This window comes from Methylobacterium sp. Leaf466 (assembly GCF_001425565.1).
Lineage (GTDB): Bacteria > Pseudomonadota > Alphaproteobacteria > Rhizobiales > Beijerinckiaceae > Methylobacterium.
In genome coordinates, this window is sequence record NZ_LMRC01000034.1 from 227,585 (window position 1) to 284,582 (window position 56,998).

At 70.6% G+C, this 56,998-nt stretch carries 50 protein-coding genes, 1 other RNA gene and 3 pseudogenes (2 of these 54 cut by a window edge); 26 read left to right on the top strand and 28 right to left on the bottom strand.

The features are described from left to right. The 6 genes in view from ASG59_RS17215 to ASG59_RS17240 are tightly spaced (at most 12 nt apart) and all read right to left on the bottom strand, a layout consistent with a single transcriptional unit that may run on beyond the window. Positions 1-551, bottom strand: partial view of a tetratricopeptide repeat protein gene (locus ASG59_RS17215; protein WP_082494468.1) — the 5' portion only. 367 nt of this gene lie to the left of the window's left edge; only the first 551 of its 918 coding nucleotides appear in the window; its start codon is at positions 549-551; the stop codon falls past the left edge of the window. Continuing rightward, complete coding sequence (locus tag ASG59_RS17220; protein WP_056283285.1) at positions 551-1,480, bottom strand: VWA domain-containing protein; 930 nt, start codon at positions 1,478-1,480, stop codon at positions 551-553. The genes ASG59_RS17215 and ASG59_RS17220 overlap by 1 nt, the downstream gene beginning before the upstream one ends. Before the next feature lies 1 nt (position 1,481). Further along, on the bottom strand, positions 1,482-2,492 hold the full coding sequence (locus ASG59_RS17225) for a VWA domain-containing protein (RefSeq protein WP_056410296.1): 1,011 nt from the start codon (positions 2,490-2,492) through the stop codon (positions 1,482-1,484). A gap of 6 nt (positions 2,493-2,498) precedes the next feature. After that, positions 2,499-2,957: a DUF4381 domain-containing protein gene (locus tag ASG59_RS17230; protein WP_055886847.1), complete on the bottom strand. Its 459-nt coding sequence runs from the start codon at positions 2,955-2,957 to the stop codon at positions 2,499-2,501. A 12-nt stretch (positions 2,958-2,969) separates the two neighbouring features. Beyond that, positions 2,970-3,902 (bottom strand): DUF58 domain-containing protein, encoded by a 933-nt coding sequence (locus tag ASG59_RS17235; protein ID WP_055886843.1) that lies wholly within the window; start codon positions 3,900-3,902, stop codon positions 2,970-2,972. 5 nt (positions 3,903-3,907) lie between these two features. Then, entirely contained in the window at positions 3,908-4,912 is a 1,005-nt protein-coding gene (locus tag ASG59_RS17240; protein WP_055886842.1) for an AAA family ATPase, read from the bottom strand. A 301-nt stretch (positions 4,913-5,213) separates the two neighbouring features. Here ASG59_RS17240 and ASG59_RS17245 point away from each other — a divergent pair, with 301 nt between their 5' ends. Then, complete coding sequence (locus ASG59_RS17245) at positions 5,214-6,110, top strand: alpha/beta hydrolase (protein WP_056410299.1); 897 nt, start codon at positions 5,214-5,216, stop codon at positions 6,108-6,110. A gap of 59 nt (positions 6,111-6,169) precedes the next feature. Beyond that, positions 6,170-6,886, top strand: coding sequence for an MgtC/SapB family protein (locus tag ASG59_RS17250; protein ID WP_055886835.1), 717 nt, complete (start codon positions 6,170-6,172; stop codon positions 6,884-6,886). An 11-nt stretch (positions 6,887-6,897) separates the two neighbouring features. On the opposite strand, the gene ASG59_RS17255 is transcribed toward ASG59_RS17250, so the two are convergent. Together ASG59_RS17255 and ASG59_RS17260 are read right to left on the bottom strand one after the other, a co-directional pair. Then, positions 6,898-8,169 (bottom strand): hemolysin family protein, encoded by a 1,272-nt coding sequence (locus ASG59_RS17255; RefSeq protein ID WP_056283274.1) that lies wholly within the window; start codon positions 8,167-8,169, stop codon positions 6,898-6,900. Positions 8,170-8,287: 118 nt separating this feature from the next. After that, positions 8,288-9,499: an MFS transporter gene (locus ASG59_RS17260; RefSeq protein ID WP_056410301.1), complete on the bottom strand. Its 1,212-nt coding sequence runs from the start codon at positions 9,497-9,499 to the stop codon at positions 8,288-8,290. A gap of 308 nt (positions 9,500-9,807) precedes the next feature. Here ASG59_RS17260 and ybaL point away from each other — a divergent pair, with 308 nt between their 5' ends. Together ybaL and ASG59_RS17270 are read left to right on the top strand one after the other, a co-directional pair. Beyond that, a complete protein-coding gene (gene ybaL / locus ASG59_RS17265) occupies positions 9,808-11,625 on the top strand; it encodes a YbaL family putative K(+) efflux transporter (RefSeq protein WP_056283270.1) in 1,818 nt (605 codons plus the stop codon). A 24-nt stretch (positions 11,626-11,649) separates the two neighbouring features. Further along, complete coding sequence (locus tag ASG59_RS17270; RefSeq protein ID WP_056283267.1) at positions 11,650-12,525, top strand: LysR substrate-binding domain-containing protein; 876 nt, start codon at positions 11,650-11,652, stop codon at positions 12,523-12,525. 9 nt (positions 12,526-12,534) lie between these two features. Here ASG59_RS17270 and ASG59_RS17275 read toward each other — a convergent pair whose 3' ends face one another. The 6 genes from ASG59_RS17275 to ASG59_RS17300 form a co-directional block, all read right to left on the bottom strand. Beyond that, positions 12,535-14,001, bottom strand: a complete 1,467-nt coding sequence (locus tag ASG59_RS17275) for an amino acid permease (protein ID WP_055886824.1) — start codon at positions 13,999-14,001, stop codon at positions 12,535-12,537. A gap of 188 nt (positions 14,002-14,189) precedes the next feature. Further along, positions 14,190-14,855: a TenA family protein gene (locus tag ASG59_RS17280; protein ID WP_056410303.1), complete on the bottom strand. Its 666-nt coding sequence runs from the start codon at positions 14,853-14,855 to the stop codon at positions 14,190-14,192. After that, positions 14,852-15,739, bottom strand: coding sequence for an aldose 1-epimerase family protein (locus ASG59_RS17285; RefSeq protein ID WP_056410305.1), 888 nt, complete (start codon positions 15,737-15,739; stop codon positions 14,852-14,854). Before ASG59_RS17285 ends, ASG59_RS17280 begins: the two co-directional genes overlap by 4 nt. After that, on the bottom strand, positions 15,736-17,691 hold the full coding sequence (gene asnB, locus ASG59_RS17290; protein ID WP_082528822.1) for an asparagine synthase (glutamine-hydrolyzing): 1,956 nt from the start codon (positions 17,689-17,691) through the stop codon (positions 15,736-15,738). The genes ASG59_RS17285 and asnB overlap by 4 nt, the downstream gene beginning before the upstream one ends. A 67-nt stretch (positions 17,692-17,758) precedes the next feature. Beyond that, positions 17,759-18,034, bottom strand: coding sequence for a hypothetical protein (locus ASG59_RS17295; RefSeq protein ID WP_347379717.1), 276 nt, complete (start codon positions 18,032-18,034; stop codon positions 17,759-17,761). A gap of 165 nt (positions 18,035-18,199) precedes the next feature. Then, positions 18,200-19,405, bottom strand: a complete 1,206-nt coding sequence (locus tag ASG59_RS17300) for an NAD(P)/FAD-dependent oxidoreductase (RefSeq protein WP_056410309.1) — start codon at positions 19,403-19,405, stop codon at positions 18,200-18,202. A 370-nt stretch (positions 19,406-19,775) separates the two neighbouring features. On the opposite strand from ASG59_RS17300, the gene ASG59_RS21360 reads away from it, so the two are divergent. The 6 genes and pseudogenes from ASG59_RS21360 to ASG59_RS17320 all read left to right on the top strand — a co-directional run. Beyond that, positions 19,776-20,147, top strand: a 372-nt coding sequence (locus tag ASG59_RS21360; protein WP_244475744.1) for a porin, incomplete at its 3' end; no start/stop codon positions are given. Between the two features lies 1 nt (position 20,148). Continuing rightward, positions 20,149-21,705, top strand: a pseudogene (locus ASG59_RS17305) (porin); the annotation flags it as partial. A 122-nt stretch (positions 21,706-21,827) separates the two neighbouring features. Next, positions 21,828-22,115 (top strand): TerB family tellurite resistance protein (locus ASG59_RS20740; RefSeq protein WP_210168514.1); only part of this gene is annotated, 288 nt, incomplete at its 3' end. A gap of 1 nt (position 22,116) precedes the next feature. Beyond that, positions 22,117-22,389, top strand: a pseudogene (locus ASG59_RS20745) (TerB family tellurite resistance protein); the annotation flags it as partial. Between the two features lie 9 nt (positions 22,390-22,398). After that, positions 22,399-22,797, top strand: coding sequence for a CidA/LrgA family protein (locus ASG59_RS17315; protein ID WP_056410312.1), 399 nt, complete (start codon positions 22,399-22,401; stop codon positions 22,795-22,797). Next, the coding region (locus ASG59_RS17320; protein ID WP_056410517.1) for an LrgB family protein at positions 22,794-23,477 on the top strand (684 nt) is incomplete at its 3' end. The genes ASG59_RS17315 and ASG59_RS17320, both read left to right, overlap by 4 nt. A gap of 137 nt (positions 23,478-23,614) precedes the next feature. Here the strand turns inward: ASG59_RS17320 and ASG59_RS17325 are convergent. Further along, entirely contained in the window at positions 23,615-25,741 is a 2,127-nt protein-coding gene (locus tag ASG59_RS17325) for an ABC transporter ATP-binding protein/permease (protein WP_056410314.1), read from the bottom strand. A 216-nt stretch (positions 25,742-25,957) separates the two neighbouring features. Beyond that, positions 25,958-26,218: a hypothetical protein gene (locus ASG59_RS17330; protein ID WP_244472359.1), complete on the bottom strand. Its 261-nt coding sequence runs from the start codon at positions 26,216-26,218 to the stop codon at positions 25,958-25,960. A 471-nt stretch (positions 26,219-26,689) separates the two neighbouring features. On the opposite strand from ASG59_RS17330, the gene ASG59_RS17335 reads away from it, so the two are divergent. The 5 genes and pseudogenes from ASG59_RS17335 to ASG59_RS20750 all read left to right on the top strand — a co-directional run bounded on the left by ASG59_RS17335 (position 26,690) and on the right by ASG59_RS20750 (position 30,550). Then, positions 26,690-27,322, top strand: a complete 633-nt coding sequence (locus tag ASG59_RS17335; RefSeq protein WP_056283242.1) for a 2OG-Fe(II) oxygenase — start codon at positions 26,690-26,692, stop codon at positions 27,320-27,322. 99 nt (positions 27,323-27,421) lie between these two features. After that, positions 27,422-28,144 (top strand): hypothetical protein, encoded by a 723-nt coding sequence (locus tag ASG59_RS17340; RefSeq protein WP_056410316.1) that lies wholly within the window; start codon positions 27,422-27,424, stop codon positions 28,142-28,144. Positions 28,145-28,304: 160 nt separating this feature from the next. After that, positions 28,305-29,117 carry a hypothetical protein gene (locus ASG59_RS17345; RefSeq protein WP_055886793.1) on the top strand — a complete coding sequence of 271 codons (813 nt, stop codon included), beginning with the start codon at positions 28,305-28,307 and terminating at the stop codon, positions 29,115-29,117. Then, positions 29,114-30,055: pseudogene (locus tag ASG59_RS17350) on the top strand (AAA family ATPase). Before ASG59_RS17345 ends, ASG59_RS17350 begins: the two are co-directional and overlap by 4 nt. A 189-nt stretch (positions 30,056-30,244) precedes the next feature. Then, positions 30,245-30,550, top strand: coding sequence for a hypothetical protein (locus tag ASG59_RS20750; protein WP_056410318.1), 306 nt, complete (start codon positions 30,245-30,247; stop codon positions 30,548-30,550). Positions 30,551-30,836: 286 nt separating this feature from the next. On the opposite strand, the gene groL is transcribed toward ASG59_RS20750, so the two are convergent. Both groL and groES read right to left on the bottom strand, forming a co-directional pair. Next, the gene (groL, locus tag ASG59_RS17360; protein ID WP_055886792.1) at positions 30,837-32,492 is read right to left on the bottom strand and encodes a chaperonin GroEL; all 1,656 of its coding nucleotides are present in this window, start codon (positions 32,490-32,492) and stop codon (positions 30,837-30,839) included. Between the two features lie 98 nt (positions 32,493-32,590). Further along, positions 32,591-32,878 carry a co-chaperone GroES gene (gene groES, locus ASG59_RS17365; RefSeq protein ID WP_055886789.1) on the bottom strand — a complete coding sequence of 96 codons (288 nt, stop codon included), beginning with the start codon at positions 32,876-32,878 and terminating at the stop codon, positions 32,591-32,593. A gap of 216 nt (positions 32,879-33,094) precedes the next feature. Between groES and ASG59_RS17370 the strand changes: the two genes are divergently transcribed. Then, positions 33,095-34,093, top strand: coding sequence for a magnesium transporter CorA family protein (locus ASG59_RS17370; RefSeq protein WP_056410320.1), 999 nt, complete (start codon positions 33,095-33,097; stop codon positions 34,091-34,093). 441 nt (positions 34,094-34,534) lie between these two features. Here the strand turns inward: ASG59_RS17370 and ASG59_RS17375 are convergent, their stop codons facing one another. Beyond that, positions 34,535-36,181 (bottom strand): TadG family pilus assembly protein, encoded by a 1,647-nt coding sequence (locus ASG59_RS17375; RefSeq protein WP_056410322.1) that lies wholly within the window; start codon positions 36,179-36,181, stop codon positions 34,535-34,537. Next, a complete protein-coding gene (locus ASG59_RS17380) occupies positions 36,181-36,627 on the bottom strand; it encodes a TadE/TadG family type IV pilus assembly protein (RefSeq protein WP_056410520.1) in 447 nt (148 codons plus the stop codon). The genes ASG59_RS17375 and ASG59_RS17380 overlap by 1 nt, the downstream gene beginning before the upstream one ends. Before the next feature lie 382 nt (positions 36,628-37,009). Here ASG59_RS17380 and ASG59_RS17385 point away from each other — a divergent pair, with 382 nt between their 5' ends. Both ASG59_RS17385 and glcE read left to right on the top strand, forming a co-directional pair. Beyond that, positions 37,010-38,458 (top strand): lipopolysaccharide biosynthesis protein, encoded by a 1,449-nt coding sequence (locus ASG59_RS17385; protein ID WP_056410324.1) that lies wholly within the window; start codon positions 37,010-37,012, stop codon positions 38,456-38,458. Between the two features lie 95 nt (positions 38,459-38,553). After that, positions 38,554-39,741, top strand: coding sequence for a glycolate oxidase subunit GlcE (gene glcE / locus ASG59_RS17390; protein WP_056410326.1), 1,188 nt, complete (start codon positions 38,554-38,556; stop codon positions 39,739-39,741). 18 nt (positions 39,742-39,759) lie between these two features. Here the strand turns inward: glcE and ASG59_RS17395 are convergent, their stop codons facing one another. After that, complete coding sequence (locus tag ASG59_RS17395; protein ID WP_056410328.1) at positions 39,760-40,317, bottom strand: pyridoxamine 5'-phosphate oxidase family protein; 558 nt, start codon at positions 40,315-40,317, stop codon at positions 39,760-39,762. 123 nt (positions 40,318-40,440) lie between these two features. Between ASG59_RS17395 and ASG59_RS17400 the strand changes: the two genes are divergently transcribed. After that, positions 40,441-41,817 carry a heterodisulfide reductase-related iron-sulfur binding cluster gene (locus ASG59_RS17400; protein WP_055886768.1) on the top strand — a complete coding sequence of 459 codons (1,377 nt, stop codon included), beginning with the start codon at positions 40,441-40,443 and terminating at the stop codon, positions 41,815-41,817. 105 nt (positions 41,818-41,922) lie between these two features. Here ASG59_RS17400 and ASG59_RS17405 read toward each other — a convergent pair whose 3' ends face one another. Next, a complete protein-coding gene (locus ASG59_RS17405) occupies positions 41,923-42,909 on the bottom strand; it encodes an MBL fold metallo-hydrolase (RefSeq protein WP_056410330.1) in 987 nt (328 codons plus the stop codon). An 86-nt stretch (positions 42,910-42,995) separates the two neighbouring features. On the opposite strand from ASG59_RS17405, the gene ASG59_RS17410 reads away from it, so the two are divergent. Further along, positions 42,996-43,760 (top strand): helix-turn-helix domain-containing protein, encoded by a 765-nt coding sequence (locus ASG59_RS17410; protein WP_056410332.1) that lies wholly within the window; start codon positions 42,996-42,998, stop codon positions 43,758-43,760. Between the two features lie 21 nt (positions 43,761-43,781). On the opposite strand, the gene ASG59_RS17415 is transcribed toward ASG59_RS17410, so the two are convergent. From ASG59_RS17415 to fumC, 4 genes are all read right to left on the bottom strand, one after another. After that, positions 43,782-47,861: a M10 family metallopeptidase gene (locus tag ASG59_RS17415; RefSeq protein ID WP_056410333.1), complete on the bottom strand. Its 4,080-nt coding sequence runs from the start codon at positions 47,859-47,861 to the stop codon at positions 43,782-43,784. Positions 47,862-47,981: 120 nt separating this feature from the next. After that, positions 47,982-48,215 carry a ribbon-helix-helix domain-containing protein gene (locus ASG59_RS17420; RefSeq protein ID WP_056410334.1) on the bottom strand — a complete coding sequence of 78 codons (234 nt, stop codon included), beginning with the start codon at positions 48,213-48,215 and terminating at the stop codon, positions 47,982-47,984. Between the two features lie 155 nt (positions 48,216-48,370). Beyond that, a complete protein-coding gene (locus ASG59_RS17425) occupies positions 48,371-48,562 on the bottom strand; it encodes a DUF4169 family protein (RefSeq protein WP_056410338.1) in 192 nt (63 codons plus the stop codon). A gap of 3 nt (positions 48,563-48,565) precedes the next feature. After that, positions 48,566-49,999 (bottom strand): class II fumarate hydratase, encoded by a 1,434-nt coding sequence (fumC, locus tag ASG59_RS17430; RefSeq protein WP_056410524.1) that lies wholly within the window; start codon positions 49,997-49,999, stop codon positions 48,566-48,568. Positions 50,000-50,177: 178 nt separating this feature from the next. On the opposite strand from fumC, the gene ASG59_RS17435 reads away from it, so the two are divergent. Continuing rightward, positions 50,178-51,575 (top strand): cytochrome P450, encoded by a 1,398-nt coding sequence (locus tag ASG59_RS17435; RefSeq protein ID WP_056410340.1) that lies wholly within the window; start codon positions 50,178-50,180, stop codon positions 51,573-51,575. A 45-nt stretch (positions 51,576-51,620) separates the two neighbouring features. Here the strand turns inward: ASG59_RS17435 and ASG59_RS17440 are convergent, their stop codons facing one another. Both ASG59_RS17440 and ssrA read right to left on the bottom strand, forming a co-directional pair. Then, entirely contained in the window at positions 51,621-52,304 is a 684-nt protein-coding gene (locus tag ASG59_RS17440) for an SspB family protein (RefSeq protein WP_056410342.1), read from the bottom strand. A gap of 71 nt (positions 52,305-52,375) precedes the next feature. Next, positions 52,376-52,763: a transfer-messenger RNA gene (gene ssrA, locus ASG59_RS20130) on the bottom strand. Positions 52,764-52,868: 105 nt separating this feature from the next. Between ssrA and ASG59_RS17445 the strand changes: the two genes are divergently transcribed. The 5 genes from ASG59_RS17445 to ASG59_RS17465 form a co-directional block, all read left to right on the top strand. After that, positions 52,869-53,645, top strand: a complete 777-nt coding sequence (locus ASG59_RS17445) for a CPBP family intramembrane glutamic endopeptidase (protein ID WP_244475745.1) — start codon at positions 52,869-52,871, stop codon at positions 53,643-53,645. Between the two features lie 52 nt (positions 53,646-53,697). After that, positions 53,698-54,492, top strand: coding sequence for a thymidylate synthase (locus ASG59_RS17450; RefSeq protein WP_056410347.1), 795 nt, complete (start codon positions 53,698-53,700; stop codon positions 54,490-54,492). 13 nt (positions 54,493-54,505) lie between these two features. Continuing rightward, entirely contained in the window at positions 54,506-55,006 is a 501-nt protein-coding gene (locus tag ASG59_RS17455) for a dihydrofolate reductase (RefSeq protein ID WP_056410349.1), read from the top strand. Positions 55,007-55,182: 176 nt separating this feature from the next. Next, positions 55,183-56,361 (top strand): FtsH protease activity modulator HflK, encoded by a 1,179-nt coding sequence (hflK, locus tag ASG59_RS17460; RefSeq protein WP_055886734.1) that lies wholly within the window; start codon positions 55,183-55,185, stop codon positions 56,359-56,361. Continuing rightward, on the top strand, positions 56,358-56,998 hold the 5' portion of the coding sequence (locus ASG59_RS17465; RefSeq protein WP_055886732.1) for a protease modulator HflC. Its footprint extends 307 nt past the window's final position; the window shows 641 of its 948 coding nt (coding positions 1-641); its start codon is at positions 56,358-56,360; its stop codon lies beyond the right edge, outside the window. The genes hflK and ASG59_RS17465 overlap by 4 nt, the downstream gene beginning before the upstream one ends.

Here is a 56,998-nt window from a genome sequence, read left to right on the forward strand (position 1 = left end):
TCGCCGCTGGAGGTCGCCTGGGTGTTGTCGTTGGGGTCCTGGTTGGCGGTCTTGTTGTAGCGCGAGCCGGTGGTGGCGGTGGCGTTGGCGATGCCGCCGCCCTTGCCGGGGTCCTTCTCGTCCTCGATCAGCCGGGCGATCAGGGAGCGGTTGGCCTGGGCGTCGGCGTTGCGCGGGTTGTAGGAGAGGGCGTCGTCGTAGGCCGCGATGGCGCCCTCCAGGTCCCCGGCCCGCGCGAGCGCATTGCCGAGGTTGTAGGCGCCGCGCTTTCCGGCCTTGCGGAAGATCTCCGCGGCCTCGCCGTAGCGGCCCGCCTGGTAGAGGGCGGGGCCGCGCCAGCCCGGATCGGACAGGACCGCGGCGGCGGCATCCGGCAGCCCCAGCCCCATCAGCAGGCGGCCGGCGGCGTTGCGCGGCTGCGAGACCAGGACGAGGGCGAACAGTCCCGCACCGGCGAGACCGAGGCCGGCGAGACGCAGCCACAAGGTCCAGCTTGCGCTCCATCCGGGCGCCAGGGCGGGCAGGCGGGGCAGAGCGATCGCTGGTCGCATCAGGCGCTCCGGCGGAACAGGAGGAGGGCGGGCAGGAGCGCCAGCAGGATCAGCCAGCGCCCCACCTCCGCGAAGGCGAGCACGCCGTAGCCGCCGGCCACCAGGTGCTGGGCGGTGCTGGCGCCGACCCGGCCGAGCACCGCGTCGGGCGCGCCGATGTCGGCCGCCACGCCGCCGCCCGTGCCGACCAGCCGGTCGAGGGAGGCGCGGTCGGGCCGGGGCACCCCCTCGGGCAGGCGCTGCGTCGCGGGCACGAACAGGCCGCTGAGCGCCCAGCCCTTGGCGCGGATGGCGGCGGCCTCGCGGGTCGCCGCCTCGCCGATGCCGTCGCCGTCGGTGATCAGCACCACGTCGCCGGCGATGACGCCGGCCTCCTCGAGGGTGCGCCGGGCCAGGGCGAGGCCGCGCTCCGGGTGGCTGCCGCGATCGGGCACGGTGTCGGCATCGATGGCGAACAGCGTCGCGCCAAGGGCATCGCGGTCGGTGGTGGGGGGAATCGCGAGGTAGGCGTCGCCGGCATAGACCACCACCGCGACGCTGCGGGTGCCGGCGGCTTCGGCGGCGGCCTGGGCGATCTGGCGCGCGTCCTTGAAGGCGCCGCCGTCGGCCACCGAACGCGAGACGTCGAGGACGATGACGGTGGCGTCGAGGTTGCGGAAGGCCGTGGTGTCGGGCCGCTCGAAGGCCGGGCCGGTGAGCGCCAGGGCGATGAGGCCGGCGGTGATCGCGGCCACGAGGTTGGCCTGGCGCCGCCCGCCCAAGACCCCGCCGCGGCGGGCCATCAGCGCCATCAGCGCGGGATCGACCGCACGCACCCAATCCCCGAGAGGGGCCGAGCGCCAGGCGGCGCGCAGCGCCAGCAGGGCGATCACCGGCAGGGCCGCGAGCCACCACGGCCGCAGGATCGCGAAGGCCGCCAGGTCGCTCATCTCACGCTCCCCGCCGCGCGGCCAGGAGGCCCGCCGCGCACAGGAGCGCGAAGGCCGCCGGCCAGGGCCACAGGTCGCGCCGCAGCGGCACCGGCGGCGCCTTGGCCCGCCCGCCCTCCAGGGTATCGATGGCATCGGCCACCGCCATGAGGTCGTCCGTGGTCTTCACCCGGAAGGCCTTGCCGCCGCTGATCTCGGCGACCTCCTTCAGGGTCTCGGTGTCGACCACGTCCTGCTCGCCGTCGGCGTTGGCGAGGTCGCGGGGCCCCAGCGCCAGGGTGTGGACCTTGACCCCGAGTTCGCGCGCCAGCTGGGCGACGTCGCGGGGCGTGGTCTGGCCGGCGTTGTTGGCGCCGTCGGTCATCAGCACCACTACCTTCGAGGTCACCGGCGGTCCGCCCTCCGCCTGTCCCGCGGTCGGGACGAGGCGCTTCAGGGCCAGCCCGAGGCCGTCGCCGATGCCGGTGGAACGGCCAACGAGGCCGATGGTGGCGTCGTCGAGGGCCCGGGCGACGGTGGCGGTGTCGAAGCTCGGGCTGGCGGCGACGTAGGATTCGTTGGCGAAGATCACGAGGCCGACCCGGTCGCCGGCCCGGCGGCGGATGAAGTCGGTGCCGACCCGCTTGACCGCGGCCAGCCGCGTCACGGTCTCGCCGTCCAGGGAGAAGTCGCGCCGCTCCATGCTGCCCGAGAGGTCCATCACCAGCATGATCTCGCGCCCCGATGCCGGCAGGGCGGTGGCCGGCAGCACCAGCCGGGGACCGGACAGCGCCACGACGAGGCCGGCCCAGAGCGACCAGATCAGGATGGTGCGCGCCCGCCCGCGCGCCGCGATGGTGTCGCCGCGGGCGGCGTCCGCCACCACCGAGGCCGGCACCCGCAGCGCCCCGCTGGCGCCCGCCCGCTCGGGCGGCATCGCGCGGGCGGCGAGAAGCGGCAGCGCCAGCAGCAGCAGCGCATAGGGGCTGGCGAGGTCGAAGGCCGAGAGGAAGGCGGTGATCCAGGCCGGCATCGGGGGTCAGGCCTTGATCTGCGCGAAGAGACGGCCGAGTTCGGCGTCGATGGCGGCGGGGTCGGCGCTCTCACGGCGGTAGAGGCCCTCGCCCAGCACCCGGCCGGCGCCGCGGGTGAAGAAGGTGGTGGCGAAAACCCGGTCGAGGCGCGCCGACCACTCCGCACCCCTGGCATCGGCGGCGGCATCCCCCTCGACGGTGCGCACGATCCGGCGCAGGAGCCGCGCCTGGGCGACGAGGCGCGCCTCGGGCGCCAGGTGGCGCACGGCGGCGAGTTCGGCCAGGGCCCGGCGCCTCAGGCTCGCCTTGGCGCGGCGACGCCACCACCGCACCAGCCCCACCGCCAGGGCCGCGAGGAAGCCCAGCGCCACCGCCAGCGCGATCTCGCCCTGGACCGCGCCGGCCGAGCCCGCCGGGAGGTGGAGGCCGCGCAGGTTCTCGAGACCCGCCGGAACCGGATTCATGACTGTCCCACCTCAGAGCACCGCATCGAGGCGCTCCATCAGCGGGGCGTAGGCCTCCGGGCCCGCCTCCACGTCGAGGCGCAGGCCCTCGATGCCGCGCCGGGCGAACTCGGCGAGGCGCTCCTCGGCGGTGGATCGGCCGGCCGTGGCCCTGCGCGCCGCCTGAACCGTGCCGCGGCGGCCGTCCTGCGTGGCGAAGGGGTAGAAGCCCGGCGGGCGGCTGCGCTCGAAGGCGTCGCTCACCAGGATCAGGCTGATCGACAGGCGCTCGGCCAGCACCGTCAGGAGCCGGTCGAAATCCTCGCCCGGATCGTCGAGGGCGCTGGCGATGACGAGGTGGCCGCCCGACGGCAGCAGGCTCTGGGCCAGGGTGAGGAGCGGGGTCAGCGGCCGGTCGTCGGACTGCGACAGCGACAGGGCCGCGGCGTGGGCCTGGGCCAGCGCGCCGGTGACGGCGGTCATCGCGCGCTCGCCCCCGGCGGGGCGCACCACCACCGGCTCGGCGCCGGAGGCCACCACCAGCCCGACGCGGCCGCCGTCGCCGACGATGCGCCAGCCGAGCAGCACCAGGGCCTCGGCCGCGGCCACCGAGCGCAGCGCCCGGCGGGTGCCGAACAGCATCGAGGGCCGGATGTCGGCGAGCAGCACCACCGCGCGGTCGCGCTCGTCGTGGTGGGTGCGCACGTGCAGGATGCCGGTGCGGGCGGTGGCGTTGCGGTCGATGTGGCGGCGGTCGTCGCCCTCCGACCACAGCCGAACGTCGTCCGGCTCCGAGCCGCGCCCGCGCCGCCGCGTGACGATGCCGCCGGGCAGGCCGGCCAGCGTCCGCGTGGTCGGCGAGACGCCGCGCCGGGCGAGATGGCGCAGCCCCATCAGCACCTCGCCGGACAGATGGATCCCGGGATGGGTGTCGATGGGATCGGCCGGGGCGGGGGTGGACGCCATGAAGCTCAGAGCGCCCGCACCCGCTGGACGAGTTCCTGGATGATCTTGCGCGAGGTCCGGCCCTCGGCCGCCGCGCGCCAGGTCAGGCCGATGCGGTGGGCCAGCGCGTCGGCGGCCAGATCCGCGACGTCCTCGGGGATGACGTGGTCGCGCCCGTGCAGATAGGCGCGGGCCTTGCCCGCCAGCATCAGCGCGAGGGTGCCGCGGGGCGAGGCCGGGTGCTCGATCGCCGCGCGCAGCTCCGGGGCGGCGGCATCGGTGCGGGTGCCGGCCACGAGCCGCACGAGGTAGTCCTTGAGGGCGGGCGAGACGTAGACGTCCAGCGCCGCGGCGCGGGCGGCCCGGATCTCCTCCACGCTGAGCTTCACCGCCATCGCCTCGGCGTGGTGGTTCAACTCGCCCTCGACGAGGTCGAGGATGCGCCGCTCGGAGGCCTCGTCGGGCATCTCCACGACGACATGCAGCAGGAAGCGGTCGAGCTGGGCTTCGGGCAGCGGGAAGGTGCCGGCGTGCTCGATCGGGTTCTGGGTCGCCACCACCATGAAGGGGTCGGGCAGCGGATGGGTGATGCCCGCCACCGTGATCTGGCCCTCGGCCATCGCCTCCAGCAGCGCCGACTGCACCTTGGGCGGCGCACGGTTGACCTCGTCGACGAGGATCAGCGAGTGGAACAGGGGCCCGGCCAGGAACTCGAAGGTGCCTGCGTCCTGGCGCCACACCGTGGTGCCGGTGAGGTCGGCGGGCATCAGGTCGGGGGTGCATTGGACGCGCGCGAAGCTGCCGTCGAGGCCGTCCGACAGGCGCTTGACCGCGCGGGTCTTGGCCAGCCCCGGGGCGCCCTCGATGAGCAGGTGGCCGCCGGTGAGGAGCCCGATCAGCAGGCGCTCCACGAGGCCGGTGCAGCCGATCAGCCCGTGCTCGAGCCCGTCGCGCAGGGCGAGGATGCGGGCGCGCAGGGCGTCGTCGGGAGCGGGCGCGGCCGGCCGCTCGGCCAGGGTCGCACCGCTCACGAGCGCCGCTCGGTGTCGTTCGCAGGAACCGTGTTCCGCATGACAGGCGTCTCCTCGACCGGGGTTCTTAGTCGACCCTCAAGTTCCAGGAGGGTGTGCCCGTCGCGCAGGGGCGGCGTCAATCCCGCTTGCGCACGATCGAAGGGTGTCGGGCATTTTGCCCGAACGGCGGGATCGATGCCGGCGCGAACGCTTTGACAAGCCTCCCGGCGGGGCAATGGAGAAGCCTCCCGGCGGGGCAATGGAGAAGCCTCCCGCCGGGGCGATGGAGAAGCCTCCCGCCGGGGCGATGGAGCGAGCGATGGCGGCGGATCTGTTCGAGGGTTTCGAGGCCCGCTGGATCGACGGGCCGGACGGCCGTGCCTTCGCCCGCATCGGCGGCCCCGAGGGGGCGCCACCCCTGCTCCTGCTGCACGGGTTTCCCCAGACCCACGCCTGCTGGCACCGCATCGCGCCGGCCCTCTCGCGGAACCGACGTGTGGTCTGCCTCGACCTCAAGGGCTACGGCTGGTCGCAGGCGCCGGCCGGGGATGCCGGGCACGCGGCCTACGCCAAGCGCACCCTGGCGTGCGAGGTCGTTGCGATCATGGAGGGGCTCGGCCATGTCCGCTTCGCGGTCGCCGGGCACGACCGCGGCGCGCGGGTCGGCTACCGCCTGGCGCTGGACGAGCCGGGCCGCGTCGAGCGCCTCGCCCTCCTCGACATCCTGCCGACCCTGGTCCAGTGGCAGCGGCTCGAGACGGCGCCGGACCGGTTCTCGCACTGGCGCTTCCTGGCGAGCCCCGAGGCGGAGGCCGAGATCGGCCGCGATCCGATCGCCTATTACGAGGAACTGCTGCGGACCTGGAGCGGGGCCGGGACCCTCGACCCGTTCGAGCCCCGCGCCCTCCACCTCTACCGCCAGAGCTGGAACGAGCCTTCGCGCATCCACGCGGCCTGCGAGGACTACCGGGCCGGCGCCACCCTCGACCGGCAGGCCGACGCCGACGATCTCGCCGCCGGGCGCACCATCGCCTGCCCCGCCCTGATCCTCACCGGCGACCGCTACCTCGACCAGAGCGTCGAGACCGCGCTCGATGCCTGGCGGCGCACCTTCGCACCGGGTGCCACCGGGACCGTGATCCCGTCCGGGCATTTCCTCGCCGAGGAGAACCCGGACGCGACGCTGGCGGCGCTGGAGGCGTTCTTCGCGGTCTGAGAGCGTGTCCGGGGCGCGACGGTCACGCTTCCGTCACGACGCTGATCGATGACACCGGAATGTCCGGTCTTCCCTTCGCGCCGCTGCCCGAGACCCTCAACTCGGCGGTCAGTCTCCTCGTCGCCTTCGCCCTCGGCACCCTGATCGGGGCCGAGCGGCAGTACCGCCAGCGCACGGCGGGCCTGCGCACCAACGTGCTGGTGGCGCTGGGGGCGGCCGCCTTCGTCGATCTCGGCATGCGCCTCGAAGGGTCGAAGGGGGCGGTGAGCACGGTGGCCTACGTGATCTCCGGCGTCGGCTTCCTCGGGGCGGGCGTGATCATGAAGGAGGGCATGAACGTGCGCGGCCTCAACACGGCCGCCACGCTGTGGTGCTCGGCGGCGGTGGGCGCCTTCGCCGGTGCCGACCTGCCGGTCGAGGCGGTGCTCGTCACCGCGGCGGTCCTGGCCGGCAACACCCTGCTGCGGCCGCTCGTCAACGCCATCAACCGGGTGCCCATCGACGAGAGCCAGACCGAGGCGACCTACGAGGTCCAGGTGACGGTGGCGGCCGAGGGCGCGGGGCCTGCCCGCGACCTCCTTGTGGAGCGCCTGGAGGCGGCCCATTACCCCGTCGGCGGGATCGAGGTGGTGGAACGCGGCGAGGACACCGTCGAGGTGGTGGCGACCCTGGTGGCCACCGCCGTGGAGGCGGCGGAACTCGACGCGGTGGTGGCCGACCTCGCCAAAGCGCCGGGCATCGGCCACGCCACCTGGTCGGTCCAGACGGCGGATTAGCCCCGCGAGAGTCACATGATCCGCGAGACCAGGATCTTGTCGATCCGGCGGCCGTCGAGGTCCACCACCTCGAAGCGCCAGCCGGCGATCTCGCAGACCTCGCCGGTCTCGGGCAGGCGCTGGAACCGGGCGATCACCAGGCCGGCGGCGGTCTCGTAGTCGCGGTTCGATTCGAGCTTGATGCCGAGCTGGTCGGCCATCTCGTCCACCGGCATCCAGCCGGCGATGAGCCACGACCCGTCCTGGCGCTGGACCGCCTCCGGCTCGGGGTCCTCGGAATGGAAGGCCCCGGCGATGGCGTCAAGGATGTCGGCGGGCGTCACGAGGCCGTCGAAATGGCCGTACTCGTCGTGGACGAGGGCCATCGGCACCTCCGCCGCCTGCAGGGCGGTGAGCGCGTCGAGGGCGTCGAGGGTGTCGGGCAGGACGGGCGCGGTGCGGATGTAGGCGCGCAGGTCGAAGTCGACGTTCTCCACCAGCGCCTTGACGATCTCGCGCACCTGCACGACGCCGAGCATGTTGTCGGGGTTGCCCTCGCCCACCGGCACCCGCGAGTGCGGGCTCGCCAGCAGCATCGCCCGGATCTCGGCGGGGTCCTTGTCGAGGTCGATCCAGTGGACGTCGGTGCGCGGGGTCATCACGCCGCGCACGGCGCGGTCGCCCAGGCGCAGCACGCCGGCGATCATCTTGCGCTCGTCGGTCTCGATCACGCCGGCGGTCTCGGCCTCGGCCACGATGCTGCGGATCTCCTCTTCCGTCACCGCGCTGGCGCTGGCCGCCTCCTGCCCGAGGACGCGGAACACCGCCCGCGTCGAGGCGTCGAGCAGCCAGACCGCGGGCAGCGCGGCCCGCGAGATCACCCGCATGGTCGGGGCGACCATGCAGGCGAAACCCTCGGGATCGCGCAGGGCCACGTGCTTGGGCACCAGTTCGCCGATGATCACGGACAGGTAGGTGATGGCGGCGATGACGAGGCCGTAGCCGAGCGGATCCGACACCGCCTTCGACAGTCCGGCCTCGAACAGGATCGTGGTGAGCCGTTCGCCCAGGGCCGCACCGGAGACCGCACCCGAGAGGATGCCCACCAGGGTGATGCCGATCTGGACCGTGGAGAGGAAGCGCCCGGGGTCGTCGGCCAGGGCCATCGCGGCCTTGGCGCCGGGGCGATGCGCCTCGACCATGGTCCGCAGCCGCGACTTGCGCGACGAGACCACGGCGAGTTCTGACAGCGCGAAGGCCCCGTTGAGAAGGATGAGCGCGACGGCGACGGCGAGTTCGATCACAGACTGCGACGCAGAGCCGGAACCGCCTTGGGAGCAGCGCGCCGGGCTTCCTCTTCCAGGGTACGGACGGCGTCTCAATGAAGCCCGGCGGGTTCCAGGTCAACCATGGGGTCCCAAGTCAACCATGGGGGGCCAGCGGTGCCAGCCGCGAGAGGCGCAGGGCGACGAGGAGCGCGAGCACGTAGAGCCCGGAAAAGAACCCCGCCACCCCCGTCCAGCCGGAGTGGGCGAAGAACCAGCCGCCGGCCGTGCCGAGCACCGAGGAGCCGAGGTAGTACAGGCACAGGTACAGCGAGGAGGCCTGGGCGCGGTCGCGCAGGGCCCGGCGCCCGACCCAGGAACTCGCCACCGAATGGGCGCCGAAGAAGCTCACCGTCACCACCACGATGCCGGCGACGATGAGGACGAGGCTGTCGGACAGCGTCAGGGCGATGCCGGCGAGCCCGAGCGTGATCGCCAGCCACAGCACCTTGCGGCGCCCGAGCCGGGTCGCGATCTCGCCGGTGGCGGCCGAACTGACCGTGCCGGCCAGATACACCACGAAGATGGCGCCGATGGCGGTCTGGCTCAGGGAGAACGGCGGCTCGAGCAGGCGAAAGCCGATGTAGTTGTAGACGCTGACGAAGCCGCCCATCAGCAGGAACGCCTCGGCGAACAGCCACGGCAGCCCCGGATCGCGACAATGCCGGCCGAAGCTCGCCGGCACCTCGGCCCAGCGCATCCGGTTGGCGCGAAACCGCCGCGAGGGCGGCAGCAGGAACGCGAAGGCCACCGCCGCCAGGAGGGCGAGGACGCCGATGGTGCCGAGCCCGATCCGCCACGAGGCGTGGTCGGCGATGACGCCGGCCACCAGCCGGCCGACCATGCCGCCCAGCGCGTTGCCGCCGATGAGGAGCCCCATGGAAAGCCCGATGGCGCGGGTGTCCATCTCCTCGGCGAGGTAGGCCATCGCCACCGCCGGCAGGCCGCTGGCGGCGAGCCCGGTCAGGGCCCGCAGGGCCAGGAAGTCGTACCAGCTCGGGACGAGGACGGCGACGAGGGTGAGGATCGCCGAGGCGAACAGGGAGGCCACCATCACCGGCTTGCGGCCCCACACTTCCGAGAGCGGGCTGACCACGAGGAGGGCCAGCGCCAGGGTGGCGCAGGGCGCCGACAGGGCGAGGCTGCTCTCGGCGGGCGAGACCTGGAACGACTCGGAAAAGACCGGCAGCAGCGGCTGCACCCCGTAGAGCACCGCGAAGGTGGAGAAGCCGGCCGCGGCCAGGGCCACGGTGGTGCGCCGGAAGGCCGGCGTGCCGGCGGCGATCAGGGTGTCGCTCGCGTCGTCCATGCACCCGGGCTCCCTTCGGTTTCGGCTCTCGCCCTCGGTCGGTTGACGACCGTTCCCGCCTCAGGTCAATCGCGCCCGGCCCGGTGCCAGGGCTCCGCACCGGGTCATGAGCGCGGAGAAGCCCCTCGAACCGCACGGATCGTCGTCCCGGTGGTGGCTGCGTGCCGAAACGCTCTCGCGCCGGGGGATTTCTGCCCTAAAGGGAGAGAACCCCTCGCTCCGGCCGTCGATGCGCGGCATGACGCGTTCTCTGCGTCACGCCCGACGATGCCCGATCCCGTCCCCCCAGACCCGAGGTCCTTGAACCCTTGCCGCACGCCACCGGACTCATCGCCATCATCGCCCTGGGGCTCGTGCTGGCCTTCGTCTGCGGAATGGTCGCCCAGCGCCTCAAGCTGCCGCCGCTGGTGGGCTACCTGCTGGCGGGCGTCATGGTCGGCCCCTACACGCCGGGTTTCGTCGGCGACAGCGTGCTCGCCGCCCAGCTCGCCGAGATTGGCGTCATCCTGCTGATGTTCGGGGTCGGGCTCCACTTCTCCATCAAGGATCTGATGGCGGTGCGCACCATCGCCCTGCCCGGCGCCGTGGTGCAGATCGTCACCGCCACGGTGATGGGCGGCGGCCTCGCGCTCGCCTGGGGCTGGGGCATCGGGGCGGGCCTGGTGTTCGGGCTCGCGCTCTCGGTGGCGAGCACGGTGGTGCTGCTGCGGGCGCTGGAGGAGCGCGGCCTCCTCGACAGCGACCGCGGCCGCATCGCGGTGGGCTGGCTCATCGTCGAGGATCTGGCGATGGTGCTGGCGCTGGTGCTGCTGCCGGCGCTGGCCACCTCGCTGGGCGGGCAGGGCGACGGCGCGGCGCATGCGGCCGGGGGCGGCAGCCTCTGGCTCACCCTCGCCCTCACGCTGGCCAAGGTCGCGCTCTTCACGCTGCTGATGCTGGTGGGCGGCCGCCGCTTCGTGCCCTGGCTCCTCGACCAGGCGGCGCGCACCGGGTCTCGGGAGCTGTTCACCCTGGCGGTGCTGGCCCTGGCGCTCGGCATCGCCTTCGGCTCGGCCGAGCTGTTCGGCGTATCGTTCGCGCTCGGCGCCTTCTTCGCCGGGATGGTGCTGGCCGAATCCGACCTCAGCCACCAGGCCGCGGCCAACTCGCTGCCGCTGCAGGACGCCTTCGCGGTGCTGTTCTTCGTGTCCGTGGGCATGCTGTTCGACCCCGGCATCCTCCTGCGCGAGCCGCTCTCGGTCCTGGCGGTGCTGGGCGTCATCATGATCGGCAAGTCGGTGGCGGCGGTGGCGATCGTGCTGGTGTTCAAGCATCCCCTCGGCACGGCGCTCACCATCGCGGCCAGCCTCGCCCAGATCGGCGAATTCTCGTTCATTCTCGTCGGCCTCGGCCTGTCCCTGAAGCTGCTGCCGGAGGAGGGGCGCGACCTGATCCTCGGGGGCGCCCTCCTGTCGATCACCCTCAACCCCCTCGTCTTCGCCCTGGCCGCGCGCGCCGAGCGCTGGCTCGGGAGCCGGCCCGAGGTCGCAGCGCGGTTCGAGCGCCACGCCGCCGCCCCGCCCGCCATCGCGGCGGAGGCGACCGCCCACCGCGGCCATGCCGTCATCGTCGGTTACGGCCGCGTCGGCAGCGCCATCGGCAAGGCCTTCTCCGCCTGGGACCTGCCCTTCGTGGTGGTCGAGCGCGACCGGCGCCGGGTTCTGGAACTGCGCAAGGCCGGCATCGAGGCGATCTTCGGCGATGCCAGCGCGCCGGGGCTGCTCGAGGCGGCCGAGATCGGGGAGGCGCGGCTGTTCGTCATCGCCGCCCCGGACGCGCATCAGGCCCGCCGCCTCGTGGAGCTCGCCCGTTCCCTCAACCCGGGCATCGACACGCTGGTGCGCAGCCACAGCGACGGCGAGCGCAAGCTCCTGGAGGAGCAGGGCGTCGGTCTCGCCCTGATGGCCGAACGCGAACTCGCCTTCGGGATGATCGTCTACGCCCTGCGCAGCCTCGGCCTGAAGGAGGGCGAGGCCCGCATCTTCGTGGACACCAGCCGGGCCGAGACCCGCGGCGAACCCCCCGAAGCCGGCGAGCCGCACAAGGGCGCGCCCGAACTGCGCCACCACCAGACCGATGGTCCCTGACGCCGCGCCTTTCCCGGCCCTGTCATGACCCTCGACCAATTGCGCATCTTCGTGGCGGTGGCCGAGCGCGAGCACGTCACGCGGGCGGCCGAGGCCCTCAACCTCGCCCAATCCGCGGTGAGTGCGGCCATCGCCACCCTGGAGGCGCGGCACGCGACCCGGCTGTTCCACCGGGTCGGGCGCGGCATCGCCCTGACCGAGGCCGGGCGCGTTTTCCTGATCGAGGCGCGGGCGGTGCTGGCGCGGGCAGAGGCCGCCGAGCGGGTCCTGGCGGACCTGAGCGGGTTGCGCAGCGGCACGCTCTCGCTGGCCGCGAGCCAGACCGTCGCCAGCGACTGGCTGCCCCGCCACCTCGTCGCCTTCCGCCGCGCCTATCCGCTGATCGCGGTGCGCCTCTCCGTCGGCAACACCGCCGAGGCGGCCGGGGCCGTGCACGACGGGACCGCCGAACTCGGCTTCGTCGAGGGCGACCTCGACGACCCGGCGCTGGCCGCCGCCACGGTGGCGCAGGACCAGCTGGTCCTGGTGGTGGCACCCGGCCACCCGTTCGCGGCCGCCCGCGACCTCGCGCCCGGGGATCTGGCAGAGGCCGAATGGGTGCTGCGCGAGGCGGGCTCGGGGACGCGCTCGGTGTTCGAGGCGGCGCTGGCACAGGCCGGCATTCCGGCCGCCGGGCTCAAGGTCGTCCTCGAACTGCCCTCGAACGAGGCGGTCCGGGCGGCGGTGGAAGCCGGCGGCGGGGCCGCCGTGCTGTCGCGCACCGTCGTGGCGGCCTCCCTGCGGGCGGGCACCCTGGTGCAGGCCGCCTTCCACCTGCCGGCGCGGCCGTTCCGGGTGCTGCGGCACAAGGAACGCTACCGCAGCCGGGCCGCCGACGCGCTGCTCGCGCTGATCGGCTGAACGAGTGCGCTACGCCTCCCGCCCGACCCGGCTGTGGTTGCGGCTCCAGGCGAAGTAGATCACGAGGCCGATGGCGAGCCAGACGCCTAGGCGCAGCCAGGTCTCGCCGTCGAGCGACACCATCATGGCAAAGCAGCTGACGATGCCGAGGATCGGCACCAGCGGCACCAGCGGCGTGCGGTAGTCGCGCCGCGCGTCCGGCTGGGTCCGGCGCAGGATGATGACGCCGACGCAGACCAGGATGAAGGCGAGCAGGGTGCCGATGCTGGTCATGTGGCCGAGCTGGGAGATCGGCAGGAAGCCGCCGAGCGCGCTCGTGAACACCATGAAGAACAGGTTCGAGCGGTAGGGCGTCTTCCAGGTCGGGTGGATCTTGGAGAAGAAGCCCGGCAGCAGCCGGTCCTTGCTCATGGAGTAGAACACTCGGCTCTGGCCGAGCAGCAGCACCAGGATCACCGTGGAGAAGCCCGCGATGACGCCGAGCGTCACGAGGCTCTTGAGCCACGGGAACGGCGTCATCGCGATGGCGGTGTTCACCGGGGCGGCGTCGCCCTTCATCTGGGCGTAGGGGACGAGTCCGGTGAGCACGCTAGCGAAGGCGATGTAGATCACCGTGCAGATGGCGAGCGACCCCAGGATGCCGATCATCATGTTGCGCTGGGGATTCTTGGCCTCCTGCGCCGCCGTGGAGACCGCGTCGAACCCGACGTAGGCGAAGAAGACCACGCCGGCGCCGCGCATGATCCCGCTCCAGCCGTACTCGCCGAAGGTGCCGGTGTTCTCGGGGATGAACGGCACGTAGTTCTGCGCCTTGATGTAGAACAGGCCGACGCCGACCACGACCGCCACCACGGCGAGCTTGATGAGGACGACCACAGCGTTGACCCGGGCCGATTCGCGGATGCCGACCATCAGGAGGGCGGAGGCCGCGACGATGATGACGATCGCCGGCAGGTTGACGAGGCCGTGCGCCACGGTGCCGTCGGCGAGGGTGTAGGTCTCGAACGGCGAATTCACGAGGCTGGGCGGCAGGTTAATGCCGAGGCTGTCGCGCAGGAAGCGGGTGACGTAGCTCGACCAGCTCACCGAGACGGTGGCGGCGCCGACCGCGTATTCGAGCACGAGGTCCCAGCCGATGATCCAGGCCACGAACTCGCCCATGGTGGCGTAGGCGTAGGTGTAGGCCGAGCCCGCCACCGGGATCATGCCCGCGAGTTCGCTGTAGCACATGCCGGCGAAGGCGCAGGCGAGGGAGGCGATGGCGAAAGAGATCACCACGGCCGGGCCGGCGTGCTCGGCCGCCGCGATCCCGGTGAGCGAGAACAGCCCGGCGCCGATGACCGCGCCGATGCCGAGCGCGATCAGGCTCCAGGGACCGAGCGTGCGTTCGAGTTGGTTCTCGCCGCTGTCAGCGTCGGCGTTGAGACGCTCCAGGGATTTCGTGCGGATGAGATCGCCGGCAAGGCCCGATGCCATGAATGTCGTGTCCTCTCAGCGTCCGTTCTCGCGGGGGCCCGAGGGCGGGCCGCCCGTCCTGGTCCATCTTGCCGACACGGGCCAATCGCGACCCTGCGATCCGTGCCGGAGAGTCGACATGCGACGAGTCGCGGTCCGGTTGCAAATCGTCTGCCACCCGGCCTCGCATCCCGGTCCCGGCGCGAGCCTCACACCGGCCAGCGCGCCTCGCGGTAGGCGCCGTCCCAGAACATCCATTCGAGCTGGGTGGCGCGGGTGAAGGCCCGGTGCATCCGCTCGCGCAAAGAAGGCGAGGCGTCGGCCGCGGCCTCGTCCGTGGCCGCGATCATCTGCGCGACGGCGGTGGCGAACTCCTCGCCGGCGTAGGTGTCGATCCAGGCCTGGTAGGGGTTGGCGGAGGCCGCCCGCGAGAGGATGTCGGTGCCGACCTCGGCGTAGATCCAGAAGCAGGGCAGCAGGGCCGCGAGCACCACCTCGTAGGGCTCGCCGTAGGCGGTGGCCATGAGCGAGGAGACGTAGTGGTCGCAGGCCGGCGACAGCGGCGTCTGCGCGAAGGTCCGCGCATCGATGCCGTGATCGCGAAAGAAACCGCCGTGGAGCGAGCGCTCCACCACGATGGCGGTCTCGGCGGCACGGGCGAACTGCACGATCCGGTCGGGGTCCGGCGCCTTGGCGGCGGCGAGCGCCAGGGCCCGGCCGAAGCCGATCAGGTAATGCGCGTCCTGCACGATGTAGTGGACGAAGCGGGCCGGGCTGAGGGTGCCGGCGGCGAGCTCCGCGTTGAAGGGCATGGTGCGGATCGCCTCGTAGGCGTCCGCGTTGCGCGCCCAGGCATGGGCCGAGAAGGCGGTCATGCGCCCGCCGCCTCGAACGACAGCGTCACGCCGTGCCGCGCCTGGGCTCCCGGTGCCAGCAGGCGTTGCGCATCGCGCTCGGAGAGATCGCCGGAGAACCCGGCCCAGTCGGCGTGCCCGGTCCAGCATTCGAGGGAGAGGAAAGGCGCGGTCGGCTTCGTCCAGACGGCGAGGTGGGGGAAATCCTCCGCTTCGAGGCGGATGGCGCTGCCGTCGGGACCGGCAAAGCGCATCCACCGGCTCTTCGCGTCGAGGACGACCAGGGCTTCGGTGAAGATCTCCGGATCGAGGGGGAGGGTGTCGCCGTCGAGGGGCAATGGCTGCTCGTCGCGCAGGAGCAGGCCGCCCTCGCCGACCTGCGGGGCGAACGGCCGCTCGGAATGCTCGAACACCACCGCGTAGCCGGCGCCGGCCGCACGCTCGCCCCCGGCGAACGGCCAGGGGAAGGCCGGGTGGAACCCGAGGCCGTAGGGCAGGGCGGTCTCGCCGGTGTTGTCCACCACGATCGTGAAGGCGAGGCGGCCGGGGCTCACCGTGGCGGTGATGTCGAGGGCGAAGGCGAAGGGGTAGTGCGCGCGCGTCGCGGCGTCGTCGCCGAGCCGCAGGGTGACGGAGTCCGGCGCCTGCGCCGCCACCGCGAAGGGCAGGTCGCGGGCAAAGCCGTGCTGGGCCATGGGGAAGGTGTCGTCGCCGACCCGGACGCGCCCGCCGGCGCTGGCGCCGACCACCGGGAAGAGCCACGGCGCATGGCGGTTCCAATGGGCCGGGTCGCCCTCCCACAGGTACTCGCGCCCGGCGACGATCCAGGACACCGGCTCGGCGCCGTGGAGGGCGATGGTGGCCGCCGTGCCGTCCGCGGCTGCGATGGTGATCGTGTCGCTCAAGCCGATGCTCCCCCTGGCGTCTCTCCGGCACTGTGCCGCGCCCTGCGGCCTTGCGCCAGACGCCAGGCTTCGAACGTCACGAGCGGCCATAGCCCGACCGCATGGTTGCGCCGCCCCGACAGGTGCTCGTCGAGCATCGCCCGCACCAGGCCCGTGTCGAGGAAGCCGCCGCCGGCGTCGGGCGCCCGCAGCAGGTCGTTCGCATAGGCGCGCAACGGGCCGCGCAGCCAGGCGGCCAGGGGCGGGGCGAAGCCCTGCTTCGGCCGCTCGAACAGGGCCGGCGGCACGTGGCGGGCGAGCACCCGGCGCATGAGCCACTTGCCCTTGCCGTCCCGCCGCAGCAGCGGTTCCGGCAGGCTCCAGGCGAAAGCGACGACGTCGCGGTCCAGCAGCGGCACCCGCGCTTCCAGCCCCACCGCCATGCTGGCACGGTCGACCTTGGCGAGCACGTCGTCGGGGAGGTAGCTCAGGGTGTCGAGGCGCCGCATCCGCTCGAGGAGCGCGCCGTCCGCCTCCTCGTCGAGGGGGTGCGCCAGTCCCGGCACGCCGCGCGCCAGCGCCTCCGCCGCGGGGTTGAGGGTGAGGAGGCGGGCATAGAGCCCGAAGCCGTCGCCCGACAGCTGTGCGGCCGCCTTGCGCAGGCGGTCGGCGGCATCCGGCCCGCCCCAGGGCCGGGGCAGGGCGCGGCCGAGGATCGCCAGGGCCCCGTGTGGCAGGGCGAGGACCGCGCCGGCGGCGAGGCGGCGCAAGGGGGGCGGCACCGGCTCGGCGCGGGCCGCGAAGCGCAGGGCGAGGGCATAGCGGTCGTAGCCGGCAAACAGCTCGTCGCCGCCGTCGCCCGAGAGCGCCACGGTGATCCCGGCCCGCCGCGTGGCGGCGCAGAGGAGGTGGGTCGGCAGGCCGGATGGGTCGGCCAGGGGCTCGTCGTAGATCTCAGGCAGATGCGCCACGAGGGCCAGCGCATCCGCCTCGCGGACGGGGATGGTGGTGTGGTCGGTGCCCAGGTGCTGGGCCACCCGCGCGGCGGCGTCGCTCTCGTCGAAGCGCGGATCGTCGGTGAAGCCGGCCGCGAAGGTCTTCGGGGCCTGTCCGTGCGCGGCCATCAGGGCGACCACCGTGGAGGAATCGATACCCCCCGACAGAAAGGCGCCGAGCGGCACGTCGCTCGCCATCTGCCGCCGCACCGCCGCCGCCAGCAACACCTCGAGCCGTTCCACCGCGGCTTCGTCCGACCCCCGGAACGGATCGGCCCGGCCGGCGCGGACGACATCGTCGAGGCGCCAATAGGCGCTCGTGCGGGGGGCCTCGCCGGGGCGCCAGCACAGGAGGAAACCGGGGGCGAGCTTGCGCACACCGCTGAGGATCGAGCCCGGTGCGGGCACGTAGCCGTGGCGCAGGAGGCTCGACACCGCCGCCGGATCGATCCCGGGCGCGAACTTCGGGCAGGCGGTGAGCGCGCTCAGCGTCGAGCCGAACAGCAGGCGCTCGCCATAATGCGCATAGAACAACGGCTTCACGCCGATGCGGTCGCGGGCGAGCCACAGGCGGCGCTCGTGGCGGTCGTAGGCCGCGAAGGCGAAGATGCCCTCGACCCGGTCGAGGGCGGCCGCGACGCCGTGGCGGGCGATCAGTTCGACCAGGACCTCGGTGTCCGAGGTGCCGGCGAAGGTGTGCCCGCCGTCGGACAGGTGCCGGCGTCGGTCGGCGGCGTCGTAGAGTTCACCGTTGTACGTCACCACCCAGCGCCCGTCGCGGGAGCGCATCGGCTGGGCGCCGGCGGCGCTCACGTCGAGGATGGCGAGGCGGCGATGGCCCAATGCCACGCCGTCTTCATGCCAGACCCCGCGCCCGTCCGGCCCGCGGTGGGCGAGGGCGTCGGTCATTGCGGCGGCGAAGCGCGCGAGCCGCTCGGGCGAAAGGCGAGGATCGACGAGGCCGGCGATGCCGCACATGCGCGAAGGGTCACCCGTCGACGTGAACGGGCCCCTTCGCGATGTGCCGGGGCCTGCCCGGCAGGCTTTAGTCCACCGTCTTCAACTGATCCAGGGCGACCTCGCCGTTCTGGCTGCGGAAGCGCGGCGAGCCGCCGCTCGACTGGGAGACGCCGTTGATCTGGTGGTCGCCGCTATCGTAGGTGGTGCGCTTGCCGTTCTCCTCGATGACGAGGCGCTGCTTGTCCGGGAAGAAGGCGTAGCGCAGGTCGTTCTGGCCGCCGCTGGTGGAGGGCCGGCCGAGTTCCTGCGGCCACCAGGCCTCCGAGCCCTGCATCGGCTTCATCGGTTCCATGGGCTTCATGGGTTCCATCGGCTTCATCGGTTCCATCGCGGTCGTCCCGTGGTTGCTGTCGCTGGCACGGGAGACGCTCGAACGGCGCCTTCGGTTGCATCGCGCCGGGTCGGTCATGCCGGCGATGCGGCGTGCGCATGCCCGCGGGCGGCCCGATGTCGGCAGCGGGCGGGATCACATCCGTGCGGAGGATCCGGTCATGGGCGGGGCCTCGGCCCGCGCCAGCGACGCTCCGGCCTGTCGCACCAGGGCGGCGCCCTTGCGCACCAGTGTGTTGCGCGCGCGGCGCGCGACCCAGACCAGCCCCGGATCGATCGCCATGGAGCGGGAGAACTCGCTCTGCCGGATCGCCTGGGCGTCGCTCTCGACCTTGCGCGGGTCGTCGTAGAACGCGCCGATCTTGGAGGCGTCCATGCCCGGCGTCGCCAGCCAGCGCGGGATGTGGACGTTGCACAGCAGGTCCACGTCGGTGAGCACCCGCTTCACCCCGACGCCGGGGGCCGGGCAGGTGGTGCAGAAGGCATCGCCCACCAGCACGACGCCGTCGCGGCGGTGCCCCTGCGAGAGGGTGAGGTCGATCGGGCGCACCTGCACCCGGCCCGCGACCCCGAGCCCGCCGCAGATCCCGCCGAGGTTCGGCATCAGGGCGCCGAGGGTCTCGGCCGGGTTCTGGCGAAACGCCCTGGTCCAGGGGTCGTTGGCCTCGCGGTAGACGAACAGGTTGGCGCGCATCGTGTCGCGGATCGGAAACAGGGTCAGGTAGGCGACCCGGTCGTAGCCGGTGCCGTAATAGGCGAGGGACTCGAACGGGTAGGCGTAGGCCGGCCGGTCGAGGTCGAACCCCAGCGACAGCGAATGGGCCTTGCGGGTGTCGACTCGCGCGATGCCGACCATGCGGCGGATGGCGTCGCCGAGCCCCGTGGCCACCACGACGAGCCGGGCCGCGATCGCCCGGCCATCGGCCAGCGTCACGGTCTGGAGGCCGGGCCCGGCCTCGATCCCCGCAACGCGGCCGACCATGAAGTCCACCGCCGCCGGCATGGCCCCGCGCAGGGCGTTGACGACGTCGGAATAGCCGTAGCCGTACTCGCGCCCGCGATGCCGCGCGACGAGACGGCCGAACCGGTAGATGTCGATGCTGTCGATGGCCGTGGCGGCGCCGAGCGCGGTGTCGGCGAGCCCGAGAGGCTCGAGCATCGCGACGTGGGGCGGGCCGAGTTTTTCGGCCCGGAACTCGGGCGGGAAGACGCGGTGTGAATCGACAAGTGCCACCGAGCGGCCGGCCCGGGCCAGCACCGTCGCCGCCGCCGTCCCGGCGAGGCCCGCGCCGATGACGACGACCTCGACCTGCGTCGTCGACGGCATCTCTGTCTGGTCCATCGTCGACATCGTCCCGGGCGGTCTGTGCGGCGTGCTCGCGCACTGCGCGCCGCCTCGATCGGAGCGTCGCCCAAAGCCCTGACGGTCCGATTAACGGGACGGCCGAGATCCGGGGTGATCCGGTCGTTCCCGCATCGGTTTTTCGCCGCAAGCCGCAGAAATCCGCGTTTGCGGGACCAAAAATGCCTAACGAATGGTCAATCTATTGAATTGATGCCCGCTGCCGCGGCGCGGGAGGGCCGAGATCAGACCTTTCACGGGCTCGCGCGAACCCACGCCGACCCGGCATCTCCAAAAATGCTTGCGCGATCGGCCGTTAGCCGCCTCAGGTTCGTTGCAGCACCGCAACAGAGGGAGGGAACTTCCGGCAATGACACGAATCCGTGTTGCTTGGAGCGGGGGGTGTCGTCCAAGGTATATCAGCACGGGGGCAAACCCCGGCAACGCCCGCGGTTCCGGCAACGGACGCGACGGGTTCCTACTAGCAAGTACGGGCGGGCCGGTTGCGACCTTGGGGGTCGGAATTGAGATCTGCATAGTCTTTGGTCTCGAAACTCTGGAGATAACAATGAGGCTCTTAAAGAGCTCGCTCCTCGGGTCTGTCGCGGGGGTTTTCGCGGTAGCTGGAGCGCAGTCTGCCGATCTGCCGGTCAAGAAGGCCGCCCCGATCGAGTACGTGCGTGTCTGCTCGGCTTACGGCGCCGGGTTCTTCTACATCCCCGGCACCGACACCTGCCTGCGCNCTGCCGGTCAAGAAGGCCGCCCCGATCGAGTACGTGCGTGTCTGCTCGGCTTACGGCGCCGGGTTCTTCTACATCCCCGGCACCGACACCTGCCTGCGTCTCTCGGGCCGCGCCCGTTTCGAAGTCGGCTACGCCCCGACCGACAGCCGCTCCGGCGGTGGTAACGGCGACCTCGTCGGCTACCGTGGCCTCGCCCGCATCAACCTCGATGCCCGCACCCAGACCGGCTACGGCACCCTGCGCGCCTTCGCCCGTATCGAGTTCGCCTCCCGCACCGGCGCCACCCAGGGCTTCGCCTCGGGCACCCAGCAGCGCCAGGGCAACGCCTTCGGCGCCACCGGCCAGGACTTCTCCGGCCGCGCCCAGCAGTTCGTGAACACCGACAAGGCGTTCATCCAGTTCGCCGGGTTCACCGCCGGTCGCGCCTCGTCGTTCTTCGACTTCTACGCCCACGACTTCGAGCTCCAGGGCGTGACCGCCGGTTCCGACCTGCAGTCCACCAACCTGCTCGCCTACACCACCAAGCTCGGTGCGAGCGGCTTCAGCGCGACCCTGTCGCTCGAAGATCCGGTGTTCCGCCGCAACACGATCTACTCGCAGGAGTTCGTGCAGCTCGGGTCCGGCCTCGGCTCGGTCGCGCCGCAGCGCGTCCTGGTCGGAACGGTCGGTGGCATCCCGGCCTTCCAGACCGTGGACGTCTCCCAGCGCAGCCGCATGCCCGACTTCGTCGGTGTCCTGCGCTACGACGCCGCCTGGGGCTCCGCTCAGCTCTCGGCCGCCGTCAAGGAGCTGAACACGAACAACTTCATCGCCGGGTCGACCGCCCCGGGCGCCCTGACCCCCGGGTTCATCCTTCCCGCTCTCGGTTCCGCGGTGCGTCCGTCGTCCGAGTACGGCTGGGCCGTCCAGGGTGGCGTGAAGATCAACATGCCCTTCATCGCGCCGGGCGACACCTTCTACCTGCAGGGTGCCTACGGCGAGGGTGCCACCACCTACACCGGCCAGACCTCCTACTCCGGCACCTACTCGTCGCGTGTCAGCACCATCAACGGTGCGGCCTTCGACCCCTACTACTCGGATGCGACCCTCAACCCGTTCACCGGCAAGATCGAGACGTCGAAGAGCTTCAGCGTCGTCGGCTCGTTCCTGCACTACTGGTCGCCTGAGTGGCGCTCTGCGGTGTTCGCCAGCTACTCGGAGCTCGAGTTCGCTCGCGGCGCCCGTCAGAACAACGCTCTCGCCTACGCCGGCGCCGGCGCGGCGACGAACAACAACTTCACGGGTATCGTCGGCACGCGCTCCTTCGCGCTCGCCCCGACCCTTCGCGACAACTACCAGATCGTCGCCGGCGCGAGCCTGATCTGGTCGCCCGTCAAGGACCTCGATATCGGTGTCGAGGGCATCTACACCAAGATCGGCGTCCAGCAGGGCCGGGTCATCGACCAGACCCGCAACGCTCCGCTCACCGCGGCGCAGATCAATGCCGGTGCCGCCGTCCGCACCGTCACCGCCGACGACACCTACCAGGTCCGCATGCGCGTCCAGCGCGACTTCTAGGACCCGACATCCTCCGGCGCGGCGGGTGCCGCGCATTCGCGTTTCGACCGGCGAGCGACGGCTCGCATCGCCGACACGATCGAACGACGCCCCGCCGACTCCCGTCTCCGCACGAGGCTCCGATGACGCTGATCGAACGCCTGAAGTCCTACGCCGCCGACGCCTTCCGGCTCGCCGCGCCGGAGGTCGCCGATCCGGCAGAGGACGAGGCCCTGGCGGCCATTGCGCTGCTCGTGCATGTGGCACGGGCCGACGGCACCCTGGCCGCGCCCGAGGCCGAGCGGCTCGCCCGCCTCGTCGAGGGTCGCTATGCGCGCTCGCGGCCCGAGGCCGATGCCCTGATCGCCCGCGCCACCGCCTTCGACGCCGAGACCCGCGACATGGCCGAACTCGTCGAGCGGATGGGGCACNGCGCGCTCGCGGCCCGAGGCCGATGCCCTGATCGCCCGCGCCACCGCCTTCGACGCCGAGACCCGCGACATGGCCGAACTCGTCGAGCGGATGGGGCACGACGCCGATCGCCCGGAGCGGTTGCGCCTCCTGGCCATGGCCTGGTCGGTGGCCAGCGCCGACGGCGCCGTCCACGAGTTCGAGGAGGCGCTGGTCTGGCGCCTTGGTGGCCTGCTCGGGCTCGGCGAGGACGAGATCGTGCGCGCCCGCTCCGGCCCGGCCCCCATCGGCTGAACCGGACCGATGATCGTCAGCCTGACGCTGATCCTGATGGCGCAGCTCGTCGGGGAGGCGGCGGCGCGCGGCGCCGGCCTGCCGGTGCCCGGGCCCCTGATCGGGATGGCCGTGCTCCTGGCCTTCCTCGGCCTGCGTGACCGGGCCACCCGCCTGTCGGAGCGGGTGCTGCCGCGCSCCCTCGTCGACGGAACCCTGGAGGGGACCGGCAAGGGCCTGCTCGCCCACCTCTCGCTGCTGTTCGTGCCSGCCGGGGCCGGCATCGTCGGACGCCTCGACGTCATCGCCGCCCATGGCCTCGCCATCGCCGTGGTGGTCCTGGTCTCCACCCTCCTCACCCTGGCGGCCACGGCCCTGACCTTCGTGGCGGTGGCGCGCCGGATGGCGCCGCGCGACGACCCGCGATGAAGGGGGATTTCGCCGTCTGGGTCTAYCTCTCGCACACGCCGCTGCTGTGGCTGACCGTGACGCTGCTCGCCTACGGCGTCGCCGAGCGGGTCGCGCTGGCCACCGATCGGCACCCCCTTGCCAACCCGGTGCTCATCGCCATCGTCCTCACCGCCACGGTGCTGTGGCTGACCGGCACGCCCTACGCGACCTACTTCGAGGGTGCGCAGTTCGTCCACTTCCTGCTCGGGCCGGCGACCGTCGCCCTGGCGATTCCCCTCTACGAGTACCGGGCCACGGTGATGCGCGCCCTGGTGCCGATGCTGGCCGCCCTCGTGGTCGGYTCGCTCGTGGGGATCGTCTCGGCGATGAGTCTGGGGCTCATGCTCGGTATCCCCCGCGACGTGGTGGTGGCGATGAGCCCGAAGTCGGTGACTACGGGCGTCGCCATGGGCATCGTCGAGACCTTGGGAGGCGATCCGACCCTGGCCGCCGTCCTCGTCATGCTCACCGGCATGACCGGCGGCATCCTGGTGACGCCACTGATGAACCGCCTGCGGATCGAGGACCGGCGCGCCCGCGGCTTTGCGGCGGGCCTGGCTGCCCACGGCGTCGGCACCGCCCGCGCCTTCCAGGTCAGCGCCGTGGCCGGCACCTTCGCCGGCATCGCGCTCGGCCTCAACGCCTTCCTCACCGCGATCNGCCCACGGCGTCGGCACCGCCCGCGCCTTCCAGGTCAGCGCCGTGGCCGGCACCTTCGCCGGCATCGCGCTCGGCCTCAACGCCTTCCTCACCGCGATCCTGGTGCCGGTCGCGGTGGGGTTCTTGCGCTGAGGGCCTATTCGGCGGCGACGGGCTTGGGCATGTCGCGCGGCACGAACCGGCCGTCGTTGCCGGCCTGCATGTCGAGGCGGCGGTCGTGGAAGGCGTGCAGGGTCGAGCGGTGGCCGATCGAGACGATGGTGGTGTCGGGCAGGCGCTCGCGCAGCATCCGGTAGATCCCGGCCTCGCTGGCCTCGTCGAGGGCGGCGGTCGATTCGTCGAGGAACAGCCAGGCGGGCTTGGCCAGCACCGCCCGGGCGACGGCCAGGCGCTGCTGCTCGCCCCCCGACAGGCGCTGGTCCCAGGCATCGACCTCGTCGAGGCGGTCGACGAGCTGGGGCAGCTGGGCCGCCACCAGCGCCTCGCGGATCGCCGCGTCCGGGAACTGGTCGGTGGTGTTGGGATAGACCACGGCGCCGCGCAGGGTGCCGAGCGGGATGTAGGGCCGCTGCGGCAGCACCAGGGCCGACTGGCCCGGCGGCACGTCGATGCGGCCCCGGCCGAACGGCCAGATGCCGGCGATCGCCCGGAACAGGGTCGACTTGCCCGAGCCCGACGGGCCGGTCACCAGGGTGGCCGATCCCTTGGCCAGGGCCAGGCGCTCGGCCGCCACGATCTCGCGCCCGTCCGGCAGCGCCAGGGCGAGGCCGGCGGCGGTGACGTCGCCCGCCGTCTCGTTGCCCTGGACGAGGCCGTAGCCCGCCCCGTTCAGCGCTTCCGCCTTGGTCATCGCCCGCTTGAACGAGGTCAGGCGGTTGGTGTTGGCGCGGTAGGAGGCGATGGTGGTGTAGGACGAGATGAAGAACGACAGCGACGACTGCACGTTGGCGAAGGCGCCGGCGGTCTGCTGGAACTGGCCGAGGGTGATCTTCTTCGTGAAGTAGGACGGCGCGGCCAGGATGTAGGGGAACACCACGCTGATCTGGCTGTAGGACAGGGTGAAGCTGCCGAGCTTGATCCGTCGGTAGATGATGTCGACGAAGTTGCCGATCACCGCCCCGAACAGGTCGCGCAGCCGCAGCGTCTCGGCCCGCTCGCCGCGCAGAAGCGCGATCTGCTCGGAATAGATGCGGGTGCGCGCCAGCGAGAAGCGGAAGTCGGCCTCGACCTTCTCCTGCCGGAAGTCGAGCCCGATCAGCGGCCGCCCGATCAGGTGGGTCAGCCAGGTGCCGATCACCGCGTAGCCGACCACCAGCCAGACGAGGAAGCCCGGCACCACCGTGTCGGTGAAGGGCAGCGCGAAGTCGCGCGACAGGCCCCACAGGATGACCATGAACGAGACCAGCGTGGCCGCCTGCGACAGGAGCCGGATCGACAGGATCATGGTCTGCTGGATGAACAGCCGCACGTCCGCCTGGATGCGCTGGTCCGGGTTGTCGGCCGCCTCGTCGGTGAACGGGATGCGGTAGTGCACGCCCGCATCGAGCCAGCGCTCGGACAGGCTGCGCGTCAGCCAGGTCCGCCAGCGGATCTCCAGCGTGGCGTCGACGAAGGTGTCGAACATCCCGATGACCACCCAGATGGCGGCCAGGGGCGCGAAGACGAACAGCAGTTGATACCAGAACGCCTCGGCGTTGTACTCCTGCAGGGCGTTGAACAGGTCGCGGTACCAGAAGTTCAGCCGCAGCTGCAGGGCCACCTGAGCGAAGGTGATGAAGATCGAGAGCGCAACCAGCCGCTGCCCGATCTTGCCCTCGGTGCCGCCGAAGAAGCGGAACGGGCCGATCTCCTTGGTGGGGGCGTCGTGCGTGGCGAAATACGGGTCGGCGATCAGCGTGATCGCGCGGATCGGCTCGAGGTAGGAGATGCCAAGCACGATGGCGGCGAACACCACCGCGCCCGTGGCGGCGAAGGCGGGCGGCAGCAGGGCGGCGATGGTGCCGGGCAGGATGCCCAGGCCCGCGAGCTGCTGCGCGCCGGCCAGGGTGACGTAGCCGATGCCGTACATCGCCACGAAGATCTTGAGGAAGGCCGAGAGCCGCACCGAGGCGTAGAGGATGCCGGCCATCGCGAGGCCGCTCAGGGTCACGTAGAGCGGGGCCGCGGGCGCGCCGGGCACCAGCACCGGCGTGAAGAGGAGAACGAGGACGAACACGGCCGTCACGGCGGCCTGGAGGCCGAGGCCCGTTCTCAACACCGCCATGCGCGTCCCCCCGTCGTCGTCTCGTGGTGTCGGTCGTCTCGCGGGCGCCTGACCCCGCCGCAGTGACCATCGGACATGGCGAGATCGTGGCACGTCCCAGGGCGCGGCCGCGACGACGATGCCGCATGTAAGGCCCCCACGGGGGGGCGGCGGCGCTCGGGGAAAAGCCGATCGGAGCGGGAGGTCGGAGCGGGAGGGCCGTCCCCGCGAAAAATCCTACTGCCAGTCCCAATCGTTGAACCCGAGTTCGCGGCAGCGGTAGCCCACCGGGCATTCGGGGTTGTCGCGGGTGGGCACGAACCGCAGTTCCGCGATCTCGCTCGTCTCGCAGAAGCTGCGATCCTTGACGAAGCGTTCGAGGGCCGAGCCGCCGGCGTTCAGGAGGATGGCGCCGCTCTTCTTCACGAGGCCCATCGCCTCCGAACAGACCATGCGCTGAACGGCGGCACCGGGCTGCGCCTGCGCGCCAGCCGGCAGCGTGAAGCAGAGGATCAGGGCGAGGACGGTCCGGTTCGACACGGGGACTTGGCGCCGTTCCTGTTTCCGATGGCGCCAAGCATGGCAGTTTCCGCGCCCTGCGAAAAGGGCTCGGCCGTCTGGAAGAGGGCTTAAGCCCGAGGAATGACCGGCACGGACCCAGGCTGCGCCGGCATCCGTTCGAAACACGGTTGCCAGTGTCTTGACGCAGGCCGCCGTAGAGTGGGCGACCGGGGCTGCCGCCGGCTTGTCGACGGGGCCGCCGCCGGCTCGTCGACCCAGGCTACCGCCGACCTGTCTTACCTGGCCTGCCGCCGGCTTGTCTTACCTGGGCTGCCGCCGGCTTGCCGCAATCGCGGAGTCTACCCGGCGGCTCGGCCCGGTTCGTCGCGCGAACTGGGCTCCCATTCTTCAGGTCGGGATCGAGACCGTCTCGTTCCCGCGCCGCCACAGACGGGACGACCGGTAGCCATGGCCCAGCTTTCGACCATCGACCTCGATGCCGTGCGCGCGGCGCCGCTCTCGCGTGAGCCCTACAGCTTCTGCCTGGGCACGGACGTGCTCCGGCCCGAGGCGATCGACGAGATCCGCCAGGATTTCCCGGCGATCGCCAAGCCGGGCTACCTCACGGTGGACGAGGTCGCGCTCAAGGGTCGGTTTCGCGACCTGATCGAGGAACTGGAGAGCGACGCGTTCTCGGTGATCCTCGGCGAGAAATTCGGGATCGACCTCGTCTCCTGCCCGCGCCTGACCACGATCATGAAGCGCTCGCAGCTCAAGTACGGGTCGATCCACACCGACGGCCCGTCCAAGGTGCTGACGCTGCTCGTCTACATGAACGACGCCTGGGACGCGCCGGCCGCCGGCCGCCTGCGGGTGCTCTACGACGGCAAGAACTACGCCCCCTTCGCCGTCGAGGTGCCGCCGACCATGGGCACGATGTTCGCCTTCCTGCGCGCCGACAACTCCTGGCACGGCCACGAGCCGTTCGAGGGCGAGCGCCGGGTGGTGCAGGTGGCCTGGGTGAAGGATGCCGCGGAATTGGAGCGCAAGAAGAAGCGCAACCGCACCGCCCAATTCCTCAAGGGCATCTTCGGGCGCTGACCGGCGGTCGAAGTAACGAACATCCCGCAGTGTGGTTCCAAAGCGGCTTCACAGGGTTCCACATCCTGGTTTATGAATCATGAACCGGGAGGGGGAGCGATGGCGCAGGGGCTCGACGGGACGTTCGGCCCGACGCTTGTCGACGACGCGTGCCCGGAGTCCGACGGCCGTTCCCTGCTCTGGCTGGTGGTGCCGGTGGTCCTGGCCATCGGCTGGGGCATCTTCTTCGCCTACACCGCGATCTACCTCGCCGACGACACGGTTCAGCGTCCGCACCGGGACAGCGAGCGGGCCGAGGCGCGCACGGAGGCGAGTGCCTTCGTCATGATGCCGGAACCGGCGCGGCAGCCGGCCTCGTTGCGTCCCTCCCGCGGGCTCGACCGGCCCGCTTCGCCCGCCGAGCCGGCCGCCACCGACGCGATCCCGCCCGACGCGGCGGCTGCCCAGCTGGCGTCGCCGGTCCCGGCCAAGGCCGAGCCCGTGATCGCCGTACCGGCCGGTATCCCGCGGGCCGCGGACATCGAAAGGGCCGAGTTCGTCGGGCTGTGGGGGCCGACTCCCGCCGCCTGCCAGGCGCCCTCGCGCCGCCACGGCTACATTCCGGCCCGGATCACGGCCGGCGGCGCCAGGGCCGGCCGTACGATCTGCACGTTTCGCGACGGCCGCCGTGCGGGCAGCGCCTGGGTCGTGGCCGCCGAGTGCAGCGACCGCGGCCGGCGCTGGTCGTCCCAGGTCCGCCTGACCGTGGACGGCGACCGGCTGACCTGGTCGAGCGGCAAGGGCGCCTCGGCCTACGTGCGCTGCGGCCGCCGCGACGGCTGAGCGGCCGCCGCGACGGCTGAGCGGCCGTCGCCCGACCGGCCCCACGACGTCTCGCCGCGCGTGTTCTTTTCGCTGGCGCGGTTGTGCAATCCCGCTACCGTGACCACAACCGGCGGCCGAGGGGGCGCGCGCGGACGACGAGCGATACCTGCCGCATCTCATGGGCCGACACGCCGATTCCACCGCCCTCCCGGGCCGCATCCTCGCTCTCCTGCCCCAGGACGGGACACCGGTCCTCAACCGTGTCATGCGGGCCCTGATCGCCCGCGACGGCGAGCGCCCCGTCCCGGCCGAGACCTATTTTTCCGCCTGCGACGACCTCGTGGGCATGGGCCGGATCGGGCGCCTGCGCGGGCAGGGCGGCCAGATCTTCCTGGTGGCGGCCTCCGCGACCGAAACGGCGGAGCCTTCGTCCGAGTCCGTCGAGGACGGCTGGGCCGAGGCCCGGCTGATGGCGCCGCTGCAACTCTATCTCGAAGGCGCCTTCCGCAAGGGCCTCGACCTGGGCGACGGGCTCTGCCTCGTCCAGGACACCTCGGGCATCGGCCCGCGGCGGGGGCAATGGGCACGGCCCGACTTCCTGCTGGTGTCCGCCCTCCGGTTCCGGCTTCTGCCCGGCGCGCAGATCGACGTCCATGCCTTCGAGCTCAAGACCGAGGCCGGCGGCACGGTCCAGGCGGTCCACGAAGCCCTGGCCCAGACCCGGTTCACGCACTTCGGGCATCTCGTCTGGCACCTGCCCACGGGCGCGCGCAGCGAGGGACGGCTGCCCGAGATCGCCTCGCAATGCGCCACCCATGGCATCGGCCTGATCCGCCTGCGCGATCCGCGCGAGCCGGACCTCGCCGAGATCCTGCTCGACCCCGTGCGCAAGGCCACGGTCCCGGCGATCGTCGACGGGTTCCTCGAATCGCGGCTCACCCGCGAGAACCGGGCGAGGCTCGTGCGCGTCCTGGCGGAGACGGTATCATGAGCGGCAAGCACGAGACCGGCAAGCACGAGGCTGGCAAACGCGCTTCGGGCAAGCTCGTGGCCGTGGCCAACATGAAGGGGGGCGTCGGCAAGACGACCACCGTGGTGATGCTCGCCGAGGCCCTGGCCGCCGATGGCGCCAGGGTGCTGGTGGTGGACCTCGATCCCCAGGCCAGCGTTTCGGTCTGCCTCGCGGGCGAGGAGATCCTCGGGGAGATGATCGCCAAGGGCCGCACCCTCGAGGCCTACCTCGCGCTCAAGCTGATCCAGAACGAGAAGCCGATCCTCGCGCCCCGTATCCGCGCCAACGTCAGCCTGACCACGCATGGCAACGAGCCGCTCGCCCTCTCGCTGCTGCCGGCCGGACCGTACCTGCGCCTCGTCGAGCGCGAGCTGATCTAAGAGCTGACCGGGCGGAAATACTCGATGCACGCCATCGAGGGGCAGCTTTGGACGCTGTTCCAGGACGACTTCGTCCCGCTCGCCGCGATCTACGACTACATCCTGTTCGATTGCGCGCCGGGCATCTCGCCGATGACCGAGATCGCGGTGCGCGGGGCCGACCTCGTCCTCGTCACCTCGATCCCGGACTACCTCTCCACCTATGGGCTCGACGCCTTCGTCCAGACCATCTAAGGCTCGGGGCGCAAGCGCCACAGCCGCCTGGCGCCCAAGCGCCTGCCGCACGTGCTCGTGACCCGCTACCAGCAGAACGTCCGCCAGCATCAGCAGACGATCCTGCGCCTGGAGGAGGAGGCCGCGGCCGAGGACGCCGGCTTTCGCCTCCTGACGACCCGGATCCCCCAGGCGGCGGCGCTGTCCGAAGCCCTGATGCCGCGGGAGGTGCCGCCCACCTTTTCGGGCAAGTACGGTCCGCACGTTTCCCAGGTGCTCATCCCCCTCGTCGCGGAACTGAAGGAGATTCTCCATGGCGCTTGATGTCGACGGTTTCGCGATCCTCAAAGCCATCGTGGCCAGGCCGGAGGCCTTCCCCGACATCCGGGCGGAGGTGGCCAAGACCGGGCGCGCCCTGGTGGTCAAGCAACTCAAGGCCAAGACGCTCCCGCTCGCGGGCGTCCGGGCGTCCGGGCGATCCACGCGGGCCTCGGGGCGGAGACCTTCGCCCTCGTGGTCGACGGCCTCACCGACGCGGAATCCAGGACCCTCGTCGCCCGCCTCGACAAGAACCACCCCGACCTCAAGGCCGCGACCCCCGACTGGCCGCGCCGGCATCTCGTCGCGCTGGCCGGCGGCACCGACCCGGTCGCCAAGGTGGCCGCCAAGCCGGCCACTAAGCCGTCCGAACCGAAGGCGCTCGCGCCCAAGAAGCCGAAGTCGACCCGCGCGCTCGGCAGCGCCGCCTTCGCCGCGACATGGGACGGCAAGGACCACGATGCCAAACCCAAGGGGGGCAAGAAGGGCAAGTCGGCCTGATCCCAGCGCGGATCGCCACCGCGTCTCCTGCTGCCTTCGACCCATAGATGCCAGGGTCGATGCTAGGACGGTCTGTCCCTTCGTCACGTCGTTCCGGCTTCGCCTGTACCCACCCGCGAACCTCGTCCCAAGGCGCCCCTTGCTTTGGCGCTTCAGGACGAGGTCGCAGGCGGGGGCGACGTTCCGACCGAGGCGATCACGCGGTGAAGATCCCGCGTGTCCCACCCATGAAAAAGGGGCCGCCTTTCGGCGACCCCTCTTCTTTGGATGGACTGGAGGCGTGGACTTAGAAGTCCATGCCGCCCATGCCGCCGCCCATGCCGCCGCCGCCGGGCATGCCGCCGCCGCCGCTCTCCTTCTTGGGAGCATCGGCGATCATGGCCTCCGTGGTGACGAGCAGGCCGGCCACCGAGGCGGCGTCCTGCAGGGCGGTGCGCACGACCTTGGCCGGGTCGACGATGCCGGCCTGGATCATGTCGACGTACTCTTCCGTCTGGGCGTTGAAGCCGTAGGTGATCGAGTCGGTCTTGTCGGTGATGCGGCCGACCACGATCGAGCCCTCGACGCCGGAGTTGGCGGCGATCTGACGGATCGGGGCTTCCAGGGCCTTCAGCACGATCTTGATGCCGGCCTGGACGTCCGGGTTGTCGCTCTTGAGGGCGCGGACGGCCTCGCGGGCGCGGAGCAGGGCGGTGCCGCCGCCGGGGACGATGCCCTCTTCCACCGCAGCGCGGGTGGCGTTGAGCGCGTCGTCGACGCGGTCCTTCTTCTCCTTGACCTCGACCTCGGTCGCGCCGCCGACGCGGATGACCGCGACGCCGCCGGCGAGCTTGGCCAGGCGCTCCTGGAGCTTCTCACGGTCGTAGTCCGAGGTGGTCTCCTCGATCTGCGCCTTGATCTGGCCGACGCGGGCTTCGATCTCGGTCTTCTCGCCGGCGCCGTCGATGATCGTGGTGGTCTCCTTCTCGATGCGGATGCGCTTGGCGCGGCCGAGCATCGGCAGGGTGACGTTCTCGAGCTTGATGCCGAGGTCCTCGGCGATCATCTGGCCCTGGGTCAGGATCGCGATGTCCTCGAGCATGGCCTTGCGGCGATCGCCGAAGCCCGGAGCCTTGACGGCCGCGACCTTGAGGCCGCCACGCAGCTTGTTCACGACGAGGGTGGCGAGCGCCTCGCCCTCGATGTCCTCGGCGATGATGACCAGCGGCTTGCCGGTCTGCACAACGGCCTCGAGGACCGGGAGCATCGCCTGGAGCGACGAGAGCTTCTTCTCGTGGATGAGGATGTAGGGGTCCTCGAGCTCGGCGACCATCTTCTCGGCGTTGGTGATGAAGTACGGCGAGAGGTAGCCACGGTCGAACTGCATGCCCTCGACGACGTCGAGCTCGGTCTCGGCGGTCTTGGCCTCTTCGACGGTGATGACACCCTCGTTGCCGACCTTCTGCATGGCATGGGCGATCATCTCGCCGATTTCCTTGTCGCCGTTCGACGAGATCGTGCCGACCTGGGCGACTTCCTCGGACGAGGCGACCTTCTTGGCGCGGGCGATGATGTCCTTCACCGCGGCGGCCGTGGCGAGGTCGATGCCGCGCTTGAGGTCCATCGGGTTCATGCCGGCGGCGACGTACTTGGCGCCTTCGCGCACGATCGCCTGGGCCAGGACGGTGGCGGTGGTGGTGCCGTCACCGGCGATGTCGTTGGTCTTCGAGGCCACTTCGCGCAGCATCTGTGCGCCCATGTTCTCGAACTTGTCGGAGAGCTCGATCTCCTTGGCGACGGTGACGCCGTCCTTGGTGATGCGCGGCGCGCCGAAGCTCTTCTCGATGACGACGTTGCGGCCCTTGGGGCCCAGCGTGACCTTCACCGCGTCGGCGAGAATGTCGACGCCGCGCAGCATCTTCTCGCGGGCGTCGGAGGCGAAGCGGACTTCTTTCGCTGCCATGTGTCGGAATCCTTATGAAGTGGGGAGCCCCGCGGCGCCGCGGGCGGCGCCCTCGAAGGGCTCGTGGAGACGGAGAAAAAGCGAAGGCGGACCCGACTTTAGGCGACGACGCCCATGATGTCGGATTCCTTCATGATCAGGAGGTCCTGACCGTCGATCTTGACCTCGGTGCCGGACCACTTGCCGAACAGCACGCGGTCGCCGGCCTTGACGTCGAGGGCGTTGATGCGGCCGGCCTCGTCGCGGGCGCCGGGGCCGACGGCGACGATCTCGCCCTCTTGCGGCTTCTCCTTGGCGGTATCGGGGATGATGATGCCCCCCTTGGTCTTCTCTTCGCCTTCGATGCGGCGGACGACGACACGGTCGTGCAGCGGACGGAACTTCATGAGCTGCCCTCTTGCTTCAAATTCATGGATGGCGTTGATGCGGCCGAAGGCACGCTCAACCCGGCGCCGTTAGCACTCTCGATCGGTGAGTGCCAGCGATGGCTGCGGATTAGGCGTATGCCGGCCGCGAGTCAAGGAAAACCCTCGGCGCAACCCCCGTGTCGCGGTGGATTCGGTCCCCGCGGGCCCCGCCGTGCGAGGACGTTTCACTCTCCCATGATCAGTCTCCAGGGGCCGCACGGCGCGGTCGACCATGCCGGGCCGCCCGGGGCGCCGAGGGTGCCCGATCACGCGATCTGGATCGACCTGAACGACCCGAGCGCGGAGGAGGCCAGGGCCGTCGAGGAGGCCACCGGCATCCGCGTGCCGTCCCGCACGGCGCTCAGCGAAGTCGAGAACTCGAGCCGCCTGCGCCGGACCAAGGCCGGGCTGTCGCTCAGCACCCCGATGATCACCTTCGACAAGGTCGATTCGCTCTTGAAGCCCCTCGGCTTCGTGCTGACGCGCGACCGCCTCGTCACGGTGCGGTTCCACGACCTGCGCGCCTTTTCCGAGGTCAAGACGCGCATCGCCGAGCAGGACGGCCCGGCGGCCACGAGCACCGAGATCTTCCTTCTCCTGATGGAGGAACTCGTCGACAGCCTCGCCGACGCGCTGGAGGAGATGGGGGCCGACCTCGACACCCTCTCCACCCGCATCTTCGATTTCGACGTGAGGGGCGGCGGTACCGCCTCCGGGGCGGTCGTGCCGCGCCGTCGCGATCTCGCCCTGCGGCGGATCCTGCGCAGCATCGGCCGGCGCGGCAAGGCGCTGGGCAAGATCCGCGCGACCCTGCTCGGCCTCGAACGCATCCTGCCGTTCGTGGCCGGCGAGTGCGAGGGCGTCCTGGGCGTCGAGCAGGTGCCGCGCTTCGAGACGATCCGACGCGACATCGCCTCCCTCGCCGAGTTCGAGATCCGGCAGTCCGAGAACGTTCAGTTCCTGCTCGACGCGACCCTGGGACTCATCAGCATCGAGCAGAACAACACCTTCCGGGTGCTCACCGTGGTCTCGGTGGTGGGCGTGCCCCCGACCCTGGTCGCGTCGATGTACGGCATGAACTTCAAGCACATGCCGGAACTCGACTGGATCTACGGTTATCCCTACGGCCTGTCGCTGATCGTGATCAGCGCCCTGCTCCCGCTCCTGTACTTCTGGCGGCGCGGCTGGTTTTGAGATGCAGTTGCGGAGTGCTCGGGCTATCCACCGACGATCTCGCAACTTTTAAGGGCGAACTCCAGGGCCTCCCACGCTTGGAGGGCTGCCTCCCGCGGTGTCAGGGCCCGGTGTTGAACTGCAAGTTGCAGAACCGCCAGATTTGCGCCACAGATTCGGGCCGCATTGAGGCTGACTTCGCCAGCCAGCGTTCTCTGGAGTAGCTCGCGTTGAAATAGTTCGACAAGGGTAGCGCCTTGCTTGAAATGATTATCCGACGAGAACATTTGTCGATACCTTTGATAAGGCGTGGCAATATATATGTGCGTTTTATTTTGATCAATAATTTGCTGTGTTTTATTACTATTCATATAAATATAATTATCTTAAAATATTATATCGATGTCATATTTCATTCATTGATGAAAATAAAACAACAAGACTAAAATTTATAGGTGATGACTACTGGACTAGGACGGCCTGATCGCAGCGGGTGCCGTCGACGGTGACGTCGGCGTTCCCGAGGCGGAGACCGAGCGTCCGCAGGGTGCTGTTGAGAACCCCGTCGAGAGCTGGGGCGACCGTGCCGAGGACGGTCGCGACGGTGCCTGTGAGGAGACCCGGCGTCAGGATGCCGATGCCACTCACAGAGAGGTCCAGGTTCTGAATCAAGCTGGTGACGGCCGATTGCGTGAGGCCGTTCGAGCTCACGGTCTTCACCGTATGCCGTGCGATGTCGTCTTCGCCGAAGGTCACCGATTGGGCATACGTGCTTCCGATGGAAAGCGAGGAGCGGCCGCTGACAACGAGGCTGGGCGCCACGCGCAGGAGGGTCGCCGGCTGCGAAAAACTGGGCGTTGCGGCCGTCGGATCGATCGAGGCCTTGGGGATGGTGGCGACGGCCAGGTCGGCCAGTCCCGGCTGCGCGTCGAGGACGACTTGGCGCTGACCTTGATCGGACCATGGGCAAGTGGTGGAGCGCAAGGTCGCCTTGGCCTGGGCCGCTTGAACGTAGATCGGCAGGGTCAGCGAGCCGAGATTGAGGGGAAGCGTGATGTCCGCCTCGATCAATAGGCGCACCTGTGCGGTCGTCACCGTCGCGGCGGCGCTACCCGGCCGGACGTACCCCGAACTCTGCCGGCGTTCGCCGATCGCGAGCGTCAGCTTCGTCCCCGTCACTCCGGGGATCGATGCACCGATGTTCACGGAGACCTGGCGTTGCCCGTTCGCAATGACGACGGCATCGGACAGCGTATTCATCAGGTCGATCGTCGGGCCCCGCGAGCCGGCGCCCGGATTGAGCGTGCCCGCATCCCCCAGGTCGACGATCTGATCGACCCGGATCGGCATCCCGCTTCGCAGGCCCGAGGCGATCTGACGGAGGGCAGAGGCGGCGACCGCGCCGTTTGCGGTTCCGTCGGCTGTCGCTTTCAGAGCCAAGACGACTTGCTCGATCGTCGCCGTGGACCGGACGATGTCCTGATAACTGCCGGCCTGAAGAGCGAGGCTCGGCGCCAGGGCATCGAGAAAACGGAAGGCGTCCACCCGCGTGGAAAGGATGGCGTTGTAGTCCATCACCGACAGGCTGACCGGCTTGCCGAGCATGGCGGTCAGAATGGCGTTGGCGACACCCGGATTTAACGAGGCCAAGCCTGAGCCAACGGTAAACGCGGCAAACTGCGCCGAAGCTGCGGTTCCCCTGACCGTGATGTCGACCTCGCGGTTCAGGCCCAGCGCCGGTGCGAAGAAAGTCGGCGTCGAGGTTGTCATGGCGACCCGCACGGCACTGGCGAGCGCGGAGTCGGCACTGAACCGTGCATCGAGGGAGACTTTGGCGTCGGCGGAGTAGCTGCCGGGCTGCACCGTGATGAGGGCCGACGCATAACCGTTGTCGGCGAGGGACCGGCGGGCCAGGGCATCGGCCTTGGCGGGGTTCGCGGCGGCAAGAGTTGCGGCGAGATCGACGGCGCCCTGTGCCTTGCGCCGTGCCAGGACCATGGAACCGAGATCGATTCCCACGGCCGCGGCGGCCATCAGGACCGTGAGGCCGAGGGCCGTCAAGACCGCCACTGCCCCATGCCGGTCTCGACCGAACGAGCGACCGCGCATCACAGCCCTCCACGGCGGACGGTGACCTTGCTCGTGATCAGGTCTGGCGGGATCGGGATGAGGCCGGACAGACCGGAGAACCCCAGGGACTTGGTGTCGAAGCTCAATGTCACAGTATAGATCGTGTTATCGTCCGGGTCGGCCCCGACCTTTACATCCACCGTCCCCGGTTTGAACATCGCGTTATCAGCGAGGGCGCTGTTCACCCGCTGGAATGCCAGGGCGGCTCGCTCCTGGTCGCTCAGGCCGGCGATCGACGCCCGTGCCGCTTCGGACGCAATCTGGCGAAGGTTGTGACAGGCTCCAAGATAGATCCCGAACACGACGATGCCCGAAAACAAGGCAAGGAGGACAGGCACGACAAGTGCAAATTCGACCGCACAATTCCCTTGCGCGCAATCGACAATCTTCGTGATGTTTTTTATGCGATTTCGTACAAATTTCATGAAATCAATCCCCATAAGAATTGAGTCTCACCTAGGCTTATAAGCATATGTTGGCGGCGACTCTCTAACGAAACGTTTAAGTGAATACAAAATGCTGATATATGATCGTGGTATGCCAATGTAGGCTCGGTTTCGCGCTCATCTAAGGGGCGTTGAGCGGAAGACCACGGTCGGTGATAGCACGCTTGCGGTGAGGGCATTCTCGCGCGCATTTGATCAAGCCGCAGATATGGATTTCCCGATCTGTGCTCGCTGCGATCACGATCCGTGTCGGGCGGATGGCTCGAAGTTCATGAAACCGGGCGTGAGAGGGCGGCATTAGCGGAATCTTCGCACCGCGCGCCTAGACCGGGACGGTCGCGCGGGTTCGGGGCAGGGAGCCATGGCCGTCATCGTCGCCTTCCTGCTGAACGCCGGCCTCAACTTCGTGGTCGGCCTCTTGGTGGCCAAGCTGCTCGGGCCGGCGCAGTTCGGCGTGTTCGCCCTGGCCTCGGCTGGTGCTGTCGTCCTCAACACCCTGCTGTTCGAATGGCTTCGCCTGTCCGCGACCCGGTTCTATTCCGGCCGGGTGCGGGTGGAGGAGCCGTGGATCCGCCAGGGGCTCGACCGGGCCTACGCCGTCCTGGCGCTGGCCATGATCGGGCTGGCACTCCTCTATGGCGGCCTCGACCTCTGGGGCGGCAACGCCCCCCAGAGCCGGGCCGCGGTCACGGCCGGGGCGGCCCTGGTCGCCGTGGGCATCGGCCTGTTCGACTATCACGCCGCCCTGGCGCGGGCGCGGTTCGACGGCGGCCTCTACCTGCGCCTGGTCGCGGTCAAGAACGTCCTCACCTTCGTGAGCATGTCGGCGGTCGCCTGGTTCTACCCGGAGCCGGTCTACGTTCTTCTGGCCGGCGGCCTCAGCCAGGCCGTGGCCGTCCTCGTCCTGCGCGAGCCCCTGCGCGACGCCCCGGCACCGAGGCAGCGCCTGCGCCTGTCCGAGACCCGGCGCCTGTTCCTGGTCTACGGCCTACCCCTGATCGCGGCCAACGGCCTCTACCAGCTCCTGCCCTTCCTCAACCGCTGGTCGATCGCCGATCAGGCCGGCTTCACCGAGGCCGGCTATTTCTCGCTGGCCGCCGACGTGGCCTCGCGCAGCCTCGGCACCCTCGGCACCGCCCTCGACCTGCTGCTGTTCCAGCTCGCCGTCCAGGCCGAGGAGCATCACGGACGCGCCGCCGCGGAAGCGCAGATCGGGCGCAACGCCGCCATCGTGGTGGCCCTGATGCTGCCCTGCGCGGCCGGCTTCTGGGTGGTGCTGCCCGCCCTCCAGAACCTCGTCGTGCCCGAGGCCTTCCGGGGGCCCTTCGTCACCTATGCCGCCATCCTCATCCCGGGCCTGTTCTGCCTCGCGCTCACCAATTTCGCCCTCAACCCGGTCTTCCAGATCAGGCGACGCACCCTGCCGGTGATCGGCGCGGCGCTGCTGGGGCTCGCGGTGAACGGGATCGGCCTCCTCGTGCTGCCGCGCCTCGTCGGGCCGGCCGGGGTCGCCATGGCGCAGAGCCTCGGCATGGCCGCGGCGATGCTGGTCCTGGCGGTGCGGGCCCTGACCGGGCGGGACCGGATCGCCCTGCCGTGGCGCGACATCCTGGCGGCGAGCGGCGCCAGCCTCGCCATGCTGGTCTGCCTGCTGCCGCTGCGGCCGCTCCCGGCCTGGCAGGCCCTCGGCCTGTCGGTGCCGGCCGGGATCCTGCTCTACGCCGGCCTCGTCTGGGCCTTCGACATCGCTGGCCTGCGCACCATCGCGGTGGAGCGCCTGCGCAACCGCGCGCCGGTGCCGGCCGGCTGAGGCATCGCCCGCGAAACCCGGATGCATTCCGGCCGCAAGCCTTTTAGAACGGTCCCAAGGATGCGCGGCCACAGCGCACGCCAGGGCGGGAAGCGATGCGTTCATACGAGCCTCACGACGAGGATGCGGCTACCGACGTGGTGCGCGACGCCGCTGGCCGCGGCGAGCGGCTGCGCCTCGTGGGCGGCGGCACCAAGGCCGGAATCGGCCGGCCGGCGCAGGACGAGGCGACGCTCTCGGCCCGCGGGCTCACCGGGATCACGCTCTACGAACCGGCCGAGATGGTGGTGGCCGCCCGCGCCGGCACGCCGCTGGCCGAGGTCCAGGCGCTCCTGGCCGAGCGCGGCCAGATGCTGCCGTTCGAGCCGGTGGACTATCGCCCGCTGATGGGCTCGGCCGGCGAGCCGACCTTCGGCGCCGTGGCGGCGGCCAACACTGCCGGCCCCCGCCGCATCAACGCGGGGGCCGCCCGCGACAGCCTGATCGGCGTGCGCTTCGTCAACGGGCGGGGAGAGGCGATCAAGTCCGGCGGCCGGGTGATGAAGAACGTCACCGGTCTCGACCTCGTCAAGCTCATGGCCGGCTCGTGGGGGACGCTGGGTCTCCTCACCGAGGTCACCTTCAAGGTGCTGCCGGTGCAGGAGCGCGTCGCCACCCTGGTCTTTGCCGGCCTCGACGACGCCCGCGCCGTCGAGGCGCTCGCCACGGCGCTCGGCTCGCCCTTCGAACTGACCGGTGCCGCCCACCTGCCGGCGGGCGTCCACGGCCCCGAGCCGCGTACCCTGATGCGGCTCGAAGGCTTTTCCGTCTCGATCGACTATCGCCTGGGCGAACTGCGCCGCCTCCTCGAGCGCTTCGGCGCGCCGACGGTGGTCGAGGACGCGCAGGGCGCCGCGCTCTGGTGCGCGGTCCGCGATGTCGTGCCCCTGGCCGAGCCACGCGAGGCCGCGGTCTGGCGGATCTCCACGGCGCCGAGCCACGGCCCCGCCGTCGCCGCGGCCATCGCCGCTGAGCGCGAGGCCCGCTGGTTCTACGACTGGGGCGGCGGCCTGATCTGGCTGTCCACGCCCGCGACGGGCGATGCCGGCGCCGAGGCGATCCGCGCGATCCTCAAGGTCCACGGCGGCCATGCCACCCTGGTGCGCGCCCCCGATCCTTTGCGCGCCGCCGTCCCGGTGTTCGAGCCCCTGTCCGGGCCGCTGATGCGGATCACGGCAGGGATCAAGGCGGCGCACGATCCGGCAGGGGTGTTCAACCCCGGGCGGATGTATGCGGGGGTGTGACGGGAGAGGGTAGCGGCTTCAGGTCTCCTCGACCGGTCCCGTGGGCAGACCGTCCAGGCTGCGCGTGTTCTTGAGCTTTCGGTAGGCCTCGATCTCCTCGTCGGTCTTCGCGTTCGCCCAGCGATCGAGGGAGTCGCGTTCGCCGGCGAAGTCGAAGAGCGGCACCCCGAAGCCGCAGGAGGTCTGGACGAGGTCGACCGCGAGCCGCACGATCTGTCGCGCGCCCCTCGGCTCATCGCCGCCGAAGGCCTCCGCCAGGAGCGTGCGATAGGGCGCGCCCTGGCGGGGGAGTACCTCGCCCCGCCCGTAGAGCCGCAGGATTCGCGGCGCCCCCTCGAAGGCGCAGAACATCACGGTGAGGCGCCCATCGGCGAGAAGGTGGGCCGCCGTCTCGTTGCCGCTGCCGGTCCGGTCGAGATAAGCCACCGCGTTCGGTCCGAGGACCCGGAAGGCATCGGTGCCGCGCGGCGAGAGGTTGACCCGCGTTCCGTCCGCCGCCGATGCCGTGAAGAAGATCCGCTGGCGCGCGATGAAGGCCTCGTGCGCCTCGTCGATGCGGTCGAACTGCTTGCCCACGCCCTCGTCTCCTCCGCTTCCGCCTGCCCCGATAACCCGCGACGCCCGCAGCCGCCTCCTCGCACGAATTTTGGTGTAGAGGTACGTCAGGGAAGAAACGAAAAAGAGCTCCGGGACAACGCCGTGCAAACCAGTTTCACAGCCACCCAGCTCGCCGACCCGGCGATGGCGACCTCCGAAAAGATCCTGCGGACCTGCGTCCATTGCGGGTTCTGTACCGCGACCTGCCCGACCTACCTGCTGCTGGGCGACGAACTCGATAGCCCCCGCGGACGCATCTACCTGATCAAGGACATGCTGGAGGGCGGCAAGCCGGCGACGCCCGAGGTGGTCAAGCACGTCGACCGCTGCCTGTCGTGCCTGTCGTGCATGACGACCTGCCCCTCGGGCGTGCACTACATGCACCTCGTCGACCATGCCCGCACGCATATCGAGGAGACCTACCGGCGCCCCCTGAGCGACCGCCTCCTGCGTAGCGTGCTCGCCTTCGTCCTGCCCTATCCGAACCGGTTCCGGCTGGCGCTGCTGGGCGCCAAGATCGGCGGGCCGTTCCGGCCCCTCGTCGCCCGCCTTCCGCGGGTGGGCAATCGCCTGGCCGCGATGCTGGACCTCGCGCCCGCGCTCCTGCCCAACCGCAACCCCTCCGACCGGCCCGGCACCTTCCCCGCCGACACCCGCGCGCGGGAGGCGAGCGCCCTGCTCCAGGGCGAGCCGATGCCGGGCAGGGCCGGCCGCGTCGCCCTCTTACGCGGCTGTGCCCAGAGCGTGCTGCGGCCGGACTTCAACGAGGCGGCCATTCGCCTGCTGACCCGCCACGGGGTCGAGGTGGTGCAGGCGCAGGGCGAGGGCTGCTGCGGCGCCATCACCCACCACATGGGCAAGGCGGACACGGCGCACGCCACCGCCAGGCGCACCATCGACGCCTGGATCGCCGAGATGGACGGGGCCGGCCTCGACGCCATCGTGGTCACGGCCTCGGGCTGCGGCACCACGATCAAGGACTACGGCTTCATGTTCCGCGACGACCCGGCCTATGCGGCCAAGGCGGCGCGGGTGTCGGCCATCGCCAAGGACGTCACCGAATACATGGCGGGCCTCGGCCTGATGCCGCCGATCGTCACGAGCGACCTCGTGGTCGCCTACCATTCCGCCTGCTCGATGCAGCACGGCCAGGGCATCCGCACCGAGCCGAAATCTCTGCTCAAGACGGCGGGCTTCACGGTCAAGGACGTGCCGGAGGGCCACATCTGCTGCGGCTCGGCGGGTACCTACAACATCCTGCAGCCGGAGATCGCCGGCCGCCTGCGCGACCGCAAGGTCGCCAACATCGAACGGATGCGCCCCGACGTCATCGCCACCGGCAACATCGGCTGCGCCACGCAGATCGGGAAGGGCACCGCGATCCCCATCGTCCACACGGTGGAACTGCTGGACTGGGCCACCGGCGGCCCCAAGCCGGCGGTGCTCGAGGAGGCGCATGTCCTCCACGCGGCCGAGTGATACGGCGTCCGCGCGATTCGAGCGGGAAGCGTGTCACCGAGCCCGCGCGGTGCCCGAAGATGACCGACATCCGCACGGCGAGGCCACCGAACGGATGTCGTAGGATCACGGGTCCAGCTGGTAGCTGACGGGAATCCAGCGGTACCCCGTCCCCATGGCCACGACGTAGCCGAGGGAGGGAAACGCGGTGTGGTAGCCGGCCACCAGGATCTCGTCGGCCGCCGCCATGCCGTAGAGGTCGCGCCGTGTCGCGGCGCCCATGGCCTTGTCCATGTCGAACAGGGCGTGCCAGTCGGGGCGGGCGAGGGAGGTGACCTCGTGATGGGCGCAATCGCCCCAGATGAGCATCCGCCGGCCCGCACTCTCGACGTGATAGGCGAGATGGCCCGGCGTGTGCCCCGGGGCGGCCACCGCCGCGATGCCGGGCACCACCTCCTCCCCCGGCCGGATCGTGCGGATCCGCGCCACCTGGGGTACGAGGTGGCTGCGGACGACGAGCGCCGACGTGTGCTCGTTGCCCTCCGGCGCGGAACCGAGGCGCGCGTCCTTCGTCCAGAAATCGAGCTCGGCCGCTCCGACGGCGATGGTCGCGTTCGGAAAGGCCGGGCGTCCGGCCTCCATCAGGCCGCCGATATGGTCGGTGTGGCAATGGGTGAGGACGACGTGGTCGATGCCGCCGGGGTCGTGGCCGGCCGCGCGCAGCCGCTCGGCGAGGCGCCCGCCCGCGGGCCGCTTCACGAAGCCGACCTCGCCGTTGCCGGTGTCGAACAGCACGCGCTCACGGCCCGTGTCCACCAGGATCGGCGTGAACCCCGGCTTGAAGCGGTCCGGCGGCAGCCGGTTCTCGCGCATCAGCGCCTCGACCTCGGTGCGCGGGCGATCCTCGCCGACGATGGGCCAGGGGCCGTCGATCATCGCGGCGGCATCGAGGATCGCCGTGACGGTGAAGGCTCCGAGGGTGAAGCGGTAGAGACCGGACGTATCGGACGGATCGCCGGACAGCGGCGCCGCGCCGGCATTGCGCAGGAGGGCGGGAGCGGCCAGGATCGCTACGCCCGATGCGGCGAGCCGCCGCCGTGTCCATCCGGTCATGTCCAGGGTGTCCCTTCTCGCCGGGCCGGATCACGACGAGCCGTGCCGGCCTCCGATGGCGGTAGCATCCGGGGGAGCGGGTCCGCTTGTACGAACGTGCTGACTCTCGGCCCCTCGGTCCCCTCTGGCACGTGCAGGGGGCGCACACCTTCTTCGCCGGGCCGTTGTCGTACAACGCCAGCCACCGGCACGGGGCGCCGGTCTATCTCGCCGGCCTCTACGACCGCTTCCGGATCCGGGTCGGCGAGGGTGCCTGGACCGCGTGCCGCACGGCGATGATCCCCGCGGGTGTCGCCCACGAGCTCGACGTGCGCGGCGACCCCATCGCGGTCCTCTACCTCGAACCCGGATCGGGCGGCGCGCACGGGCTGTCGCCGCTGGTGGACGGCGGGCAGGAGGCCGGCGGCGTGCTGCTGGGCGCGGGCGGGGAGGTCCGCGCTTTTCGCGATCTCCACGAGAGCCGCGACGGCGTGCGCGAAGCCGGTGCGACGCTCGCCGATGTCGTGCGGTTCTCGTGCGGACGCGCCAGGCGGTCGGTCGATGCGCGGATCGCCCGTGCCGTGACACTCCTCCACGACGACCCGGCGATGGGCGCGGGCGCCCTGGCCGCCGCCGTCGGGCTGTCGTCGTCGCGGTTCCAGCACCTTTTCACAGCGCAGGTCGGCGTGCCGTTCCGCCGTTACCGCGCCTGGCTGCGCATGCGGCGGGCGATCGCCGCCGTCACCGCCGGCGACAGTTTCACGACGGCGGCCCATGCGGCCGGCTTCGCCGACCAGCCGCATTTCGCCCACGACTTCCGCAAGACCTTCGGCGCACCCGCCTCGGGCAGCCTCCTGGGCCTGCGGCGTTGAGGATCCGCAGGAGGCGCCCGGTCACACGACGAAGATGACGTCAGCCGAGAGGGCGGCCCTGTTCTCCAGGATGGCGAACTGCACCGCCGCCAGGGCGCCCGATCCGTCCGCGTCGTAGGCCAGCCCGCCCGTGGCTCCGTCGTAGAGGATGCGGTCGTCGGCATCCACGGCCTGGGTGCCGATCACGAACATGCCGGCCGAGAGCGCGCCGGGCTGCGTGCCCGACGCGGTGGTCAGCATCGTGAACACATCCTTCTCGAGGTAGATCAGGTCGAATTCGCTGGTCGCGAAATCGGCGATCCGGTCGACGTTGCCGGCCCCGAGGGCGGCGGTGAAGGAGAAGGCGTCGTTGCCGACCCCCCCCACGAGCAGGTCGGCGCCGCCGCGCCCGTCGAGGAGGTTGCCGGCGCCGTCTCCGGTGAGCGTGTCGGCGAAGGCCGAGCCGGTCACGCCCTCGATCCTGACGAGCGTGTCGGCTCCATCGGCTCCGGCCGCGGTCCCGGTCGCGAGGTTCACCGTCACGCCGCCTGCGGCCACCTCGTATTCGGCGAAGTCGAAGCCGCCGCCGCCGTCGAGGCTGTCGTTGCCCGTCAGACCGTCGAGGATGTTGGCGCCCGCATCGCCCGTCAGGACGTCGCCGAAGGAGGAGCCGACGAGGCCCTCGATGTTGCGTAGGGTGTCGGTCCCGTCCGCACCGCTGGAGGTTCCGGCGGCGAGACTGACGGTGACCGCGCCGACGGCGTTGAAGTAGAGGGCGAAATCGAGGCCGTCGCGGCCGTCGAGGATGTCGTTGCCGGCGAGGCCGGTCAGGTAGTTGGCACCGGCGTCGCCCAACAGCGTGTCGCCGAAGATCGAGCCGGCGACGCGCTCGAAGCCGACCAGGATGTCGGCGCCCGCGGCCCCGCTCGACAGGCCGGTGGCGAGGTCGACCGCCACCGCCCCCGTGGCCTCGCCGTACCAGACCGTGTTGAGCCCGGCGTCGCCCGTGAGCGTATCGGCGAAGGCCGAGCCCTGCACGCTCTCGATGCCGACCAGCGTGTCGTTGCCGTCCGCCCCCGAAGAGGTGCCGGCGGCGAGGTTCACGCTCACGGCCGCGAGCGCGAGGTGATAGCTCGCCACATCGTCGCCGGCGCCGCCGTCGAGGCGATCGTCGCCGGTGAGGCCGGTGAGGACGTTGGCGACCGCGTTGCCCGTGAGCGTATCGGCGAAGGCCGAGCCGACCACGCCCTCGATGCTCGTGAAGGTGTCGGCGCCCGCGGCCCCGCTCGCCCTGCCGGTGGCGAGGTTGACGGCCACCGCGCCGAGCGCTGCGGCATAGGAGAGCTGGTTGAACCCGGTGCTGCCGGTGATCGTGTCGGCGAAGCGCGAACCCTGCACGCCCTCGATGCCGATCAGGACGTCGTTGCCGTCGGCACCCGTGGCGGTTCCGGCGGCGAGGCTGACCGAGACCGCGCCGGTGGCCGCGCTGTAGTCGGCGAAGTCGGAGCCGGCACCGCCATTGAGGGTGTCGTTGCCGAGGCCGCCCGCGAGCTGGTTGACGAAGGCATCGCCGGTGAGCGTGTCGGCAAAGGCCGAACCGCGGACCGCCTCGATGGCGCGGAGGGTGTCGGACCCGGCGGCCCCGCTCGCCGTACTCGCGGCGAGGTCGACCGTGACGGCGCCCGCGGCGGCGGCATAGCTGGCCTCGTCGAATCCGGCCCCGCCGTCGAGGGCGTTGGCGCCGGCATTGCCGACAAGGACGTTGTGGAACGCGTTGCCCGTGAGGCCGATCGCCGTCGTGCCCGCTGTGCTCGCCGTCTCGAGCCGCTCGATCTCCTGGCCGGCCGCCAGCGTGTAGGTGACGCTCGTCAGCACCCGGTCGGTGCCGCCGCCCGCCGCCTCGATCACCCGGTCGCCGATGTCATCGACGCCGTAGGCGTCGTTGCCGAGCCCCCCGATCATGGTATCGGCGCCGACGAGGCCGTTGAGGACGTTGGCGGCCGCGTTGCCGGTCAGCACGTTGGCGAGCGAGTTGCCGGTGCCGTTGAGGCTCGCGGTGCCGGTGAGGGTCAGGTTCTCGAGTGCGGAGCCGCCCAGCGAGTAGCTCACCGAAGCGTAGACGAGGTCGGTGCCCGCGGCACCGTTGAGCTCGATCGCCCTGTCGCCGGCATCGTCGACGTAATAGGTGTCGGACCCGCCCCCCCCGATCATGGTATCGGCGCCGGTCAGGCCGTCGAGGACGTTGGCGGCCGCGTTGCCGGTCAGCACGTTGGCGAGCGAGTTGCCGGTGCCGTCGATCGCTCCGGCCCCGGTGAGGGTCAGGTTCTCGAGCTCCGAGCCGGCGAGCGCGTAAGTCACCGTGGTGTAGACGAGATCGGTGCCTGCGGCGCCGTTGGCCTCGATGGCGCGGTCGCCGACGTTGTCGACGAAATAGGTGTCGGACCCGGCCCCGCCGGACATCGTATCGGCGCCGCCCAAGCCGTTGAGGACGTTGTCGCCGCTGTTGCCGGTGAGAACGTTGGCCAGGGAGTTCCCCGTGCCGTTCAGGTTTCCGGTACCGGTCAGAATCAGGGTCTCGAGTTCCGATCCGCCGAGCGCGTAGGACACCGCGGCGTAGACGCGATCGGTGCCGGCGGCGCCATTGGCCTCGATGGCGCGGTCGCCGACGTCGTCGACGTAATAGGTGTCGGATCCGGCCCCGCCGATCATGGTGTCGGCGCCCACCAGGCCATTGAGGACGTTGGCCGCGGCATTGCCGGTGATCACGTTGGCCAGCGCGTTGCCGAAGCCGTTGATCGCGGCCGTGCCGGTGAGGGTCAGGTTCTCGACGTTGGCCGACAGCGTATGGCCGGCCGAACTCCGCACGAGGTCGGTCCCGGCGTTCGCCGCCTCGATGATCCTGTCGCCGCCATCGGTGACGTAGGTGTCGCTGCCCAGCCCACCGCTCATCGTGTCGGCGCCCGTTCCGCCGTTGAGCACGTCGCCCAGGCCGCTGCCCACCAGGGTGTCGGCGCCCGACCCGCCGATCACCGTGCCGATCACCGTGCCGAGCGCGATGGCGATGTTGTTGACGAGGCCGCCGGCGCTGCTGAAGGTTCCCGGCTCCAGGGAGACGGTCGCCGCCTGGGTGTAGCCCGAGAGGTCGAGGACGTTGCCGAGCCCCTTGTTGTACAGGGTCACGATCGGCGCCGTGTTGGCCGTGAAGTCGAAGAACTCCCTGAGGACGCCCGTGACGGTGGTGTTGAAGCCGTAGGTCTGGCCTCCGGCGAAGGTGGCGGTCTTCGAGGTGCCGTAGAGCTGCTGGATCGCTTCGATGTCGGCCATCATCGCGGTGTGCGGCGCTTCGCGCATCGCGCCGTCGGCGCTCGACCCCCAGTTCGTGCCGGGGAAGGGATTGGCGGCCCGGTACTTGGCGGTCCCGTTGATCCACGAGAGGTAGGACATGATGCTGTACTGGCCGTCGTCGAAGGCGCTGAACTGCTGGGTCGCCGGGTCGACCTTGCCGTTGTAGTTGCCGCTGTGCCCGAGCCCGATGGCGTGGCCGATCTCGTGGATGATCGTCGACAGTCCGTAGCCGCCGGCGACTTCGAACGAACCGGAGAGGTCGAAGCCGGCGGCCGACGTCTCCATGTTGATCATCGACTGCCCGGTCACGCTGCCGAGGCTGCTGCCGCTGCCGATCGTCTGGGGCGTGTTGGCGAAGGCGCCCGAATTGGTCTCGCCGCGTACCAGCGTAATGCCGCGGATCGTCGTGCTCAGCGTGAAGGTCACGTCGGCGATGGCCGACCAGATCGCCAGGGCCTTGACGAAGGTCGCCTTCTCCTGGGCCGTGAAGGCGGAATCGACGTCGAAGGTGTAGCCGATGGTGGCGCCCGTGCCGGCGGTGGACGACCCCCACTTGAAGGCCGAGCCTTCGTTGAAACCCGCGAACGACTCGTCGGACAGCGTCCCGTCCGGGTTCAGGCCGCTGATGAAGGTCACTTCCTGTGCGAAGGTCGGCCCGGACGAGGAGACGGGAATGCGGTGGGCGGGCGTTGATGCGGACGCCTTCTGCGCCATCATCATCGGCATGCCGGCGCCGAAGTCCTCGTCCTCGTCCTCGTTACCGAACCGAATCGCCATGACTGCCCATCTCCGATCAACACGGAGTGCGCTAATGCAGGCCGGTTACTAAACGGTCAAGGTTGCAGTCTCGGGCCTTTGTCGCGACGGATCCAGCAGGTCATCGGTGCCGTCGCGAGGCTATGGTTGCCCGATTGAGCAATCCCCCCGTACGGCGTCGAGGACGAAAACCCGGATCGCCGAGGACAGGTTCTGTGCACCGCGCACAGCGTCGATCTCGCCGATCAGGGCCTGGACCGATCGCCGGCGAGCCCCGGCGATGTCGCGCAGGGCGGCCCAGAACGGGTCCTCCAGCGAGACGCTGGTGCGATGGCCGGCGATCATCACGGAGCGTTTGGTGATGCCGGCGCTCATGGCGAGGACGTCTCATGTCCTCGTCGCGGGTCCTTTCTCCGTCGCGGGTCCTCTCCTCGTCGCGGGTCTTTTCCTCGTGGCAAGGTATCGACGTCACACATCCGGCGATCCTCGCGACCCGGAACGCGCCACCGACAGGGCCGGAGACGGGGTCGTCATCCCTCGTCGTCCCGCCCCACGAGCTTGTGGCCCTCGTGGCGGGAGACCTCGATGGCCTTCTTGGCCTCCGCCAGGGTCCTGGCCTTCTTCGGGCGGCCGAAGAGGATGCGGTTGTCCTTGGCCGTCTCCTCCTTCTCGCCGCGCGCCTTGGCCTTGCGCGCGGCCCGCAGGTTGATGATCTCGGCCATGGTTCACTCGGCGCCGGGTGCCAGCATGGTCTCGGGGCGCACCACGCGCTCGAACTCTTCCGCCGTGACGTAGCCCAGGCGCAGGGCCTCCTCCTTCAGGGTGGTGCCGTTCTTGTGCGCGGTCTTGGCGATCTCGGCGGCCTTGTCGTAGCCGATCGAGGGGGCCAGCGCGGTCACCAGCATCAGCGAGCGGCTCATGAGGTCCGCGATCCGGTCCTCGTTGGCCTTGATGCCGACCACGCAATTGTCGGTGAAGCTCACGGCGGCGTCGGCCAGGAGCCGGATCGACTGCAGCACCGCGTTGGCGATCACCGGCTTGAACACGTTGAGCTCGAAATGGCCCTGTGAGCCGGCAAAGCTCACCGTGGTGCCGTTGCCGATCACCTGCGCGCAGACCATGGTCAGCGCCTCGCACTGGGTCGGGTTGACCTTGCCGGGCATGATCGAGGAGCCGGGCTCGTTCTCGGGCAGCGAGAGTTCGCCCAGGCCCGAGCGCGGACCCGAGGCCAGAAGGCGGATGTCCTGCGCGATCTTGAACAGGCCGGCGGCCAGTGCGCAGAGCGCGCCCTGCGTGAACACCAGGGCGTCGTGGGTGGCCAGGGCCTCGAACTTGTTGGCGGCCGAGGTGAAGGGCAGGCCGGTGAGTTCGGCGACCTGGGCCGCGAACTTCTCGGCGAACTCCGGGTGGGCGTTGAGGCCGGTGCCCACCGCCGTGCCGCCCTGCGCCAGGGCCAGCACGCCCGGCAGCGTCGCCTTCACGCGCCCGGCACCCAGCGCCACCTGCGCCACGTAGCCGGAGAACTCCTGGCCCAGCGAGACGGGTGTCGCGTCCTGCAGGTGGGTGCGGCCGATCTTGACGATGGCGGAGAACGCCTCGGACTTCGCCTGGAGGGCGTCGTGCAGGTGCGTGAGGGCCGGCAGCAGGCGGTCGTTGATCTCGCGCGAGACCGCGATGTGCATCGCGGTGGGAAAAACGTCGTTGGAGGACTGGCCGCGATTGACGTGGTCGTTGGGGTGGACCGGCGACTTGCCGCCGCGCTTGCCCCCGAGCCGCTCGTTGGCGAGGCTGGCGATCACCTCGTTGGCGTTCATGTTCGACTGGGTGCCCGAGCCCGTCTGCCACACCACCAGCGGGAACTCGTCGTCGTGCTCACCGGCGACCACCTCGGCCGCCGATGCGGCGATGGCGTCGGCCACCTCCGGAGCGAGACCGCCGAGATCCCGGTTCACCAGGGCGGCCGACTGCTTGACGAGGCCGAGCGCGTGGACGAGGGGCGCGGGCATCCGCTCGGTGCCGATCTTGAAGTTCTGGATTGAGCGCTGCGTCTGCGCGCCCCAGTAGCGATGGGCGGGCACCGCGATAGGCCCGAAGGTGTCGGATTCGGTGCGGGTGGCGGAGGTGTCCTGGTGTGTGTCCTGGCGTGTGTCCTCACGCATATCCTGGGGCGTGTCCTGCGGCGACATCGTGGCCTCTTCGGTCGGGGATCCTGGGACCCTACTTACCGGGTGGCGGGCGCCAGGGCGATGGCGCGAGGGCGCCGCGCCGCAACATCGGCGCGTTTCCGTCGCCCTTTGTCCGTCACGCGCGTGGCCGGACCATTCGAGGATCTCGACGATGACGGCAGGCACCGACCTTCGCGACGATCCCACCCTGCGCTTCCGGCCGGTGGTGCCGCGCCCCTTGCGCGAACAGCCGGGCCTGTTCGCCTTCCTCAAGGCGGCCCGGGCCAACCCGATCACCACCTGGCTCGAGGAGCATTTCATCCGGCCGGTGGTGGCGGGGGAGGGGGCGCTCGGCCGGGTGACGGTGGTCAGCGACCCCGCCCTGATCCGCTACCTCTACGTCGACAATGCCGCCAACTACCGCAAGGACGACCTCCAGCGCCGGGTCCTGGCGCCGGGCCTGGGCAACGGCCTCCTCACGGCGGAGGGCGAGGAATGGCGCCTGCAGCGGCGCACCCTGGCGCCGATCTTCTCCGCCCGCCACGTCGTCGATTTCGCGGTTGCGATGAACGGTGCGGGCGCTCGCATCGCCCGCCGCCTGTCCCGGCGCGACGGCACCACCATCGACGTGGCGCTGGAGATGACCCGCGTCACCCTCGACGTCCTGGAGAGGACGATCTTCACCCGCGGCCTGTCGAGCGACCCCGATGCGCTCGGCCGCGCCATCACCCGCTTCCTGGAAGCGGTCGGGCCGATCGACCCCCTCGACGTGTTCGGAATTCCCGCGTTCGTGCCGCGCATCGGCCGCATCCGGGCGCAGCCCGCGATCCGCTACTTCGAGGAGGTGGTGGACGAGCTGATCGCCCGGCGCAAGGCGCTGATCGCGGGCGGCGACGCGCCTGCCGACCTCCTGACCCTGCTGCTTCGGGCGCAGGACCCAGAGACCGGCAAGGGCCTCACCGACCTCGAGGTGAAGGCCAACATCGTCACCTTCATCGCCGCCGGCCACGAGACCACCGCCAACGCCCTGACCTGGGCCCTGTACTGCCTGTCGCAGGACCCCGAGAGCCTGCGGCGCCTGGAAGCCGAGGTCGATGCGGCGGCCGGGGAGACAGGCGACTTCGACGTGGCGGACCTGCCCTTCACCAAGGCGGTGCTGGAGGAAACGATGCGGCTGTTCCCGCCGGTGCCCTTCATGAGCCGCCAAGCCATCGCCGAGGATCGCATCGGCCGCATCAAGATCCCGCGCGGGTCGCTGGTGATGGTGGCGCCCTACGTGCTCCATCGCCATCGCACGCTCTGGGACGACCCCCAGGCCTTCGTGCCGGACCGGTTCCTCGGCGAGAACCGGGCCGCGATCCCGCGTTTCGCCTACCTGCCGTTCGGGGCGGGGCCGCGCGTGTGCATCGGCCAGAGCTTTTCGCTGCAGGAGGCGTCGCTGGTGCTCGCCCACATCGTCCGCTCGGTGCGGCTCGCGATGGCGGCGGATCACCCGCCGGTGGTGCCGCTCCACCGCGTCACCCTGAGGCCGGAAAGCGGCCTGCGCATGGGCGTGGCGGCGCGCCGGTAGGAAAAGGCCTCGGAAGGCCCCTGCCTTCCGTCAGCTCTTCTTGCCTCAGCTCTTCTTGCGGAACGCGTCGAGGCTCACGACCTCGGCGCTGCCTTCCGCCGGGGGCGCGGGAGGGGTGTCGCCGCTCGAGTCCGACTTCTTGAGGAGGGGTCTGGCGGCCTTGGACGCCTCCTTGGGCGCCTCGGCGTTCTGGGCGGCGGCCGGCAGGAGCTTGGGAGCCCCGCCGATCGTCGTCAGGCCGCCCTGGCCCGGAGTGTTGCCCTGGCCGGTGATCCGCGGCTTGATCTCGGTGGGCTCCGAGGCGGCTCCCCGCGGGGCGCCCTTCTGGACCATCCCCTGGGCCTCGTCCGCCTCTGCGCTCTCCTCGACGCCGTCGTTGAGATCGAACTTCAGGCCGAACTGCACGGAGGGGTCGAAGAACCCCGTCAGGGCCTCGAACGGCACCAGCAACCGCTCGGGCACGCCGGAGAACGACAGCCCGACCTCGAAGGTGTGCTCGGTGACGCCGAGGTCCCAGAACTGGTGCTGGAGGACGATGGTCATGTCCTGCGGGTACTTCTCGCGCAGGCGCTGCGACATCCGCACGCCCGGCGCTTCCGTCCGGAACGACACGTAGAAGTGATGTTCGCCCGACAGGCCTTCGCGCGCCGCATCGGTCAGCACCTTTCGAACCACCCCGCGCAACGCATCCTGCACCAGAAGATCGTAGCGGATGAGATCGTCTGCCATCTTCGGTCGCCCTGCCGGTGCCCGCCGGTCGTTCCGCGCTGTCGGGCGCACCGGGTCGCTCTGAATTCTAAAGTGGAGGCTTCTGTTGCCAGGTGCCTCCGAACCCCGCCTATCCGATGCTAACCGGTAGGACTTTGGTTTGGTATTGGGGACCGCTTACGCAGCCACCGCCACCGGAGCAAAGTTGTCATTGGCAACTATTGCAGAGGCCCGATAACGGCGGAACCATGCCGAGCGAAAGCTCTACCTTTACGCCCTCGTCGATCCTATTTCGCCCCCGCCGAAACCCAGGCAACCCGCCCTTTTGCGGACGTTGCGTCCAAAGGCCCTGGGTCTTGGTGGAGGCGCCGGGTACCGCCCCCGGGTCCGATAGGTTTATTTCGAAGACCGTTTATCGCCATAGCCGGTCTTGCGACCGGCAGAGGTAACATAGAGGGAGTCCGGCCGGTTTTGAAGCCCGATCCTCGCACGATCATGCCCGATGATGCGGCTGTTGCCCGAAACGCGCAGGCACCAGGCCCGCCCGACGTCCCGCAGCGGCGCGAGGTCGCATCGTTCGGGGGCGTGATCCTCGGTCTGGCCGGGCTCGCCTTGCGGGCGCTCCTCTACCTCGCCGCGGCGAGCCTGCTCGCCGTCGTGGTGGTGCGCGTCGGTGCCGACCTCCTGGCGGGGATCGACCCGTTCCTGTCGCCGGACCGGCGGCCGCGCCTGCCGCCCCGGCAGCTGGCGATGCGCGAGATCGCCCTCGACCTCCTCCGGCAGGCGCTGCTCGCGGCCCTCGTCGTGGGGGCGGTGTGGTGGCGGGACCGGGACGGCTGGCGCCGGACGCTGGCCCTGGCGCGGGCCGAGGAGCCCGGCCTTCGAGGAGAGCCGGACCTACCTCGAGCGACGGGTCTTCCCGCCTCGCGCCTCCTCGTCATCCTCCTGGCCTGGCCGGTGGTCCACATCCTGTGGGTCACCGCCACCGCCGAGATGTTCTCCACCTCCTTCGGCCGGCACGTGTCCCTGGCCCCCGGCATGCCGCTGGTCGCCGCGGCGGCCTGGCTCGCCTATGCGACGCTGCTGGCGCCGCTGGCCGAGGAGTTGCTCATGCGCGGCGAGATCTTCGCCCGGGCGCGGGCCTTCCTCGGGCCCGCGGCGGCGATCCTGGCGACCGGCCTGCTGTTTGCCGTCGCGCATGTGTCGCAGGTGGGCTGGGCGCGGCCGGTGTCGCTCCTGCCCCTGGCCCTGATGCTCGGTTGGCTGCGCTGGCGCACCGGCCGGCTCTGGCCCTGCATCGCCCTGCACGCCTGGAGCAACCTCGCCGTCCTCGTCTACGTGCTGTGGCCGAGCGCGACCTGATGGTCTCGCGCCGCCTTTCGCGCTATCGCCACGGGCCGAAACGAGGCCCGCCATGATCCCCTACCACCAGCTCCTCGCGCGCATCCTCGACTCCGGGGTCGCCAAGGACGACCGCACCGGCACCGGCACCCTCTCCGTGTTCGGGCACCAGATGCGGTTCGACCTCGCGCAAGGGTTTCCCCTGGTCACGACGAAGCAGCTCCACCTGCGCTCGATCGTCTACGAATTGCTGTGGTTCCTCTCCGGCGACACCAACGTGCGCTCGCTCCAGGCCAACGGCGTCACGATCTGGGACGAGTGGGCGGACGAGCACGGCGACCTCGGCCCGGTCTACGGCCGGCAGTGGCGCTCCTGGGCGACGCCCGACGGCGGCGCCATCGACCAGATCGCCTGGGTGTTGGGTGAGATCCGCCGCAACCCCGACTCCCGCCGCCTCGTGGTCTCGGCCTGGAACCCGGCCGACCTCGACCGGATGGCGCTGGCGCCCTGCCACTGCCTGTTCCAGTTCTACGTGGCGAAGGGGCGCCTCTCCTGCCAGCTCTACCAGCGCTCGGCCGACGTGTTCCTCGGCGTGCCGTTCAACATCGCCTCCTACGCCCTGCTCACCGCGATGATGGCGCAGGTCACCGGGCTGGAGCCGGGCGACTTCGTCCATACGCTGGGCGACGCGCACCTCTATCGCAACCACGAGGACCAGGCCCGGCTCCAGCTCACCCGCGAGCCGCGCCCCCTGCCGCGCCTCCACCTCGACCCTTCGGTGACCGACCTGTTCGCCTTCCGGTTCGAGGACATCGCGATCCGCGATTACGTGCCGCATGCCGCGATCCGCGCGCCGATCGCGGTCTGAGGAAAGGGCCTCCATGACACCGAGCCGTCCCCGTATCGTCGTCGTCGCCGCCGTCGCCGGCAACGGCGTCATCGGCCGCGACAATCAGCTGATCTGGCGGCTGCGCAGCGACCTGCGGCGCTTCAAGGCGCTCACCATGGGCAGGCCGCTGCTGATGGGGCGCAAGACCTTCCAGTCGATCGGCCGGCCGCTGCCGGGCCGCCGTACCCTCGTCCTCACCCGCGACCCCGGCTTTGCCGCCGAGGGCGTCGAGGTCGTCCACGGGTGGGAGGCGGCCCTGGGGGCGGCGGAGGGCGGCGAGCTGATGGTGGCCGGCGGGGCCGAGATCTACGCGCTGGCCCTGCCGCAGGCGGACGCGATCCACCTCACCGAGGTCGAGGCGGCGCCGGACGGCGACACGGTGTTCCCGGCCTTCGACCGCTCGGCCTTCCGCGAGGTCGGGCGCGAGGCGCACCCGGCGGCCGAGCACGACGACCACCCCTTTGCCTTCGTCGACCTGATACGTGTGGCGTGACCCTGTCATCCGGCCCCGCGACCCATTGCGCAGAACCGGTCCGGCCGGTTGCCTTTGCCCCCGGCGATGCCCACTTCCGAGCCTTGACAGGACGGAGCGGCCGCACGCAGTGCTTACCGTCACCGGTTCGGCCCGCCTTGAGCGGGATGGTGCTTGAGTAGGAGAGATCGGCCAGCATGCCTTGGAGCAATCAGAGCGGCGGCGGTGGCGGCAACGGGGGAGGGCCCTGGGGGCGCGGCGGCGGCGGCAATGGCGGTGGCCCCTGGGGCGGCGGCGGTGGCGGCGGTGGCGGTAAGACGCCCCCCGATCTCGAGGATCTCCTGCGGCGCGGCCAGGATCGCCTGCGCGGTGTGATGCCCGGCGGCTCCATGGGCGGCGGGCGCGGCGTGCTCGTGGCGGCCGGCCTCGCCGTCGTCGCCTGGCTCGCCACCGGTATCTACAAGGTCGAGCCGCAGCAGGTCGGCATCGAGACGATCTTCGGCCGCTACACCACCACGACCGGCGACGGCCTCCATTACAACTTTCCCTATCCGATCGGCGGCGTCGAGAAGCCCAACGTCGGCCAGATCAACACCGTCGCCATCGGCTACCGTGCCGGGGTGAGCGCCCAGAGCCGCGGCCGCGACGTGCCCGAGGAAAGCCTGATGCTGACCGGCGACGAGAACATCGTCGACCTCGACTTCGAAGTGCAGTGGCGCGTGAACGCGCTTAAGGCGTCCGACTACGTGTTCAACCTCGCCAACCCCGAGGGCACCATCAAGGCGCTGGCCGAGAGTTCGATGCGCGAGGTGATCGGGCGTCGCAACATCCAGCCGATCCTCACCAACGAGCAGTCGAGCGTCGCCCAGGAGGTCAAGGAGATGACCCAGAAGGCCCTCGACGAATACGGTGCCGGCGTTTCGATCGTCGTCGTGCAGCTCGTGAGCGTGAACCCGCCGCCCGAGGTCCGCCCGTCGTTCATCGACGTGAACGCCGCCCAGCAGGACGCCGAGCGCGTGCAGAACGAAGCCCGCACCTACGCCAGCAGCGTGGTGCCCCAGGCCCGCGGTCGCGCGTCGCAGATCGTACAGGCGGCCGAAGCCTACAAGACCCAGGCGACCGCCGAGGCGACCGGTCAGGCCGCCCGATTCCAGCAGGTCTACGAATCCTACAAGACCGCGCCGGTCATCAGCCGCGAGCGCATCTTCCTCGAGACGATGGAGCGCGTGCTCGGCTCGGTGAACAAGGTCATCATCGACCAGGGCGGGGCCGGCGTCGCCGGCGGCGCGGCCGCGGCCGGCGTGCTGCCGGTGCTGCCCTTGACGGAATTCGGGCGCCAGAGCCCCGGCTCGACGGCGGGGGGAGTCGCACGATGAACGGCCAGGTCATTCGCACGGGCGCGGCCATCGTCGCCGCCGCCGTCGCCGTGGCGCTCTACGCCTCGGTCTTCACCGTCGGCCAGATGCAGCAGGCCCTCGTCCTGCGGTTCGGTAGCGTCCGCGCCGCCCTCAACCAGACCGGCATCGACAAGCCGGGCCTGTATTTCAAGGTGCCGTTCTTCGAGAACGTGGTCTTCTTCGACAAGCGCGTGCTCGACCTCGACCTGCCGGTGCAGACGCTCTTGACCGCCGATCGCCAGAACCTGGAGGTCGACGCCTTCGCCCGCTACCGCATCATCGATCCGCTGCGGTTCTACCAGTCGGCCAACAACATCCCCCGCGCCAACACGCTGCTCGCCAGCTTCGTGAACTCGGCCCTGCGTAACGTCCTGGCCCGTTCGACCCGCGACGCCATCGTGCGGACAGGCCGCGCGGCGCTGATGAACGAGATCCAGGAGGACGTGAACCGCCAGGCCAAGGATCTCGGCGTTCAGATCGTCGATCTGCGCATGACCCGGGTCGACCTTCCCGCGGCCAACTCCACGGCGGTCTACGAGCGGATGAAGACCGAGCGGAAGCGCGAGGCGGCCGACATCCGTGCCAACGGCGAGCAGATGGCGGTGTCGATCAAGGC

Bases quoted from the DNA above. Each gene is read 5' to 3' on its own strand.
- ASG59_RS17235 (WP_055886843.1), bottom strand. From the start codon at position 3,902: ATGGCGTCCACCCCCGCCCCGGCCGATCCCATCGACACCCATCCCGGG.
- fumC (WP_056410524.1), bottom strand. From the start codon at position 49,999: ATGCGTGAGGACACACGCCAGGACACACACCAGGACACCTCCGCCACC.
- ASG59_RS17250 (WP_055886835.1), top strand. From the start codon at position 6,170: ATGTCCGGTCTTCCCTTCGCGCCGCTGCCCGAGACCCTCAACTCGGCG.
- ASG59_RS17300 (WP_056410309.1), bottom strand. From the start codon at position 19,405: ATGGACCAGACAGAGATGCCGTCGACGACGCAGGTCGAGGTCGTCGTC.
- groES (WP_055886789.1), bottom strand. From the start codon at position 32,878: ATGAAGTTCCGTCCGCTGCACGACCGTGTCGTCGTCCGCCGCATCGAA.
- ASG59_RS17245 (WP_056410299.1), top strand. From the start codon at position 5,214: ATGGCGGCGGATCTGTTCGAGGGTTTCGAGGCCCGCTGGATCGACGGG.
- hflK (WP_055886734.1), top strand. From the start codon at position 55,183: ATGCCTTGGAGCAATCAGAGCGGCGGCGGTGGCGGCAACGGGGGAGGG.
- ASG59_RS17370 (WP_056410320.1), top strand. From the start codon at position 33,095: ATGATCAGTCTCCAGGGGCCGCACGGCGCGGTCGACCATGCCGGGCCG.
- ASG59_RS17385 (WP_056410324.1), top strand. From the start codon at position 37,010: ATGGCCGTCATCGTCGCCTTCCTGCTGAACGCCGGCCTCAACTTCGTG.
- asnB (WP_082528822.1), bottom strand. From the start codon at position 17,691: ATGTGCGGCATCGCCGGCCTCGTCGATCCTCGCCTTTCGCCCGAGCGG.
- ASG59_RS17450 (WP_056410347.1), top strand. From the start codon at position 53,698: ATGATCCCCTACCACCAGCTCCTCGCGCGCATCCTCGACTCCGGGGTC.
- ASG59_RS17295 (WP_347379717.1), bottom strand. From the start codon at position 18,034: ATGAAGCCCATGGAACCGATGAAGCCGATGCAGGGCTCGGAGGCCTGG.
- groL (WP_055886792.1), bottom strand. From the start codon at position 32,492: ATGGCAGCGAAAGAAGTCCGCTTCGCCTCCGACGCCCGCGAGAAGATG.
- ASG59_RS17405 (WP_056410330.1), bottom strand. From the start codon at position 42,909: ATGACCGGATGGACACGGCGGCGGCTCGCCGCATCGGGCGTAGCGATC.
- ASG59_RS17375 (WP_056410322.1), bottom strand. From the start codon at position 36,181: ATGCGCGGTCGCTCGTTCGGTCGAGACCGGCATGGGGCAGTGGCGGTC.
- ASG59_RS17425 (WP_056410338.1), bottom strand. From the start codon at position 48,562: ATGGCCGAGATCATCAACCTGCGGGCCGCGCGCAAGGCCAAGGCGCGC.
- ASG59_RS17225 (WP_056410296.1), bottom strand. From the start codon at position 2,492: ATGCCGGCCTGGATCACCGCCTTCCTCTCGGCCTTCGACCTCGCCAGC.
- ASG59_RS17260 (WP_056410301.1), bottom strand. From the start codon at position 9,499: ATGGACGACGCGAGCGACACCCTGATCGCCGCCGGCACGCCGGCCTTC.
- ASG59_RS17275 (WP_055886824.1), bottom strand. From the start codon at position 14,001: ATGGCATCGGGCCTTGCCGGCGATCTCATCCGCACGAAATCCCTGGAG.
- glcE (WP_056410326.1), top strand. From the start codon at position 38,554: ATGCGTTCATACGAGCCTCACGACGAGGATGCGGCTACCGACGTGGTG.
- ASG59_RS17420 (WP_056410334.1), bottom strand. From the start codon at position 48,215: ATGAGCGCCGGCATCACCAAACGCTCCGTGATGATCGCCGGCCATCGC.
- ASG59_RS17455 (WP_056410349.1), top strand. From the start codon at position 54,506: ATGACACCGAGCCGTCCCCGTATCGTCGTCGTCGCCGCCGTCGCCGGC.
- ASG59_RS17415 (WP_056410333.1), bottom strand. From the start codon at position 47,861: ATGGCGATTCGGTTCGGTAACGAGGACGAGGACGAGGACTTCGGCGCC.
- ASG59_RS17220 (WP_056283285.1), bottom strand. From the start codon at position 1,480: ATGAGCGACCTGGCGGCCTTCGCGATCCTGCGGCCGTGGTGGCTCGCG.
- ASG59_RS17280 (WP_056410303.1), bottom strand. From the start codon at position 14,855: ATGACCGCCTTCTCGGCCCATGCCTGGGCGCGCAACGCGGACGCCTAC.
- ASG59_RS17230 (WP_055886847.1), bottom strand. From the start codon at position 2,957: ATGAATCCGGTTCCGGCGGGTCTCGAGAACCTGCGCGGCCTCCACCTC.
- ASG59_RS17380 (WP_056410520.1), bottom strand. From the start codon at position 36,627: ATGAAATTTGTACGAAATCGCATAAAAAACATCACGAAGATTGTCGAT.
- ASG59_RS17345 (WP_055886793.1), top strand. From the start codon at position 28,305: ATGGGCCGACACGCCGATTCCACCGCCCTCCCGGGCCGCATCCTCGCT.
- ASG59_RS17325 (WP_056410314.1), bottom strand. From the start codon at position 25,741: ATGGCGGTGTTGAGAACGGGCCTCGGCCTCCAGGCCGCCGTGACGGCC.
- ASG59_RS17440 (WP_056410342.1), bottom strand. From the start codon at position 52,304: ATGGCAGACGATCTCATCCGCTACGATCTTCTGGTGCAGGATGCGTTG.
- ASG59_RS17340 (WP_056410316.1), top strand. From the start codon at position 27,422: ATGGCGCAGGGGCTCGACGGGACGTTCGGCCCGACGCTTGTCGACGAC.
- ASG59_RS17435 (WP_056410340.1), top strand. From the start codon at position 50,178: ATGACGGCAGGCACCGACCTTCGCGACGATCCCACCCTGCGCTTCCGG.
- ASG59_RS17270 (WP_056283267.1), top strand. From the start codon at position 11,650: ATGACCCTCGACCAATTGCGCATCTTCGTGGCGGTGGCCGAGCGCGAG.
- ASG59_RS17335 (WP_056283242.1), top strand. From the start codon at position 26,690: ATGGCCCAGCTTTCGACCATCGACCTCGATGCCGTGCGCGCGGCGCCG.